Genomic DNA, 57,025 nt, shown 5'->3' with positions numbered 1-57,025 from the left:
AATTATTTATATCCTCGAAGCAAACGATGCGCCTGTTGGTTATATATGGATTCAAATGAAGGATGATCAAGCTGAGCTTTTTGAATTTTACTTTAATGGTCATCATGAAAAGAAGTGGGCACTATACGATTTCGTTGTTCGCACATCAAAAAAACAAGGGAAGACTAGTTTAATTATGAAGCTTCCTAGTGGAGAAAGACAAGAAGAATTTATGATGAAGTGGGGAGGGAAGGTGATGGAAAGGAAGAAAGAAGAGAGCATTGTGAAGATTCCTTTCCAAATTAATACATGAGTTAGACACTTTGCTGAAGGCGAGAATCCTGTGCGATCAATTCATCTAATTCTGCTAAACGTTCTGCAGCTTCTGCCTCTGAGATTACTTTGTAATGGTGATTTCCGTTTGGTTCTTCATCAGCTTCGTCTGCCATCGCGACCACTTCTTGAAGTGAAGTACGTTGTACAGTTCCCTTAAAATAAGAGTCCGTGTGAAACAAGATTGCAACAGCAATTTCTTTTGCTGCTTCTGGATCTTCACCTAATCGAATGAGCATCTTGTGTGCACGTTCTGCGCCTTTGATCGCATGGATGTCATTTTGTTTATAAAGCTCAAAGTCCCATTCTCCATTGCGATACCAAGTATAATGTCCGATATCGTGTAGAAGTGCAGCTTTTGTAGCTAAATCTGCATTAACTCCCTTCTGGCAGGCAAGGTCGTAAGCCTTTTGAGCGACTGTAACCGCATGAGCTAGTCCAGCTCTTTTCAAGTACTTTCTAGCAAATGGTAATTGAAAAATATCTGTAAGTGTAACGTTTCTCATGGTTAACTGCCTCCTCGCTATCCTAAATGTTTTTCTAAAAATCATACCATGTACTCAAAATGAACGCAACTGATACCGTTCACTAAAAAGACAAAAAAAGACTTCGTGAAATTTACTGGAAGTTCTTTCAAAGTGTTAATAAACGTCTTATAATAGAGGAGGCATAACAATAAAGGAGAGAGAAGCTGTGCGTATTTTCAAAGTTGGGTTGAGAAACCTAGTGGCAACGGTTTTGATTTTTTCTGTTATTGGGCAACCAGCTCTCGCAGAAGAATCAGCTCTAGAAGCTAAAGATCATGATGGAATCAAAGTTGAAGGGAAAGTGTTGAAGCTTCCAGATACACTTCCTCGATTCGTGTATGATTCAGGATTAAGTTTTGAATATCCTGATGCTGTAAGAGGTATTTATCTTACAGGACATTCAGCCGGTGGAGCAAAATTCGATAAGCTGATCGATTTTGTGAATTCGACCGAATTGAATTCGATGGTTATCGACATTAAAGATGATTTTGGTAATCTTACATATGAACCAAAGGAAGATTCTCCACTAGCTAAGTTGGATATCGGCAAACCTTTCATGAAAGATCCGCGTAAGGTACTTGAAGAGCTAGAGAAGAATGAAATCTATCCGATTGCTAGAGTAGTAGTTTTTAAAGATAGTGTACTAGCTGAAGCACGTCCAGAGCTCTCCTATAAAGATGGAAACGCTATTTGGAAGAATGGAAGAGGAGAAGCATTCGTAAACCCATTCAGTAAAGAGGTATGGGATTACAATGTAGAGATCGCGATCGAAGCTGCGAAAATGGGCTTTAAGGAAATTCAGTTTGATTATGTTCGATTCCCTGAAGGGTTCGAAAAGCGTGACACTTCTCTTACGTACACAATGGGCGATTACAAAGATCTCGAAATGGAAAACGTCCAGAAACGAGTTGCTGCAGTTACAGACTTCGTAGCATACGCAAACTCTAAGCTAGAACCTTATGGAGTGGATGTGTCTGTAGATATCTTTGGCTATTCTGCAACGATTCCAGAAGCGCCTGGCATTGGGCAAAACTTCTCGAAGATCTCTGAGAACGTTGACGTAATCTCATCCATGATCTATCCGAGTCATTGGGGTCCTTACTTCGGTATTTCTAAACCGGACCTAGAGCCATTCAAGCTCATCGATGAGTATGCTCAAGTGGAGAATAAAGTGCTAGCTGCATTAGACACACCACCTACGAGCAGACCGTGGATTCAAGACTTCACTGCGAGTTACCTAGGAAGCGGAAATTACTTAAATTACGGTAAAGCCGAAGTAGAAGCACAAATAAAAGCACTCAAAAAGAACAATATCAACGAATTCTTGCTTTGGAATGCAGGAAACACGTATACGAATAACGTTGATTACACACCATAAAAACAAGACCGCCTCACATTGGCGGTCTTGTTTCATTTTAATGGTTATTTCGTTCGATTCCACGCCAGCTGCTCTTACTTTTATTCAGGTGGTGACTGAATGATTTGCTCTGTTTAGAGAAGTTTGTTCCGAATGCATGCATGATGACGGCGAGGAATGCAGTTAAACCGATAATGGACAAAGCGAACAATGTGAACTCTACGATAAGAGGCATTTCGATCCCTCCAAGTCCTGTTTTTATCAGTTTAGCGAATGTTTAGTTTTTTGAAAAGAGGGAATATTATTGTTTGCAAGCCCTGTCAAGTCTCAGCCACAACTGTATAAATATGTTATACTAATAGTGATCAATTTACTAAAAGGAGTAGATCAATGAACTGGTATGAGAAATTGAAGCAATATTTTCCAATTCAAGAAATGAAATCAAAGGAACATATGGACCTGTTGCTTGAAGAAAAAAGCGACACTTACATCAAGGATGAGGGGCCAAATCATGTACTAATGTATGCAAACTTGCCAGATTTCATCTTTGTGGATTATATCTTTGTTTCCGGTGATGCCAGAGGTCAGGGACTTGGGAAAAAGCTGATCAATGGATTAAAAGAAAAGAATAAGCCGATTATTCTAGAAGTTGAACCTGTAGATTACGAAGATACCGATACAGAGAAAAGACAGCGCTTTTATAAACGTGAAGGATTTAAACACGCTAAATCGATCGGTTACCGGAGACGTTCACTCGCAACAAATGAAATTAATGAAATGGAAATACTGTACTGGTCACCTGAAGAAGCAGGTGAGAAAGAAATATTTAAAGCGATGAAGCATACGTACCAAGAAATTCATACTTATAAGGACAAGCAATTATACGGCGAATCGTACATGCCAGTAGATGAAGTACTAAGTTTGAAAGTTGACAAAGAGCTTGTAGAGGACTGAGAAGACTGTTTTTCAACGAGGAGGAAGCTTCTATGAAAAACCGGGATAAGAAAAAGAAAAAGAAGCGTGAGATGCTTAAGGATATGTTGAAAAAGCGTGTGAATAAATGGAATCCACGTCCTGCAAAGTCACCTGCCTCAAATACAAAAACGTCAGCATAAAAAAGGAAAGCCACTCGGCTTTCCTTTTTATTATTCTGCTGTTTCTCGCTTTTTATCAAGACGTTTTTGTTTTCTCATATCGATCAAGTAATAAACGACAGGTATGAAAATCAATGTAATAAATGTTGCAACAGTTAATCCAAATACGATGACGATCGCCATTGGTTGTTGAATCTCAGTACCTTCTCCAAATCCAAGAGAGAGTGGTACGAGACCAAGTATCGTTGTGAGAGCCGTCATTAGAATCGGTCGTAGTCGTACAGGACCAGCTTCTAGGATAGCTGACTTCGTGTCCATCCCAGTTGCGCGCAGCTGGTTGATGTAATCCACTAGTACGATCGCGTTGTTTACGACGATTCCGGTTAATATCAGCATTCCGACGAGTGAACCGACTCCAAGGGGCTGGAACGTAATGAGCAAGCCTACGATGATTCCAATAGCCGTTAAAGGAACGGAGAACATGATGATAAATGGGTAAAGGAATGATTCAAACTGACCTGCCATTACCATATAGACGAGCAAGATGGCGAGCGCTAGTGCCCCTGAAAGCTTGAAGAAAGCATCGTTCATCTGTTCGTCCTGTCCACCAAAGGTAATTTTGTACGCATTGCTTGGAAGAGGCACGTCTTCGACTAGATTCTCCCGGATCTCGTCTGTTACGGTCCCTAAATCTCGGTTTAAGAGGCTTGCCGTTATCTCGACCTGTCGTAACCGATCACTTCGAGTAATTTCAGATGGGCCCAATCCTCGCTTGATCTCAGCCACTGCAGATAAAGGAATCTTTTGCCCCGTTTGCGTTTCGATCAATAAGCTCGAAAGCGAATCTAGAGAATCGGTATACTTTTCTTCTACCGTTAACCGGATATCAAGCTGTTTTCCATCTCTTGCAAGGTTACTTGCTACTAACCCTTGAGTTGCGTTCGAAATGGCAGTTGAAATTTGAGTACTTCCTACACCATAGCTCGCTGCTTTTTCTCGATCGATCAAGATTTGTACTTCAGGGTTGTTCGACTCGATACTAGAGGTAGGCTCCCTGACGCCGTCAACTTCTGAGATACTCTTGACGACATCTTCTGATAGTTCTTTCAAGACATCTAGGTCTGGTCCGATAATGTTGATCGCGATCGGATCCGCATTGAAACCAGAATCACTTGCCGAAACCATAATTTCTGCGTTCGGAATGTCTTTCAGCTGAGTTCGAATCTTTTCAGCAACCTCGAGGTCAGACGAGTTTCGTTCACTGATCGGGACGAGCAATACACTGTATGTGGCCCGGTTCGTTTGGCTGCCTGCGCCTACGCTGAAATTATCTGTACCACCAGCTGTAAGGTATGAAAGCTTTACTTCTGGTATTTCTTCTAATACGTTATCGATTTCTTCTGTCACATTGGTTGTCGCATCTAATGAACTTCCTGCTGGTAGCTTTGCAGAAATATTCACGAAGCTCTGGTCTTGAGCAGGTAAGAATTCTGTGCCGATAAACGGTGTTCCTGCAGCAGATAAGACCAATAAGCCAATCGTTAACCCAACAGTTTTCTTTGGATGCCTTAGAGATTTATCTAACAAGCGTTTGTACCATCCGTTCAATCGTTCGAATCTCAGTTGAAATCCTGACTTTGATGAGTTTCGGTTCATTAAGAGAGACGATAGTAACGGTACGATGATCAATGCTGTAAACAACGACGCAAGAAGAGAGAACGTCACTGCGAGTGCTAAAGGCTTAAAGAGCTGCGCTGCTAGGCCAGTAACGAATACGATCGGTAAAAATACGACAACAGTGGTGGTCGTTAATGCTATGATCGCACTTCCTACTTCTTTCGTACCTTCTACAGCTGCATCTTTTATCGATTTTCCTTCTTGCCTTAACCTGTAAATATTCTCGAGTATGACGATCGAGTTATCCACCATCATACCCACCCCAAGGGCTAATCCACCGAGTGTAAGTAAGTTGATCGTTTGACCTGAAAAATACATCAAGATGAATGCGCCTACAATGGAGATTGGAATCGAGAGGCCGATGATGAGAGTGCTTCGTATGTTTCTTAAGAAGAGATAGAGCACAGCTGCTGCAAGAATACTCCCGATGATGATGTTCCAAACAACGGCGCGAATGGATTGGTTAATAAATTTTGCCTGATCAAAAACAGTCTTGATCTCCATATCAGAAGGAAGGGAAGGCTCGATTTCCTCTAACTTTTCATTGATCTGACTAACAACTTGAACCGTGTTAGAGCCAGACTGTTTCTGTATGGAGAAGCCTATTGCTGGTTCTCCGTTTAAATAGCTTTCCTGTGCGGAAGGCTTCATTGTTTCTTCAATCGTTACGAGTTGATTCAATTTGACCGGACCATTTTCAGTTGGGACCGATAAATTTTTCAAGTCATCCACAGATTCAAATTCCCCGGTGACCCGAAGCGGCAGGTTCTTATTCTCCGTTTCGATCGAGCCACTCGGGATATTCAGGTTTTCTGACCCGATGAGCTGTTGAAGGTTCGTTAGCGTAACGCCATATTGACTGAGTCTGTCTGGATCAGCTGTAAGTCGAATTTCTTTTTCTAACTGCCCTTCTATCGTAACGGCTGCAACGCCAGGTACGGAATCGAGTGCAGGCTTAATCTGATCTTCAATCGTTTGTTTGATATCGGTTAGTTCTTCTTCAGATCCTGCAACACCTAACTGCATGATAGGGATGTCACTAGGATTGAACCGTAACACTTTCGGAATCGGAACATCTGAAGGAAGTGAATCCCGGACAGCATCGATTTGCTCACGCATATTAAGGGTGGCAAAATCCATATCTGTCCCCCATTCAAACGAGACCAATATCAATGCGCCGCCGTTTCGGGAGATGGATGAGATGCTTTCAACGTTTGGAAGCGTACCCATCACGTTTTCTAAAGGAGATGCGAGTAGGTTTTCTACTTCTTCAGGTCCTGCGCCTTCATATGTAACCGTTACGGCTGCAACGGGGAAAGTTAAGTCCGGAAAAAGGTCAACAGGCATATTTCGTAAGGAAACCGTACCGATGATGAGAATGAAAACGATGACCATTCCCATAGCGATCGGACGAAAAACAGAAAGTTTAGCAATATTCATTTCGTTTCAACTCAATTCTGTACCTGTATTTCAGATGATTCGGATAGACGGTCTTTACCATTCGTAACGACATCATCTTCAGTTGTTAGCCCATCTGTTATTTGGATAGTCTCATTAGATTCTGCACCTAATTTGACCGAAACTTTTTTCACTTTCTTTCCTTGTGAGACAAAGACGTAGGTGTCGTCTTCTCCATATACAATCGATTCTTTTGGTACGACCAGCGCATCTTCGACCACATCCGTTTTAATAAAAGCCGTTGCTTTCATGCCGCCTTTGATTTTATTGTCTTTGTTTTCAAGTTCGATATCGATCACAAATGAGCCGGTTTGTTCATTTGCTGTCGGTGGAATTTCGCTAAGTTCTCCAGAAAAGGAACCATCGATTCCATCGAAAGTAATGGAGACTTTCTGCCCTTTAGAAAGTTTGCTGATTTGAAAGCTGTTTACTTGAAATGATGCCACGACCGGGTCCATATTGACCACGACAGCGAGTGGAGAGTTAGGTACTGCAGTGGCATTTTCCTCTGCGTTGATTTGAGAGATAACGCCTGTGATCGGTGACTCGATCGTTGTGGCATTAAGAACATCTCTAGCCTGGTTCAGACTTGCGCGTGTTTCAGCAAGCTGAGACTCGAGCTGAGTGACGTTTCCGGCCGACATAGACGGGAGAGAAGCTGCAGCTTGCGATAGCTCCGCTTGCTTAATCGCGACTTCTAAACTTTCTTTCAAAACGTCTGAAGCAGTTACTTCTTCCGTATCGATTTGGTTAAGTAGCGTTTGAGATCGCTCTAACGATGCGTTCAATTCTTCTTGCATCGCTTTTAACTCTTTCGCATTTTTCTCTGCTTCACTTGATAATTGTTTTGCTTGAGAAACTGCTTTTTCAAGTTCATCGACTGCATTTGAAAGGTTGGCAACGTTTCGCCTTGCAGCTGTATCATCCAACGTTGCGATGAGATCTCCTTTTTCAACAGAACTTCCTACTTTAACGTTCAGTTCGACGATTTCTAAAGGAGAAGGAGCTACGAGTGGAATCGTAGTGCCAGGGATAGCTTGTCCTGTTAATTCAAGCTCATCAGATAATTCGGTCTTCTTAACGTCTGCAACCTCCACAGGGATCGGTTGATCCTTTGTTTCGGTACTCGTTATTTCAGGAGTGGTACATGCGCTTGTGAGTACAAGCACTCCTGCTAAATAAATCGCTTTCTTCATTATGTTCACCTCAAAAGTAGTGTCTCTTGTACGAATACTATCATGTGGAAAAGTGTGGTGCTTAAATAAAATAAAACATTTTGAAACAATTTATGTTTAGAAGGGCAACGATGGGGGAAGTAGAAGATAGAATCAGGATTACATGTATAAGAATTGTACAACTAAATTGTAACTTTTGTCATCACCCTAGTTATTTTTTTCACAGTGTAGTATAATATAAATTGTGAGAAGATAATGTTTCTAAATAAAGAATAATGTTCATTTATAGAAAGGAGCCAATCCTTATGGTAACACTCTATACATCTCCAAGCTGCACATCTTGTCGAAAAGCAAAAGCATGGCTACAGGAGCACGACATTCCATTCACAGAACGTAACATATTTGCTGAACCCCTCACGATTGAAGAGGTTAAAGAAATTCTTCGTATGACTGAGGACGGAACAGATGAAATTATATCAACTCGCTCAAAAACATTCCAGGAATTGGGCTTGAATTTAGACAACGTTTCACTTCAGGAATTGTTTGAGCTAATTAGTGAATACCCTGGATTGCTTCGTCGTCCAATCATTTTAGATGAGAAGCGTCTACAAGTGGGTTACAACGAAGATGAAATTCGTCGATTCCTTCCACGTAAAGTTCGTACATTTCAACTTCAAGAAGCTACACAGCGTCTTGTAAATTAATAAAAACTTCTACAGGAGATTCCTGTAGAAGTTTTTTTAGTTACGAACCGTTTTGTTAGCTTTCCTTTTATAATACCATCCTCCGATGATAATTATTAATAAGAATAACCAGTGGGTAGGATATTCTAAAGACGGGTACGTGTAATAAAATGCTTTGAGTTCAGGAGCATTCGTTAACATTTTTCCTGCAGTTAATGCGAGTATCCCCGCTCCAACGTAAATGAGAAAAGGGAAGCGGTTTAGGGCATGTAGAATCATTCTGCTCCCCCATACGATGATGGGGATAGAGATCAGTAAGCCGAAGACGACCAGATACAGCTTTCCGTGGGCTGCTCCTGCAATAGCGAGAACATTATCAAGCCCCATGATCAGGTCAGCAATGACAATCGTCCTGATCGCACCCCAGAAGGAAAACTTAGAATCGATCGTTTCTGTACTCTCATCATCCTTCAGAAGCTTGAGTGATATCAGAAGTAAGAACAGACTTCCGATGATCAACAAGTAAGGAAGAGTCAATAAATAGACGGCAACAATGGTTAGTGCTATTCTTAGACCTACAGCGAGTGCTGTACCGATTAAAATCGCTTTACCTCTGTTGGATTCAGGCAAATTTCGACAGGCAAGAGCAATGACGACTGCATTATCACCTCCGAGTACGATATCGATACCGATAATGAACAAAATCGAAGTGATGATTTCTGTTTCGAACAATGGCGCCAACTCCCGGATTTAGTTAAATTTTACAATCATGACAGGAGCATACAGGGGCAAGCTATACACATAAATATTTATATCGTGTATATGCTGTAATATGAGTGAAAAACAAACGTTTTTTTATTTCCATTCTTTGAAGTTTTATCATAGAATGGTATTACAAGAGAAAAGCGGTTTGGTTTAATCGCTTGAGGGAATGAAACAATAAGGAGTATCCCAGAGGGAATAGCCTTCCGGTTAAACAAACAGGAGGGAGAGAAAACGGATGGAAATAGAACGAGTCAACGCAAATACATTAAAATTCTTTATCACGTATAGGGACATTGAAAATAGAGGATTTGATCGAGAAGAAATTTGGTACGATCGAGAAAGAGGAGAAGAGCTGTTCTGGGAAATGATGGATGAAGCGCATCAGCGAGAGCAATTTTCACTGGAAGGTCCGCTCTGGATACAAGTACAGGCCTTAGAAAAAGGTTTGGAAATCATCGTTACACGTGCGCAGATGTCTAACGACGGCTCTAAACTTGAATTACCGATCTCTGAAGATAAACAATTGGATCTTCCAATCGATGAGAATATTGATAAAATTTTAGACGACAAATTCACGATTCAAAGTAGTCATGAGACAGAGGAAGCAGAACAGCTTGAAGAAGAAGAACTCACCTTCACAATTGGATTTAAAGATTTTGAAGATGTTATCTCTTTAGCTCATGGATTTGATGCAGATGGAGTTGAAAACGGGCTGTACAATTTCGAAGACAGATATTACCTCCACGTTGTTTTTGACGAAGCATTGAGCGAAGATGATCAGGATAACCGTTTGAGCCAGTTGTTAGAGTACGGATATGAGTCAGATCTAACAGTTCACAGGATGCAAGAATACGGTAAGGAAATTCTCTCTGAACAGGCTCTTGAACAGCTCCGTGTTCACTTCCCACTCTTATAAACCATTGCCGATTTCAATAGGAAATCGGCTTTTTTTATTTTTATAAAAAGAGGAAAATTGTGAGAGAGAAGAGAATACTATCGCATCTAATTAAAATCGAGGTGAACAGATGTTAAAAGCTGTATCAAGCGTTGGATCAATATTGAATTTTGCTGAGAACAAAGAGGGGTTAGATTCTCTGATAAAGCTTCGTAAGACTACTGACTTTTACTGCCCAAGTTGTAATGGATCAGTCGTCATGAGACTCGGTCAGAAAAAAGTTTGGCATTTTGCCCACCGTGCCCATGCCCCTTGTGTTGATCCGTGGGAGGTTGAGTCTAGCTATCATCTTTCAGGCAAAGAACAGCTTTACCGCTGGTTAAGAAATGAGCACGCTGACGTTGAAGTAGAAACATACTTATCAGAGCCTCGAAAACGGCCAGATCTCTTTTTAAAGTCACGTAACCTTGCTATCGAATACCAATGCTCTCCCATAGAAGAAACACTCTTACAGCACCGCTCAGACAGTTATTATCAAAGTGGGCTCGACGTATGGTGGATCTTAGGTAAGAGTCGGCTCAGAAGTAAGTATCCTTTTATCCACTCGGTAAGTTCCATGGAGTGGGCAGCTGTTAAACTGATAAACCATACACCAGTTCTCTTTTATTACTGTCCATTTGAAAAACTATTTTCCCTCGTTGTACCCCAGTATAGTTTGACCCCTACAAAAATCGTTTGTACTTCACACGTAATCTCTCTTGAAACCACTTCGATCACTTCTCTTTTTCAGCCTCACGTAACAACACTCTCTCACTCTCACCTCATTTGGATCTGGCTTAAACAAAAACGAATCTGGCGAATGAATCCTCATGGCGAAAAAAGTTATGCCTATTTTTATATGAGGAAACTTTTATACAAAAAAGGAGGGACACTCAGACTGTTCCCTTCAGAAGCAGGCATCCCCTCATCCTCAAATTATTGGATCGAAACCCCAGCGTATTTATGGCAATCTTGGATTTCGTTAGTTTTCCTTCAAAACCTACGTCCCAACTCAACGTTTACACTTCATCATCTTTCTACTTCCTTTAAAGAACTCATTTCTCGAGGCATTATCAAAGTACGAACCCAATCATTCGAAGAAGGGATCGAACTCTCTTTAAGAGGTTACCTCTCGCAACTCATCACGTTATCCGTTCTCAAAAAAAGAGGAGATCGGTATGAAAAAATACATCAACCCGCCATGCATCATTCTGTCGAAATCGCTTTAAAATCAGATGAAAGAGTACTTTCAAATCTTAGCTAACATGCGAGTATTGTCGAGCGAAAATGTAAGAATAATAAGAGAAATATGATAGGATAATTAATGTATATGAAAATATGATGGAGGTGTCTGATAGATGGAGAACAAAACAAAAAATGCATTACCAAAACGTGAAGATATTCCGGTAGAAGATACGTGGGATTTAGAAGCGATTTATGAGAATGATCAGAAATGGGAAGAAGAATTCAAAGAAATTAAAGCGCTAATCCCTGAGATGGAAACGTATAAAGGGAAACTGAGCGAATCAGCTGATACGCTTTATGCTGGACTACAAAAGCAAGATGAAATTACCAAAAAACTAGGAAAGCTTTTTACATACGCACACATGAGGTACGACCAGGATACGACAAACTCAACGTATCAAGGTTTGAATGATCGAGCATCAAATCTTGCGACACAAGTCAGCAGCGCGCTTGCGTTCGTAGTACCAGAAATCTTAAGTATCCCTGAGAAGGAAATCGAAACTTATTTGAAAGAAAACAAAGATCTTCAGTTGTATGCTCAAGCACTCGACGAAATTAACCGTCAGCGTCCACATGTTCTTTCAAAAGAAGAAGAAGCGATTCTCGCTGGCATTAGTGATGTTACGAATAGTTCGAGCAACACGTTCGGGATGTTAAACAATGCTGATATGAAATTCCCTACGATTGAAGATGAGAACGGTGATGAGGTTGAAGTCACTCATGGTAGATTGATCCGTTTCCTTGAAAGCAGTGACCGTAGAGTAAGGAAGGATGCCTTTAAAGCCGTCTATGATACGTATGATAAATTTAAAAACACATTCGCGAGTACGCTGAGTGGAACGGTCAAGCGTGATAACTACTATGCATCCGTTCGTAACTACGATTCTGCTCGTCAAGCAGCACTCGACAATAACAATATTCCTGAAGAAGTGTATGATAATCTCGTCAAAACCGTAAATAGTCGCTTAGATTTGTTGCATCGTTACGTAGATATTCGTAAAAAAGCGTTAGGATTAGATGAACTTCATATGTATGATCTCTATACACCTTTAGTTCCAGATGTAAAGATGGAAGTGAAGTATGAGGAAGCGAAGGATTATATTTTAAAGGGATTAACGCCACTAGGCGAAGAATATGAAAACATCTTAAAAGAAGGATTTGAAAATCGCTGGGTAGACGTTCAAGAAAACGTTGGGAAGCGCAGCGGAGCGTATTCATCAGGCAGCTATGGTACGCGACCATATATTTTGATGAACTGGCAAGATAACGTGAACAATCTTTTCACGCTTGCACATGAGTTTGGTCATTCCGTACACTCTTATTACACGAGAGAGAACCAGCCATATCCATACGCTAATTATTCGATCTTTGTAGCAGAAGTGGCGTCGACGACGAATGAATCTCTTCTGAATGACTACTTATTAAAAAATACAACAGATAAGCAAGAAAAGCTGTATTTGTTAAATCATTATCTTGAAGGATTCCGTGGAACTGTGTTCCGTCAAACGATGTTTGCTGAATTCGAGCACATGATCCATAAGAAAGCTCAAGAAGGCGAGCCATTGACTCCAGACCTGCTTTCAAAGTTGTATTATGAGTTGAACAAAAAGTATTTCGGTGAAAACCTAGTGATCGATGAAGATATTGCACTTGAATGGGCAAGGATCCCACATTTCTACTACAACTATTATGTATTCCAATATGCCACAGGATTTAGTGCAGCGGCATCCTTATCAAAGCAAATCCTTGATGAAGGCGAGCCAGCTGTTTCACGCTATATTGACTTCTTAAAAGCGGGAAGCTCTGACTATCCGATCGAAGTATTGAAAAAAGCTGGTGTAGATATGACATCATCAAAACCGATCAGCGACGCTTTAGATGTGTTTGAATCCATCCTAGATGAAATGGAAAACCTGCTCTTCTCATAACAATGCAAACCCGCCTAACTACAGGCGGGTTTTTGCTTGTTCAAAAATCTAGTGTATTATGGTCTGTCTTTCTATGGATGAACTCCGTTAATCACATGAAGGAAGAGTTATTCACTTCACAAAATTAATTTCAATTCGAATGAAACATTTGAATCTATTATGAAAAAAAGGTTTTCCTTTCCGGCTTCTTTAGGATGTTTACGCTTCCAATAAAACTTATATTAGGATTGGAGCGGAAGGATACTCAACTCCTGTGGGATCAGCGGGACAGGTGAGACCCCACAGGCGAAGCCGAGGAGGCTCACCGCCCGCCCCGCGGAAAGCGAGTATCCTGGAGCGGAAATCCCCACTTTATCAGTACTAAACCCGCCTAACTACAGGCGGGTTTTTTAGTGAAAGCCTTTAAATTGGTTGCGCTTGTTGAACATGCTTACTGTAAATAAAATTGAGAAAAACAGAAGAAGAATCCCTACGATCGAAGGGATGAACTTAAGAAGCCCCATTAAAAAAACTCCAAAACTCAAAGCCACAAGTATCAGACCGAATAGTACAGTATAAGACATACTTTCTCCTCCTCAATAAAATAAATATGAAACCTTTTTGTTTTTAGACCGTAAAAAAGGAACGAGGGAATTTTCCCCGTTCCTTAAGATTGAGAAGTCGATCGCCAGAAGCAACCATGTTTCACTGGTACTTGTGCGGCTTTTTGTTTCAGTGCGAGTTTTTTCATTTCGGCATTTGCTTCTTCAAGGCTCAAATCATAAACAACTGCAACCTCTTTCGTTGCAACGAACTGATAACGCTGCAAGAAATGTTCGATGGAAGGTAGAGGCTCAGGTTCCGGTTCTTTTTTCAGCATTTCATGTAAAATGCTAACGTACACTTCGTAATCGTAAAGACCCGTAATCTTCAGCCCTTCTTCTTCAATGTTTTCGTTAAAGAAAACGAGTGTTGGAAGTTCATTCACTTCCATTTCAGCTGATATCTTCAAGTCACATTGAAAGGCTCTGATCGATGCTTGAGAGTGGAGGTCTTTTTTAAACTCTTCCACATCTAGGCCAGTATCTTTAGCTGCATTGACGAGGTTCTCTTCTTTCGTCATGTTCTGCTTTTCGATGAAGAGAAGTTCTCTCATTTTACGAAGGAATCGAAGACCCTGCAGCTTTCCTTGAAGCTCTGCTGCTTTGATTGCGATCGAAGCGATGTAAGGTGTATCGATCGGATCCTCAAACCAGAGGTCCCCATCGCATGACATGCCAGATCGTGTAGCAGTGCGCTCCCAGCGTTTCGCAACATCTGCGTGGGTTTTAATGCCTTCTGTTTTCCTTTTAAAGGAATTGAACGTTTCAACATTACCACCCACAAGGTGCCTAATTCGAAATGTATGTCCATATTCAAGATGGAGCTTTTTTATGACGGGTTCAAGACCCCAGCAATCAGGGCATAACGGATCGACGAAAGAGTAGATCTCGATCGGCTTGCTTTTCTGGGATAGCGTTGAACAAGTGTCGGTATCTCCGTTTGGATTGTAAGAATCGCAAAAGGAACCTGTCTCTTTCGGTGTCAATTCGATTCTCCTTTCTCTTCCGGATTACCCGTGTTGACCATATGGTGGGCTGTGAATGTAAGTCTGTTTAATAAATGTTCTTTAAGTTCAATCTCTAATTCAACTTCGTCCATAGCATCTTCCATACAAGTTAGCCAGGCTGTAGCTCGTTCTGGTGTGATTTCAAATGGTAGATGTCTTGCTCTTAACATAGGATGCCCATGTTCTTCAGAATATAGAGGAGGACCTCCTAGAAATTGTGTTAAAAATTGTTTTTGCTTTCGTGCTGTCTCGTCCAAGTCAGCAGGAAAGATCGGTTTAAGTTTCGGATGTTGTGAAACTCTGTTATAGAACGCGTTCACAAGTTCATCTAACTTTGAACGTCCAATTAAATCATACATGTTTTGTTTCATATTGCTCTTCCCCTTTGGAAATTAGAACCTTATTACAGTTTTATTTTAGCAACCTCTATATGTAACAGCAAATAATCTGGTTTGCAATGATTCCCATAAAAAAACAGAAGCGCTACAGTTGCTTCTGTTTTTCAATGAAGAATCGCTGTATTTTGTTCTTAGCCTTTCTAATTTCGATTCCATGTTTTTCTAATAATTGGTAGAAAGCACGTTCTCCTTCTTCAAAATCGGTCACTTCAAATTCCAATTCGTAATCTTCACATCCAAGATATTCACTGTGATCTAGAACGAGGAGGCCAGTAGGAAGCTTCACTTCTGCACGATGAGTCGTTAATGACCCGAGATGGAAAAGGTTTTCAGCAAGACCGAGCTTCGCTACTTGTTGGTACACTTCTCCGTTTGGTAATTGTCCAGTTTCTTTGATCGATTGAAATGTTTCTTCAGTGATATTTTGATGCGTCTCTAATAATCCCTGTTGTGCTGGCTCTTTCAAGGTAAGTACAAGCCTATTTTTCTTTTTCCTTACACGTAGGGCTGCGCCTTTATCCCGAAGAATAAATTGATCAGAATCAAAGTAATCGTTTGTTTGTGTTTTTATATCGTCATGTGATAGCTCATAAGAAGCTAATAATGCGTCATATTCTTCTTCGGTTAGCATATTTTTAAATTCGATCTCGATTTCTTGAGCCATTTGTTGAGCCTCCATTAAGGAAATATCTTATCTATCGAAATTATGTCATAAGTAGGTGTTTAGGACAACACAACTGAAATCACCCCATTCGATATGATAAACTATATGGTGGTACATATAGCATTTGCAAGGAAGGAGAGGTATTTGTGGCATTACAATACCAGGTAACAAGAGGAGAAATGAACGAGGAGAATACAATCTTTTATATCGATGAGAAAGTGGATCTAACTAGTTATTCTGCAACTGGGAATATGCTTGTAGATTCAGACAACCTCTCATTTGTTTATCTACTTGATGGTGATGAAGGGTATACATATATTCGTTTTAACAAGAACGTGTGGTCTTCTTTAAAAGGCATTCTAGATAAAGATTTACCTGTTTTGCTAGTCGATGAGACAGGGGATAAGCTCGAGCTTGTCGAAATAAAAGAAGAGCTCGCTTATTTAGTTGAGAATATCAAAGGGAATTCTAACTATGGAAATGAAATGAATGAAGCTGTTGAGAGCGTATTTCTAACAGCTACTTCATAGATATTGTCGTTGGTGGTGGTAGGATGAATTGGGAAGAGTTTTTGGCGCCATATAAGCAGGCTGTAAACGAGCTGAAGGTGAAGCTTAAAGGCATCAGAGATCAGTTTGAAAAGGCGGATGATCATACGCCTGTAGAATTTGTTACAGGAAGAGTAAAGCCGATTCCAAGTATTATGGATAAAGCGAAAAGAAAAGATATTCCAACGAATAAGCTACAGGAAGAGATGCATGATATCGCTGGGTTACGCGTGATGTGTCAGTTCGTTGAAGATATTAACCGTGTGATTCAGCATTTACGCAACAGAAAAGATTTTGAAATCGTTGAAGAGCGTGATTATGTAACGAATCAAAAAGAGAGCGGGTACCGCTCTTATCATGTCGTTGTCCGTTACCCTGTTCAAACGATTCACGGTGAACAGATGCTTCTCGTTGAAATTCAGATCCGTACGCTCGCAATGAACTTTTGGGCAACGATCGAGCACTCCCTTAACTACAAATATAATAAGAAGATTCCGAGCAACATCCAAAGGCGACTTCAACGAGCAGCAGAAGCCGCCTCAAGGTTAGATGATGAAATGTCGGAGATTAGGGGAGAAATAAAAGAAGCCCAAAAAGTGTTTATGCAAAAGAAAGAAAAGGAAGAGAAAGAAAACTAAAGTAGATGAGGTGCCGAAAGTGAAATTTGCTATAAAGTCGAAAGGGGATCAAACGTCGAATCAGCTACAGCAGCGCATAAAGAACTATTTGCGTGATTTTGATCTAGAGTACGATGAAGCAGAACCAGATATCGTGATCTCTGTTGGTGGCGATGGCACGTTGCTGCATGCTTTTCATCATTATCAAGATCGATTGGACGATACCGCATTTGTCGGTGTACATACTGGACACCTTGGGTTTTATGCAGATTGGGTGCCTGAGGAAGTTGAGAAACTTGTGATTCATATTGCGAGGACGCCATTCCAAATCGTTGAATACCCTCTTCTTGAAGTAACGGTTCGTTACCTTGATAGCTCGAAAGAAAATAGGTATCTCGCTTTGAACGAATGTACGGTAAAAAGCGTCGAGGGCTCACTAGTAATGAATGTTGATATCAAAGGTGATCTTTTTGAAACATTTAGAGGAGACGGCCTTTGTATTTCTACTCCTTCAGGGAGCACAGCTTATAACAAAGCGCTTGGTGGAGCGATTATTCATCCAGCCCTGCCGTCGATTCAGCTCTCCGAGATGGCATCGATCAATAATCGGGTATTTCGAACGGTTGGCTCACCGCTCGTTTTGCCGCAGCATCACACTTGTTTATTAAGACCTGTTAATGACGTGGATTTTCAGATTACGGTCGACCACCTTTTCTTACTTCAAAAAGATGTCAAATCGATTCAATATCGTGTTGCAGAAGAAAAGATCCGGTTTGCTAGGTTTAGACCTTTCCCATTCTGGAAGCGCGTGAAGGAATCGTTCGTCGATGATGAATAAGTACAGAAGCAGTCCAGTTCATCTGAAGAGCTGGACTGCTTTTCTATCTAGTAAAGGAGGTGGTGCATCATGAGCGGCTTACAGTTTAACTGGAAGGTAGAAGAACGCAACGACGGAACTTTAGTGAGAGAATTTTTGTTAAGAGAGAAAAGCCTTTCAAGAAGTATGCTGACGGATATTAAGTTTAAAGGTGGCAGCATTCGGGTGAACGGAGAAATTAGGAATGTTCGGACGACTTTGCATACAGGAGATCTCGTTTCATTAACGTTTCCAGAAGAAAAGGTTAGTGAGACTATGATGCCTATCGAGATGAATTTAAGGATTACGTTTGAAGATGACCATTTCTTACTTATCAATAAGCCGTCAAACCTGCCTACGATTCCATCTAGGCATTCAGAAAGCTCCCTTGCTCAAGGTGTACTCGCTTACTATCAAAAGCATGATTTAAACAGAACCGTACACGCGGTCAATCGACTCGATCGTGACACATCCGGTCTCGTTCTCTTTGCAAAACATCGCTACGCGCACGACCTGCTTTCGCGACAACAAAAAAACAAAACGATGAAGCGAACGTATTATGCAATCATTCATGGGGTTATTGAACAAAAAGATGGTGTGATCGATCAACCGATTGGTCGAAAAGAAGGCAGCATCATCGAGAGGGCTGTAAGAGAGGATGGACAGAGAGCCGTTACTCACTATCGAACGATTCGAGCGAGTTCTACCAAAAGCCTCCTTGAAATCAAGTTATTAACCGGAAGGACACATCAAATCCGAGTCCACTTGTCTTCGATCGGTCATCCTTTATTAGGAGATGATCTTTACGGCGGAGAAAAAGGAGAGATAAACCGACAAGCTCTTCATAGTAAGAGCATTGCGTTCTATCACCCCTTTCTTGAAAAAACACTTACGTTTACTGCTGAATTGGAAGAAGATATGAGAAATGTTATGGAAATGCGCGGAACTTCTCTTTAACAAGTGGTAAGGAAGAAGGAACGGAAACGGTTGTGAGTTCAGGATATTGAAGTGCTGTTAACTTACCTCCAAACACGCAACCTGTATCGATATTGACGGTTCTGTTGATCCATCGTGGCTCCTCGACAGGCGTATGACCATACACGATGAGAGGGGAAGCCTTGTAAGTAGCTGCCCAATCTCTTCTTACAGGCATGCCGTTCGCGTGGGTTTCTCCCGTCACATCTCCATACAAAACAAAGGTTTTAACCTTTTTTCCAGATTGGCCGATATACTTTTCTGGCAGCCCTGCGTGCGCGACATTGAGACTTCCATTATCGAGTGTTAAATAGAGAGGAGACTCTTCATAGAGAGTAGTAAACTTGTCGATGATGTCTTCTCTCTTTGCACTTGATAGCTGTGAAAGTTCCTCTACGGTTGTTTCTAACCCATGCTTTTGCTGGACGTTTCTACCGATCATGTAGCGGTAGAGCTTATTACAATGATTGCCGGGGCAATAATAGGCTTCTCGTTTTTCAACGAGCTTTGCAACGACTTCAATAACGTTTAGGGATTGTGGACCTCTATCCGTAAGGTCTCCGAGGAAGACAAGCTTTCTGTTTTCAGGATGAATAGGGGTCTCGTTTTTCCATTCGTAGCCTAACTGATGAGTAAGGGATACGAATTCATCATAACAGCCGTGTATGTCACCAATAATATCGAACATTGTACTTCCTCCTTTATGCGATTATCCATTCCCTACTTTCATGGTTCACATTCTTGAAAGTGATGTAAAAATAACCTGCCGCTTGGGCAGGTTATTCAAACATGTATGTTTTTGTTCGTGATCTAACGTTCAATACAAGTCCAACTGCAATCATATATGTGAGCAAGGCACTTCCTCCGTAACTTACAAAAGGAAGAGGGATTCCAGTAATCGGTAATAATCGTACGGTCATACCGATGTTTTGAAATACTTGGAAAGTCAACATCCCGATTACACCGGCACATAAATAGCTACCGAACGATTCATTGCTTTCTAATGCAGTATGAATCATGCGGTAAATGAGAAGGAAGAAGATCGAGATGGTGATACTCGCTCCAATGAAACCAAACTCTTCACCGATCACTGCAAAAATGAAGTCGGTATGGGCTTCAGGGAAGTAGACGGTACCATCTGCATAGCCTTTTCCTTCAAGCTTTCCTGACCCGATGGCTAGGATTGCTTTCGTTGCTTGATAGCCTGCATCCGTATATTCTTCTGGTGCGAGCCAGCCATAAAAACGGGCAAGCTGGTATTCATCTAGAATGTAACTTTTGAAAAAGGTTGGGAATTTAAAGAATGTGAATACTACTGCAGCAATACCTGCAACTCCCGTTAGCGTGAGCAATGCGAGCAAACGCCATCGAACGCCTGATACGAGCGTAATACTTACGACGATCGCGGTAAAAACCATCGCGGTACCTAGATCGGGCTGTTTCATAACGATCGCAAGTGGAAGAGCAGCGATCGCAAAGATTTTACCTAGTAAGATCAAATCGGTTTGAATCGTTTTTTCTCCGTATTTTTCATGGTGCTTCACGACAGAAGAACTGATTGTGATGATCATAAAGATCTTCATAAACTCTGATGGCTGCACGCTTCCAAGCCCAGGTAATACGAACCAACTTTTTGCTCCGTTTCGAATTGGGGCAATCTGATAGCTCCCTATGTATTCTGGCATGATCATGAGCAGTAGTAAAAGGAAAATACCAAAACCGTAAAGGTACCACGAGAGCTGTTTGAAGCGATCAAAGTCGATGACCATCGTGAGTGATAATACAAACGCTCCAATGAAATACCAAGTTAGCTGTTTTCCAGCGAAGTTTACGTTTTTTAACTCTCCAGGAAGTGAAGCTTGTGCAGAATAAATGGCAACTGTACTGACACACATCAGTAAAAAGATAAAGAACAGAAGCGTATAATCGATCTGCTGCCAAGGTGTTTGATTGTCATTGTTCATGATATAATCCTTTCTAAAGAAAAGCGTTGGAGACGTGCTCAAAGCACATCACCTATCTTATCTGAAAAAACTCTTTTTGCAAATCTGAAAAAGGAATTTGTTTTGACAAAATTACTATGTTCCGACTAAGATAGGAAGGTAATTTTACTTATTATATTATAAATGAGATTGTACGCTACTTAAAGAAATAAACAAGACCTCACATGCAATTTATGTCTATTTTATTACGATAACGCATGACGCGCTTAGTAAAGAGTAGGAAGGAGGGAGTGCTTGGTGGCACATCCAGAACAAGAGATCCAACTTATTTACGATGCCCTTATCGAATCTTTATCTGAAGAAAAAATAGAGGCATTTCGTGACCTATTTCTCGATATACATCCTTATGACCAGGCAAAATTCTTCCTTACTGTTGAAGAAGACGTTCGACTATTGGTATATACGTATTTGTCTCCAAAAGAAATGGCAGAGATCTTTCAAAACTTTGAAATAGAAGAGCAGGAAGATTTTATTTCTGAAATGGAACCTCCATATGCTGCTGAAATGCTTGCTGAAATGTATGCCGATGATGCTGTTGACGTCTTGAACGAGCTTAATCCAGAACAGATTGCAAGTTATTTAACAATCATGGACGATGATGCAGCTGACGAGATCAAAGAACTGCTTCATTATGAAGAGAAGACTGCCGGAAGTATCATGACGACTGAATTTGTTTCGATACGAGCTCACCAAACGGTGAAACGTGCGATGCAAATTCTTAGACGTGAAGCCCCCGAGGCAGAAACCATCTACTATGTATTCGTAGTGGACCAGCAAAAAAGGCTGGTAGGCGTCATATCTTTAAGAGATTTGATCATAGCTGAAGAAGATGTCCTGATCGAAGACATCATGAATGAACGTGTTGTATCGATTTCAGTTGGAGAAGACCAGGAAGAAGCGGCTAGGTTGATGAGAGATTATGACTTCCTCGCGCTACCCGTACTGGATTTTCAACAGCACCTACTTGGAATCATCACGCACGATGATATCGTTGATGTTATTGAAGAAGAAGCTTCAGAAGACTACTCCAAGCTAGCCGCAATCTCAGACGATGGGACGCTTGATCGAAACCCATTTGCTTCAGCACGAAAACGATTGCCCTGGCTCGTTATCTTATTGTTTCTTGGTATGATGACCGCTAGTTTAATCGGACAATTCGAAGAAACCCTCGATAAAGTGGCTCTCCTTGCCGTATTTATCCCGTTGATCGCAGGGATGGCGGGAAATACAGGTACACAGGCTCTAGCAGTTGTCGTCCGAGGGATTGCAACAGGGGATTTTGAAGAACATAGTAAATGGAACTTAATTTTACGAGAAGCTGGTACAGGATTGATAACGGGAGCAACATGCGGGATCCTTGTGACAATTATTATTTTCTTATGGCAAGGAACCTTTTTTCTTGGAATTTTAGTTGGATTTTCGCTATTATGTACTCTGATAGTCGCAACGCTTGCAGGTGCGCTTGTACCACTACTTATGCATAAATTAAACATTGACCCTGCAGTGGCCTCAGGGCCGTTCATTACGACGATCAACGATATTATCAGTATTCTCATCTACTTTGGTATGGCTACTGCATTTATGAGCTATCTCATTTAGTAGGATATCGTTGGGGTTTGAAGGAGGAAAGACATGGAACACGGCGCATCAGTATCATCCTTAGTTATTGTAGTTGTTATTGCATTTTTAATTCCATTCATTCTACACAGATTTAAGTTGAACATTCTTCCTGTAGTAGTAGCTGAAATTATCGCTGGTATCATTATCGGGCAGAGTGGATTCAATTTGGTCGAAGCGGATACCTGGCTAGACACACTTTCAACGCTTGGGTTCATCTTTTTAATGTTCCTAAGTGGACTTGAGATCGATTTCTCTGTGTTTGCCAGTAAAAAGAAGAAAGTGAAACTGCCGACTGGAAAAATCGAACCGAACCGTGTTCTGGTTTCATTCATCGTCTTCGTCTTCGTATTTCTTGTGTCGTATGGATTATCCATATTATTCGTCGTTCTCGGCTATACAGACAATGCCTTTTTCATGACGTTAATCATCTCGACGATCTCGCTTGGCGTCGTTGTGCCAACTTTAAAAGATGCAAATGTGCTTAAAACGAGTATCGGACAAACGATTCTTTTGATAGCTGTTATCGCTGACCTTGCTACGATGATCTTGTTAGCGATCTTTGTTTCTCTTCATTCAGGTGGAGAAGGAAACATGTGGCTCTTGTTAGTTCTATTTGGAGCTGGTATCCTTCTGTATTTCATGGGTGCTTATTTCAGACATCTTTCCTTTATTGAAACGATGTCAAAAGGGACGATACAGATTGGAACGAGAGCAGTATTTACACTAATTATCGTACTTGTTGGTATTTCAGAAACGGTTGGAGCGGAAAATATCCTTGGTGCATTCTTGGCAGGAGCACTCGTATCGCTTCTATCACCAAATACAGAACTTGTACAGAAGCTCGACTCATTTGGTTATGGCTTTTTGATCCCAATCTTCTTTGTGATGGTAGGGGTCGAGCTAGATGTTTGGTCATTGTTCCAAGACCCTAGAGTACTTGTCTTGATTCCATTACTATTGCTTGCACTATTTATTTCAAAGCTAGTTCCAGTATTAGTGCTAAAAAGATGGTATGACATCAAAACGGTCCTCGGAAGTGGAATTCTATTAACGTCAACGCTTTCTCTCGTAATCGCAGCAGCAGAAATCGGGGAACGAATCGATATCATTGATGAACAATTGTCATCTGCTTTGATATTAGTAGCCGTCATCAGCTGTATCGTTGCACCGATCTTGTTTAGGAAAGTAATGCCGAAACCTGAAGAACGATCCAACGCTAAAAAGCTTGCGATTATTGGTGCAAACCAGATCACGCTACCGATTTCCTTAGAGCTGAATCCTGCGAATTATCAAACGTCGATTTATCATACGAAGCAAGAGAAGGTTGACTCAGATAAGCAAAGTAGTCACTTCAGCGTTACTGAACTTTCTGATTATCGAATCGATACGCTCCGAAACAGTGAAGTATTCGATGCAGATATCCTATTGATTTCAACAGGTGACGATGAAACGAACGCAGATATCGCTGTATTCGCTAGAGAGTATGGAACTGAACGTGTCATTGCGAGAATTGAATTAACTGAAGTCGCTGATCAATTACGTGATCTGAACATCGATGTGTTCTCAGTATTCTTCTCTACAAAAGCGTTACTCAAAGCTCTGATCGAATCACCTGGAGTCGTAAATATCTTCACTAAAGAAGAAAATGCGCTCTACCAGATCAATATGAACAATGTTGAATATAACGGCGTGCCACTCCGCAACTTCCCTTACTTAGGAGATACGATCATCGTTCGTATTTTCCGCGGTAAAGACTCGATCGTACCACACGGAGACACAGAGCTTCGTATTGGAGATCGTCTGATCGTAACAGGAAGCAGTGAGAGTGTAGAAGAAGTAAGAACATTGTTAAGTTACTAAAACAAGGCTCTCGGCATTATGCCGGGGCCTTTTTTCGTATAGAAAATTCCTTCGAGGTGATACTACTACCAGTTGAAGGAGGTCATGGATTTGAACCCTGAACTTGAGGTAGTGTGTCCAGCTTGTCATAAGAAGAGTGAATTAGAACATACCATTACCGCTCAATCGAATCAGAATATCATCTTTGTATGTCCTCATTGCGGTTATGAAAAAAGAAATATCGAAACGAGCAAAGGGTAATGAATTCAACATGGTACAGGTTCCATAAAGCATGTTATAATTAGCACGTGGTGCTAAGAACTAATAATAAAAAACCGAGGAGGAGCATGGATATGAACCTGTCTCTTGAAAATCGTACATACGTCGTAATGGGTGTTGCCAATAAACGCAGCATCGCTTGGGGAATCGCTCAAGCACTAAGTAACGCTGGTGCAAGACTTGTTTTTACATATGCTGGCGACCGTTTGGAGAAAAACGTACGTGATCTTGCAGCTACGCTTGAGCGTGATGATTCTGTTATTTTACCTTGTGACATAACTGACGATAATGAGATCGAGGCTACTTTTGCAAAGATTAAAGAAGAAGTTGGTGTGATTCACGGGCTTGCGCATTGTATTGCGTTTGCAAAAACAGAGGAGCTTAAAGGAGAGTATCTTGAAACAACGAGAGAAGGCTTCCTGTTGGCTCACAACATCAGCTCATACTCACTTACAGCGGTATCAAAAGCTGCTCGTCCATTAATGACAGAAGGTGGAAGCATCTTAACGATGACGTATCTTGGTGGAGAACGTGTCGTGAACAACTATAACGTGATGGGTGTTGCAAAAGCATCACTTGACGCGAGCATGAAGTACCTTGCGAACGACCTTGGAAAAGATGGGATTCGCGTTAATGCCATTTCTGCTGGACCAATACGTACCCTAGCTGCAAAAGGCATCGGAGACTTCAACTCAGTCTTAAAAGAAATTGAAGAGAAATCACCTCTTCGTCGAACAGTAACGAAAGAAGATGTAGGAAATACTGCACTCTTCTTGATGAGTGATCTTTCAGGTGGCATCACCGGAGAAATGATTCACGTCGATAGCGGCTACAACATTATCGCAACATAAGGGAAACGCCTCGGCACATGCCGGGGCGTTTTTCTTATAGCAGCTGAGAAAGCTGTTCTGTTTTCCGTTTTTCATATTCAAACGCTGCCATTAATTCTTCTGGCATGATGTCATTCTTTCTTCCGAAGCGCTCGCTGACCGTTTCGTACAGTTCATAAGGGAATAACATGTCGATATACATCACGTTCTTTTGTTCTGGTGTTAACGGGGCAACTTCTTCATAAGCGGATAACATCAGTTCAAACAGCTGATGATCCCATACACCCGTATCTCCCATCAGTGGAATGATGACTTTACGTAAATCTCGAATTGGCAAGTCGAAAGTAGTTGTATCAAGGTCAATGATCCAAATTTGTTCTTCTGAAAGCAGTGTGTTTCCAGTTCCGTAGTCCTGGTGACATAGACTTGGTTTCTTCTTACAAGCCGCTACCCATTCAGGATAATGAGAAGCACGGAGTTGGTCTAGGATTTCTCTTCCTTTCACGATGAATGGATCGATCTCTGCTAAATAAAGCTGGCAAAAAGGGTCTTCTGGAAAACGTTTTGCGATCAGTTTCCAAGTTTCCATCTGCTGGCATCTCTTAATGTAGTGCTTAGGCCATTTACCAAGTTTAGAGAAGATTGGTGTTGCAGGAGGGGGAACATAGCCAACTGACTGTGTATGATAGTCCCCAAGTCCTCTCATCATCCACTGCAAGTCTTCTGGAACGGTCAAGTTAAACGGTCTTCCTTCTATCCATTCATAGACAACAAACAGGAATGGACCATGTTTTGTATAAAGACTGCCATCTTTATTTGGAATGATTCCAGGTACGCGCATACCCTTCTTTGCTAAATAGTCCTGCGCATGAATGGAAAAGAGTGCTTTCTTTTCCGGACGATGTATCCTCTTTAAACACTTAGGTCCTTCGTCAGTCATAAACTTCCATACAAGAGCCATCTGTCCGCCTTGTATGACTTCGATACTCATTACGTTAAATTCCCAATTAGGGAGTAAAAGTTCCGCAAGCTTCGTTAGCTTTTCCTGCATTTCTGGTGTAAGTTCTGTACCGGCTTCTTCCTCTTCTGGATCAACAAGGTTGCTTAAATCCATGCTGTGAAACGAATCGCTTACGGGCGCGTCGATGGTTACCTCAACATCACTTTCATCGGCAATGTCTGAAGAACGAAACACTACCTGATTGGATCCTCTGAATTCTTCTGAGGCTCCATCTTTATTGTGCCAAGTTTCCATAAGTTCACCTACCTATCATATCTGTTCCTAATACGTTATGGAGAAGGAGATAGTCATGTCACCATTTTCGACCAATCTATTGAAAAATAGGTATATTTAACAGGTGGTAAAGCCCTTTTTATGTTTTAGGTATAGGATTTCGCACAACCTTCCTTTTCCTCCGTATCATGCTTATAAACAGAATTTTAAGTGGTGTTCTGCTTAACGTTCTAAAACTTATCAACGTCATCAGGCGTTCGCATACGGAGTCTTAAAGAATTAAAGGAGGGTGAACATGAAAATTGCCTTAGTCGCAACAGAGAAGTTGCCTGTTCCAGCAATACGGGGCGGTGCGATTCAAATTTATTTAGAAGCCGTTTCAAAACTTCTAGCAAATCATCATGATGTGACTGTCATATCGATCGATGATGTGAATTTGGAATCAAGAGAAAAAAGCAATGGAGTGCAGTACATTCGCATCAATCAGGAAGATTATTTAGAAGGGCTTATCCAAGAGATAAGTGATAACAGATTCGACGTTATCCATGTTTGTAATCGTCCAGCTTGGATCGAACAATTAAAGAAGGCGTCACCTACGAGTAAGTTTATCTTGAGCGTGCATAACGAAATGTTCGCACAAGGAAAGATGGAGGACGAAGAAGGAGAGACGTGTATCTCCCTCGTTTCGAAAATCGTTACGGTGAGTGATTATATCGGGCGAACGATCACAGATCGTTTTCCTTCAGCGCGAGGAAAAGTGCAAACGGTTTATTCTGGTGTGGACTTAAACACCTATCATCCGAGATGGACATCGAAAGGCAGAGAACTACGAAATTCGATCAAGTCTCAATTGAATATTGAAAATAAGAAGGTCATCTTGTTCGTTGGAAGACTGAGTAAAGTAAAAGGGCCTCATATTCTGCTTCATGCGCTGCCAAAAATTATCGAACAACATCCAGATGCACACATGGTTTTCATTGGATCTAAATGGTTTGGTGAGAACGATGTAAACAACTATGTAAAGCACCTTTATACACTAGGTGCCATGTATCCTGACAACATTACGTTCATTAAATTTGTTGAGCCGAAGGACATTCCAAAGCTCTACTCGATGGCGGATGTTTTCGTATGTTGTTCTCAGTGGCAAGAGCCGCTCGCACGCGTTCATTACGAAGCGATGGCTGCTGGATTACCTGTATTAACAAGTGACCGGGGAGGGAACCCCGAAGTGATTGTAGAGGGAAAGAACGGGAACGTGATCCATCAATTTGATGAGCCTACTGCCTATGCAGATATGATTGGCAAGTTTCTTTCAAGTGAAGGAACTCGAGATCGCTACGGTAAATTCGGCCGTGCGTATGTCGAGGAGAAGTTTGGCTGGAATCGAGTAGCGTCTAACTTAAAATCCGTTTATGAAGCTGCTTCTAGACGGTAGAGGAAGAGAGGGAAACGATCGTGGAAGAAGAAAGGAATCTTGAGCAGGAGTTAGAAGATTTGGAACATGCTGAAGAGGCTGAAGACGTAAGTGAAGACATAGACGGTGAAGAGATCGATGATTTGAATGAAGACATGGAAGATCTAGCTGACGACGGAGATTATTCTCTTGTGCATGAAACAGCCAATCTTGCTGAATTGAACCAGGTACTCCGTTATTATCCCGTTGAACCGACAGCGGTTCATTTGATCTTCAGTAGACAAGGACGAACAAAATGGCGTGTGCATACGAAGCAAGGAACGATGATGTTGAGGCAAGAGTTCATCAGACCCGATCGGATGCTTTACATTGCAGGTGCACATTGGCATCTCCAAGAAAAAGGCATGCCGATCGCAAAGTTGATTCGAACTCGAAACAATGGATTGATCCTTGCGGGTGAAGACCATGCTTATGTTCTGTATGAAGATGTAGAAGGCGAAACGATGCTGTATTACGATAAAGAACAGACGAAGAAAACGATGGCGTTTATCGGACAATTCCACAATGCCTCGAAAGGATACGTTCAACCTGAAGGAAGCAAGAAGCGAAGTCGAATAGACAAGTGGCATAAGCTATATCGCTGGAAGATTCAAGAGTTAGAAGGCTATAAAAAGCTTGCGAACGACTACACAACGGATCAATTCTCAATTCTGTTTTTACAACAGGTCGATTTGATGCTCGCCCGTGCAAAAGAAGCTTTAGCTGAACTAGACAATCCAAACTTTTCTTCATGGACGAATGAAGTTTTTGAGTCAAAAATGTTCTGTCAGCAAGATTTCACGATGGCTCGTTTGATCGAGAAAGATGGGGCTGCCTTCATGAGAGATCTTCATTCAGTGAATGCTGATTTACCATCTCGAGATATTCGTATTCTGATGAATAAAGTAATGAAGAAGCTTGCGGTTTGGGATCATGAGCTAGCAGAGGAGATGCTCATCCATTATGACCAGGTCCATCCCCTAACAGAAGGGCAATATCGGGTCCTATGGACAGATTTGAAATTTCCTCATTTATTCTGTGCCATCGCTCATAAATACTATCTCAGTCAGAAAAGATCCTGGTCAGATGAAAAATATTTGATGCACATTCGGAACATTATCGCTGTAGAAAATTCAAAGGAAGAGTTTCTATCGAATTTTGATGGAATTTTCAAAGGAATAAAAGGAGGTGTCATAAGCGATGGAACAAGTTTCACAGCAGAAAGCGATTCCTAAGTTAGAGCTTGAAGAGTTTCGATTCTCTCCTCCTGGTTCGATGGGGTGGAGTTATGCGGAATATGAAAAAATCCTTGATGGGCAAGCGGAGTTAGAAGTAGACACCACATCTTCACTTCATACACCTCCGATTCCAACGACAAACTTGAAAGAATTGCCTCCAGGCGATGGAACGGTCAACATACCCCTTGTCTCTTCAGAAGAGCTTAGCCCCCAAAGTGTTAGTGAGGAGCCTGAAACTAGTAGTGCTCCAATAGAAGAACCGACTATGGAATTAAGCGAGATAGAAGAAGTTGTACAGAACGTTGAAGAAGCCCCGGTAGCAGAAGAGACACATGGAGAAGTTGAAGAGAAGTATGCACTTACGGTGAGAACGATCGGTCGACCTCGTAATTTAGGTAAAAGCAGATATCGTTGCCCAGTTACGAATCAGCAATCATTCTTCCAAGAAGATTGTGGCTGTGAAGAACCTATTGTAGAAGATGAGGAGTTAGAAGTTGAAGACGTGCTGGAGGTTGAGGAAACGACTGAAGATGTAACCGATGAGCTAGAGGTTGAAGAAGTAGAGGATGAGTTACCGATTGAAGAAGAGGTCAAATTAGAAGGACACGTGATTAAAGAAGACGAAGACGAAGATGAAGATGAAGATGAAGATGAAGATGAAGATGATGAGGACGAAGATGAAGACGATGACGAAGATGAAGATGAAGATGAAGATGAAAAATGCGTAAAGAAAGTGAGAGTAATCGATAGCCCAATGAAGGCTTCTTCAATCTGGGTACCAGCTTGATCGAAAAATAGGTTCATCAGTGGAAGGTAAATCGCACCATTTGTCCTATACAAAAAATCAAAATGCTCATACCCTATAAAGAATTCTTTAACGAGAATACAATGCAAATTAACGAAAAAGGGGAATTATGATGGCGCATCACGATAAGCACGAAGAAGTATTGAAAAAGCTGCAAGAAATGCTTGCAGGAGGAGAAGTCGAAGAAGTGGAACTAGCGTTTGAAATGGTGAGTGGAGAAGAGCTCTCATTCGAGTTTGACTTAGACGAGGACGAGGAAGAGGAAGTAGCAGAGGAAGAAGAGGAAGAAGAGGAAGCAGCAGCTATTGAAGATACTCAAATCCTTGATGATGAAGAGGAAGAAGAGTTTGAAGAAGAGGACGAAGAAGACGAGTAAAAAGAAATAGAACCGGTCACGACCGGTTCTATTTCTTTTTTTGTCTGTAAGTTCTATCGAAGATCCAAGGTTCCTCTAATTTAGACTGCCTCGTTTCTTGTACCGGGGTAGGTGAACGTTCAGGAAATATAAACGTGTCATCGTCAAAATCTTCAACTTCCTCAACTACCTCATCTTCCTCAACTGGTTCAAGCGATTGTTCTATGGCGGGTAGAATGGTTTCTAAAGGACATGCCTTACGATATACGCGTTCTAAGCGGTTTGCGACGTGTTGAAACGTATGATTCGCTTCTACTACTTTACGTCCATTTAAGCTCAATTCTATCGCTTTCTCAGGGTGGTTTAACAAGTCACATACTGCCCTTGCGAAAGATGAGGGCTGCCGGTATGCTCCTACAACAAGACCATTGTGCATATGCGTTACAACCTCAGCATTTCCTCCTCGTTTCGTTGTGATGAGTGGAACACCAGCTGCCATCGCTTCATAATGGACACGAGCGAGGGGCTCCTGCCACTGTGAACTGCAGACAAAAACATCACCGAGTAAGAAGGTTCTTGGTATGTCCTCGTGAGGAATGTATTTTGTAAAGAGCACATGATCTCCTAACGGTTTAGCAAGTTTGTAGAGGTATGAGACGTATTCATTCAAACGGTTGTCGCTAAACCATTTTCCTCCACAAATAACGAGTACCGCGTCGGGGTGTTCTTTTAAAATGGCTGGCATCGCTTTGATCAACAGATGTGGTCCTTTTGTCTTACTGAGTCTTCCGATGAACAGGATCACTTTTCGGTTCGTTAGTTGGTACTTCTGTTTTAACTTTTGTTTGATCTTGTTTCCCTCTTCCGTCCACGAAGGTTGAAACTGGGTTAGATCGACACCAGAATAGACGACTTGAATCTTCTCATCGGCTTCTGGAAACCGATTTAATATCGTTCCTCTAATATAATTGCTGACTGTCATGATTTGGGATGCGCACTCGATCGCTTTCATGCCTTCTTCATCACTTAGTTTCCGCTCTTTAAACATATCGTTATGAAGACTCAGTACAATCTGGCTTTCTGGCATGACGCTCTTATACAGAATAACAGCTTTGGGTCTGTTAAAAACATGGATGAGGTCAAAAGGTGTCATCTCAGTAAGTACTTCTGCAACATTTTCGCTGTAATTTTCACGAGGGACTCGTATATACGTAACGGAATCTATCTCTTCATAATCAGGTAATTCTGGGTCTTGAACAGAGAAAACGGTCATGGAGTGGTGTTCTGCGAGATAAGGAAGCACCCCATCGATCATCATCTGAATCGCCCCACCTTTTACAGCGGGAGATGGAAGTTTCTCTGTGCAAACGTAGGCGATATTCACTATCCTCAATCCTTTCTACCGTATAACTTGGTTAAATCTATAATTTCATTCATTAACCCTTCCCTTAGCAACACGCTTGGTCGATAGTTTAACAGGTTTTCAGCTTTTGAAATATCAGCCCATGTGTGCATCGGCTCACCTGTTGCTTTCGATACGAAATTGATCTTGGCTTTCTTAGAGAGAAGTTCTTCTAGTATGGAAATCACATCTAGGACTGTAGCACGTTCTTTTCCACCTATGTTGATCGTTTCCCCAACGACGTTGTCTGCATCTTTTACAGCTGCCGTCGCCTGTACACAGTCGCTCACATAGGTGAAATCTCTTGATTGAAGCCCGTTTCCGTAAACTGTAATCGGCTTATTCTGCAGCATTTGCTTGATGAATCGATGGAATGCCATATCAGGGCGTTGTCTTGGGCCATACACTGTGAAGTAACGCAAAATGACGACAGGCACCCCGAAATAGAGATGATAAATATGACAAAGCTGTTCTCCTGTGAGCTTTGTTACTCCGTAGGGTGATAGGGGAACCGTTTTCATATCTTCTGAAACCTTTCCAACCTTCTCCCCATAGACTGAGGAGGTGGAGACATAGATGAATTTTGTGATTGAGTGATTTCTACTTGCTTCTAGTAGTTTTTGAGTGACCAGGCCATTGTTGAGGATGTAGCGTTCAAAGTCGCTGCCGAAACTTGATCTTACACCAGGTATCCCAGCAAGGTGGTAGATCACATCCACATTTTTTAACAACCCTGAGAGGTCTTGCTTTAAAAGGTCAATGTCGTAGAGCTTGAATTTTGGTCGTTTGAGCAGCTGCTTTATGTTTCTTATCTTGGTTTCATTTCCCTCGATGTCCAGGTCGATTCCAATCACGTCGGTTTCGGACGTATTAAGAAGCTGCTCACATAGGTGCGAGCCAACAAAGCCGGCAGCACCCGTTACGAGAATCGTCATGCTCGACCAACCCCAAGATAAGTTAAACCAGCATGTTTTACTTCTTCTGGATCAAGAAAGTTCCGACCATCCAATACAATCCTTCCTTTCAATTCGTTCCTCACTCGTTCCCAATCAGGTGATTTGAATAGTGCCCAGTCGGTTGCGACGATTAACACGTCTGAACCTGATAGCGCATCATACATATCGTTCGTTTGATGGATAAATAGGTTTCCAGCATGTGCTTCTGGATCGAATGCAAAGACTGAACACCCGCTTTTTATGAGTTTTTCGCAGAGTTTAATCGATTGCGAATCACGTATATCATCTGTGTTAGGTTTAAAAGAAAGCCCCCAAACTGAAATTCGCTTTCCTTCTAGTCCTCGTAATTTCTTTTCTAACTTCCTGATGTAGTAATCGACTTGTTCACTGTTAACTTGCTTTACAGCCTTTAATAGCTGAGTTGAAATCCGCTTCTTTCTTGCTGCATAACAAAGTGCATCGAGGTCTTTCGGAAAACACGAACCGCCATAACCAAGTCCGGACTGTAAAAAGTGCGGTCCGATTCTCGGATCGATTCCTAGTGACGAGGCTACATCAGTAACATCGACGTGATACTTGTCGCAAACTCTTGCGAATTCATTGATGAACGAAATTTTTGTAGCAAGAAATGCGTTCGATGCGTATTTCATCATCTCTGCCCCTGTTAAGGTCGTCTCTATAACGGGAGCTGATAACTGTGCGTATAGTTCTTTCACCCGTTTTCTTGCTTTTGTAGATCTTGAGCCAATCACAATTTTATCCGGATGAAACGAATCGTAAATGGCAGAGCCCTCTCTTAAAAATTCAGGGTTTGAGACGACATCGAACAGGTTTTGGTCGACTCCTTTCTCGATGAGGTAGTTGTGTGCCCACTCATTTGTACCAGGAGGGACGGTGCTTTTAATAATGATCGTTTTGTGTGTGGAGATTTTTTGCGAGATGTGTTGGAACACTTTCTTAAAAGCTGTTAAATCAGAATCGCCATTCGGTTTCGGCGGGGTACCGACAGCGATGAGTATGGTAGGAGAATGAAGCATACATGCTTCACGATCATCAGAGAAGATCAAACGTCCATTCTTGGTGTTCTTTTTTATTAAATCCTCGAGCTCCGGCTCGTGTATAGGGCAAATCCCTTGGTTTAATTTCTCGATCTTATCGATATCTTTATCGATGCAATGGACGTTGTGTCCAAGTTCAGCAAGCAAAACGGCTGTCGTTAGACCAACATAGCCTGCACCAACGATACATATATCCATCCGGTGTTCCCTCCAATAACAATCACATTACTTTATATCGTATTAGGCTTGAAGGCGTTGGTGTGATGAAATTGCATTAGTTGGTAATAAATAGGCATTCATCCGTAATGCTTATTCGCCTGTTTTTCAATAGACAAGTTACTGTGTTTTAACCCTTGAATAAAGTATTAAAATAGAGAACAGAGGAAGGGGAGCACGTATGATAAAGAAAGCAGTGATTCCTGCAGCCGGTTATGGTACAAGAAGCCTACCGATTACAAAAGTAATACCAAAAGAGATGTTCCCAATCTGTGGTAAACCGGCGATCCACTATGTAGTAGAAGAAGCAGTTGCTTCTGGTATAGAAGAAATATTGATCATCATCTCTCGAACAAAAAACCTTATCATGGATTACTTTGATCACTCCTTAGAACTTGAAGCGTTTCTAGAGCGTGTAAATAAAACACACTTATTAAAGAAAACGGAGGTCCCAAACGTCTCCATCCAATATGTAAGGCAGTCTCATGCAAAAGGATTGGGTGATGCGATCTCTCTCGCAAAGTCGTTTACTGGTGAAGACCCATTTGCTGTACTACTTCCAGATGACATCTTCCTTGGAACGCCAGCTCTATCTGAGTTGATCGAGGTATATAATAAGAGCCGAGCAAATGTGATCGCAGTGAAAGAGGTAGCAGAACAGCACCTTAAAGACTATGGAGTAATAAAAGGAAAGCAAACGTCTGAAGGAATTTACGAGATTTCAGATCTAGTAGAAAAACCTGCTTCCAATCCGCCTTCAAACCTCGCAGTAACAGGAAGATATATATTTACCAAGAACATCTATGAAAAGTTGAATAAGCTGAATCCTGGTAAAGGGGGCGAAATTCAACTGACAGATGCAATAAAGGATATTCTTACAGAAGAGCGATGCCTCGCCAGAATTTCTTCAGGTGAACGGTTTGATATTGGGAAAGAAGAGGAGTATATCAAGTTGATCCAGGCTATTTATCGAACATGAGTGAAAAGAATGAAAAGCTTCTATTGATTAGAGGCTTTTTTCAAATTAAAAAAGGCTGCTTTTCAGCAACCTTCATCGATGAAGAAAATCTATTATTCTCAGTTTGCAGCGCGAGAAATACCAGCAAGCGTGCTGCAGTCGATGATAACTGTTCTAGGTGTAGCTCCAGCTTCTAAAGGAGTGTAACGGAATCTTGCACAACAGCTGTGCGATTCAAACCCCATAAAAGTGAATGTTGTAGGATTTTCTGCACCACTCATATACATATATCCTGTTTGACCTTTAGGAAGTAAATACACTTCAGTCATTGTATCTTCCCAAATATCACAGTTGTTTCCGTTAGCCATGCGGCGCAACACATCACATACACAACCTTTGCAATGTGAAGTAGGTCTTACAGAACCACAACATGTATCGTCAAAAAGACTTCTTCTCATATCATTTCCTCCTTATCGAAAGATCAACCTGACAATTTTCAGGCTTACAATAATGTATTAGAAGTTGGTACAAAGTGTATGAGCAATACAACCATTTATTTACAAAATAGTTATCTAACACCTTGTTTTTACGTGTTAAATAAATTATTTTTTGAAAAAATGATATTTGTCCAAACAACCATTTTTTGGATACATATTTATATTAAAGTAGGTTGAATAAACCTAGAATTTATTTTGAGAGGAGATATCGTATGGGTTTGAGAGTATTGAATTCCAAATTGTATCAGTACAAAAACTCGAATACAGTCTTTACGATGGTGCATGTGACTGAAACGCAAAATAGTGATGGAACACCAGATCTTGCAGGTGTCATGATTAAGGAAATCGGTTTTGACTATGTCATCTTTACTCCTGTAGGGGCTTCCGGACAGGCTAATGAAATTCTGGTATGTACAGATCAGATCGTTTCACTAGAACTATAATTTTCTTGAAGGTTTCACAACTGTGAAACCTTTTTTATATTCTGCTAGAAAGAAAGGGTGTGAACGGATGGTCCGGAAACGAACGATCTTATTTATTACAAAAGATTTATCAAAGCATGTAGAGCGCAGCAGTTATTATTTGGTGAGAGAATTACAAAAACGCGCAAACGTCATCTTTTGGCATGATCATGGATTGTTACCTGACATTCTAGCTAAGGTTCAAGTACGTCCAGATTTCATTCTGATGAACGATCTACATCCTACTTATTGCCCTTTTATAAGAAGAATAAATGAAACAGACATACCGGTCGGAATCTTTATGCATGACCTTCATTATAAAAAGCAGCACCGTAAACGGTTTATCGAGAAAGGGAACGTGTCTGTAATCTTTGCTCACTATCGAGATGCGTTTTTAAAATGGTATCCGGAATTTCAGGATCGCTTCATTTGGTTTCCTCATCATGTCGACACATCGATCTTCAAAGATTATAAGCTAGGTAAAAGTACTGATTATTTAATGCTTGGTGCATTATTTCCAAGCTTTTATCCACTGCGAGCGAGTATGTACAACCAATTGAAGGCTACGACGAATTTTAAATACTATGAACACCCTGGATATAAACGAATTGGAAAAGGTCATTTAGCAGGGGAATCTTACGCAATGGAATTAAATCGTGCGAAGATGTTTTTTACATGTGACTCGATTTACCATTATCCAGTACTAAAATATTTTGAAGTGCCAGCATGCAATAGTCTCCTTTTAGCTTCATCATCGAAAGAATTAACAGATCTCGGATTCGTTGATGGGAAAACCTTTGTGGCTGTTAATGAACATAATGTGCTTCAAAAAGCTGCGTATTACTTGAAACATGAAAAAGAACGTCTTCAAATAGCAAGAGCAGGTCATCTGATGGTGATTGCGAAGCATTCCACATCGAAACGAGCAGATGAGCTAATCGAACACATCGAAAAAGTGATCATAGATAAAGAAAAGACGCGAAGGTAAGGACACACTTCAGCGTCTTTTTGTTGTGTTAAGATTTGCCGATTTTCCGATTCAAAAGCCTGTGAACATAACTGAACTACAGAATTACTTCCTTGAATCATAGATTTCCATTTGTTTCAATTTATCAATTTATCGTGTTAAACGGAATGCCGTTTTTTTACAAATATAGTGTGCTAACCATATCAAACTGTTAATAACTTACATAACCTATCAGTAAGCTGTCCTAGAAATCTAGCAGGAGGGGAAGGAACCATGAAAATCATTACCGTTTTAGGTACTAGACCTGAAATCATACGGTTGAGCTTGATCATCGATAAGCTCGATCATCTAGCAGATAAGCATGTACTTATCCATACAGGGCAAAACTTCACGAAAACCCTCAGCAGCATCTTTTTTAAGGAGCTCGGTATAAGAGAGCCTGATTATATGTTATTTAATCAGCAACAATCGCTAGGAGAACAGCTCGCGACCATGTATCGAGAGCTTGAAATCATATTTAAAAAAGAAATGCCTGATAAGGTTCTTGTGTTAGGAGATACAAACAGTGCGTTAAGTGCCATTTTAGCAGAGCGGATGGGAATTCCTGTCGTGCACATGGAAGCTGGAAACCGATGCTTTGATTGGTCTGTACCTGAAGAGAAAAACCGACGTGTCATCGATGCGATCTCAACATTCAATCTTCCGTATACGCCTCAAAGTAAAGAAAACCTCTTACGGGAAGGCATTGCGACCAATCGGGTTTATGTTTCTGGAAATCCGATCAATGAAGTGTTGAAACATAATCAAGCTAAAATCAATGAAAGCTCGATTCTTGAGGATCTTAACCTGACAAAAAAGGATTATTTCCTAGTTACGGCTCATCGGGCTGAAAACGTTGATTATGATGAGAACCTCAAAGAAATCCTTCAAGGAATGAATCATGTTGTTAAAACACATGGTAAACGGATGATCTGTAGTGTTCACCCGCGTACAAGATCACGTTTGTCACAGTTGAATGGCATCGAATTAGATCCCCTCATCGAATTTCATGAACCGTTCGGATTTTTTGACTTCGTGAAGCTTGAACAGAATGCAAAGTGTGTTCTAACAGATAGCGGTACTGTCCAGGAAGAATGTTGTTTGTTCTATATTCCTACAGTAACGATACGAAAAACAACGGAACGTCCAGAAACCGTTGCATGTGGAAGCAACATTGTTTCAGGTTTAAATGCGATGAATATTTTGCGAGCAGTGAACGTGATGGTGAATCAACCTTCGGAATGGGATCTTCCAGAAGGCTATGCAGATGATGCAGTTTCAGATAAAGTGGTGAAATTTTTAATGGGAGGGCTACATGTTGTTCCACAATAAAACGATACTGGTAACTGGGGGAACTGGATCATGGGGAAATGAACTTGTAAAGCAATTGCTTGAAAAACAGCCGAGCGAAATAAGAGTTTTCTCGAGAAATGAGTCCAGTCAAGTCGCGATGAAACGAGCTTTTCATCAAGAGAAAAAGCTTAAATTTATTATAGGAGATATTAAGGAAAAGGACGGTCTAATCGAGGCAACGAAAGGGGTAGACTTTGTTTTTCATCTTGCAGCTCTTAAGCATGTTCCGGTATGTGAGGATCAACCTTTAGAAGCGATGAAGACAAATGTCATCGGGACCCAAAACGTAATCGATGCGGCTATTCTTAATAACGTTGAAAAAGTAATCTATATTTCGACGGATAAAGCAGCGAATCCATCGAACTTTTACGGATTCACAAAAGCGATGGGTGAGCGTTTGATCATTCATGCGAATGTTCTCAAATCGAATACAACGTTCGTATGCGTGCGTGGCGGTAACGTGTTAGGCACGAACGGGAGCGTTATCCATGTATTTAAGAACCAGATAGAAGAACACGGTAAAATCGGTATAACAGATATGAGGATGACACGATTTTTCTTAACGCTTGAAGATGCGATCAAGCTTCTTTTCAAAGCAACGTACGAAAGCAAGGGTGGCGAGATTTTCGTTATGAAGATGCCTACATGTAAGATTGTAGACCTTGCAGATGTGCTGATCGAAGCGTCTGGTAAGGAAAATGTAGACATCGAAGTACTTGGCATTCGACCAGGCGAAAAGTTGCACGAGTTACTATTTTCAGAGTATGAAAGTCAGAGCACGGTGTATTACGACAAAGAATACTTCGTGATCTTACCATCAATTACGGTAGACGGGCTTCAGGAATATTACGCTGACTTTAAGCAAGTAGAACTAGAAAACTATAATTCTAGTGAGAATTTGATGTCGAGAGATGAGCTGAAGAATCTCCTTCAAAAAGGTGGATTCATCTCATGAAGCTACTTGTCTTAGGTGGAAAAGGAATGGCCGGGCATATGATCGTGGATTATTTCCAGCGAAAAGACGGCTGGGATGTCTCCTATACTTGCCGGGACAGCAATAGTGGTGGAATCTATTTAGACGTTCTCATACCGAGCCAGGTAGAAGAGTTGATCGATCAGATGAAACCGGACATCGTGATCAACGCGATTGGAATCTTGAATCAGCACGCCGAGCGAAATAAAACAGAAGCCTTTCAAGTCAACAGCTTACTCCCTCATCAGCTTGCAAAGTTAACGAAGCGGTATGGCGGGAAGCTTGTTCATATCAGCACAGACTGTGTATTTTCAGGTGAGAAGGGTGATTATACAGAGTTTGATTCCAAGGATGGAACGTCTGTTTACGCAAAAACAAAAGCAATGGGCGAGGTGAACGATGACAGTGCGTTAACGATCCGAACTTCAATCGTGGGTCCAGAACTGAAGAAGGACGGCATCGGATTGCTACTGTGGTTTATGCAGCAAAAAGGAGAAATAAAAGGGTATAAGAACATGATGTGGAATGGCGTAACAACGCTTGAGCTAGCGAAGGCGATCGACTGTTTGCTTTTGAACAACGTAACAGGACTCTATCATCTATGCGTTGGTGAGAAGGTATCGAAATACGAGCTCCTACACTTGTTTAAAAATGCATTTAATAAAGATGACGTACGCATCACACCTGATGAAGAAGTCGTGCTAGATCGTACGATCGTGAATACGCGGAAAGACTTTATTTATACACCTCCTAATTATGAATCAATGCTAAAGGAACTTAAGGATTGGATGGAAGATGAGTGATGACTCCATTCTAATCACGGGCGCATCTGGTTTTACGGGCCAGCATGCGTGCAGACACTTCCTTAAGACTGATCTGAAGGTTACTGCGGTCGTTCGAAAAACTTGCTTAGAAGGTTTGCGATCGGTCCGGTGTGATTTAACAGACAAGGATGCTATCAATCGTTTGATAAAAGAAGAACAGCCAACATATGTGCTCCACCTCGCAGGGGTAAACGCAGTTCAGACGTCATGGGAAAATCCTGTGCGTACGTTGGAAGCAAATGTGTTATCGACGGTTTATTTGCTCGATGCGATACGAACTACGACACCTTCGACAAAAGTCGTGATGGTTGGCTCTGCACTTCAATATGATCCTGCTAAAGGAAAACCCAGCCACCCTTATGCGCTGAGTAAAACGATGCAGTCGCAGGTCGCTCTTCACTTGGCAGAATTGTATAACCTTCACGTTGTATTAGCTAAGCCAACAAACCTAATAGGTCCAGGAAATTCTTCTGGTATATGTGCACTGCTTACGAAACACATCATAGATATGGAACGAAGCCGTACGTCCGAGGCATTTTCTGTTTCGAATCTACAGGTGAAAAGGGATTTCCTTGACGTCCGTGATGCAGTACTTGCTTATGAGAAGTTATTTGTTACAGGAGAAAGAACACGGACATATGATCTTGCTACTGGAAGGCTTGTCGCACTGCAAGAGGTAGTGAGAGAACTTGAGACGTTGACAGAGGTGTCTCATTTCGTAGTCGACAAGAAACTTGGTGAGAATGGAACTGTTATTCCGATGGATGTGTCGAACATTAAAAACCTTGGTTGGAATCCGACATACTCCCTTCGCCAGAGTCTAGAAGATTCTCTAGAGTACTATAGAAACCTTGAGCAGACGTGAGCCATAGTATTTTACTACGAGAAAGTGAGGAACGACATTGTCTAAAACAAATGAATTAGATCCTTTTATCATGATTTCAATTCCAAAGAGCGGCACACATTTGCTAAAGCAAATTCTGCTTGGCATCCCTGGAATGAAACACTTCCCTGATAAAGGGATGTTTGGTCACTTCAATAATCAACCGAAGCTACAGCTTTCTAGAACAGAGAATCTAGAAAAAAATGAGTTTGTGAATGGTCATTTGTTCTGTTCGGATGAATGGGATGCGTTTTTTACGAAGTTGAATATGAAGAAGATATTTGTCATGAGAGACCCGCGAGACGTTGTTGTTTCTTATGCGTATTTTATTCCGGCTTTGCCAATCCATCCGCTGTATGAAACATTTACTCAAGAAGGATTTACCCATCGTGATCGCATGAAGTTCTTAATTGAAGGCGGTCAACCGATCACGCCTCAAAAGCCTTATCAGCCGAATATTGAAGAATGGTATACAAGTTTTTCTAAATGGAAGGACCGTCCGAATGTTTTTACGATCCGGTTTGAAGACTTAATTTCATCAGAACGAAATCGAATTCTCGTTCTTCATCATCTCGTTAAATTTCTATGGAAAGACGATTCTGTTCCTAAATCGCGTTCTTGGATGGTAGGAAATATGCTTAAGAACATCGATCCTTCTACGTCACCAACGTTTCGAAAAGGTACGATAGGCGGCTGGCAAGGTGAGTTCGATTCTGATTTAAAGAGTCTATTTAAAAAAGAGAGTGGCACCCTTTTAACATCGTTAGGATATGAAAAAACTCCAGATTGGTAATCGAAAACGGCATGGTAGACAAGTGCCGTTTTTTAGTTGGTTTATGGAGAGTTGTGGGTGTGTATCTAGTCGGCGTTTCGTCGTAATCATAAACTAGTGATAGGTAAGCGTTAACGACTTATATGTGAGGAGGGATCCAGTGAGTGATCGTCCAAAAGTTAGTATCATCATTCCATTTTATAACTGTGAGTACGTTAATCAAGCGATTGAAAGTGCACTGAATCAAACGTATCAACACATAGAAATCATTGTGGTAGACGATGGTTCTTCCATGCACAAACAGCTGATCGACCCTTATCTCCCTCTTGTTAAATACGTTTATAAACGTAATGGAGGCACAGCGACTGCACTTAATCGAGGGGTCGGTTTAGCTACAGGTGAGTTCATCGCATGGTTAAGCTCAGATGATCTGTTTTTACCAGACAAGATAGCAAAACAAGTCTCGCACATGAAGCACTCAGGAGCGGATCTCGTCTATACAAACTTCAGCTTGATCGATGAGAACAATGTTGTTTTTAGAGAGAATGTCGGGACAAGGTTAAAAACAAGGCTCGCCTTTTTAAAGCATTTACAAAATAGCTGTCCAATCAATGGAAGTACGGTATTGGTTAAGAAAGCGTTATTCGAGAAAACTGGAATGTTTAACCCGAAGCTGAAATACACCCAGGATTATGATATGTGGATGAGGATGGCAAGATATGCACGAATCGAAAGTATGGAAGAAACCTTACTATACTATCGAAAGCATAGGAAGATGGGATCCGTTGTCCATAGTGATGAACAACAAAATGAAATCGCGTCATTAAAAAAACGGTATGAACGAATGCTCGATGAACTGATTATAGAAGAGCAAAGAAGAATTCTAGAAACATGAAGGTTATGAGAGCGAGGTGATTCCATGCATGGCAGCAAGACTGAGAAAGAGATCAGTATCATTATCCCGACCTATAATAAATTTCCTCAGAATTTATTCACGCTTTACTCCCTCCAGAATCAAACGTTTGATTTATCTAAGGTGGAGGTGATTTTGATCGATGATGGTTCTACGGATGAAACAGCTCAAATCATGAATCGTCATTCGTTTACATTCGATCTGAAGTACATCGATTGTGGCGGAAATATCGGAAGAGCGGCTGCACGAAATAAAGGTCTTATGGAAGCGAAAGGAAAAGTTATTATCTTTCTTGACGCAGAAATACTGGTGAGACCGGATTTTTTGACGATCCATCACACCTATCACAAAGAAATTAAAAATGCGGTCGTAACAGGAATCATTTTTATAAAACGACTGTACTCTGTACTATTTAATGACTTCACACCTGAACAGATTGAAGAGTGTTATGAACTAGCAAAATGTAATCCAATACTGGTAAAAAAGTTTAAGGAGTTCGAGGTGAACAAAGGACGAAAACCCTTGATCACTCGAGCAGATATCATAAATCAATCGTACCAATCCATGACTATGCCTACACATTACGAAGAATTTTATAAACGTATTTTAATCAACAATTACGGTTATCAATTACAAGACTACCGTATTCCGTGGCAGTTATTTGGAACCGGACATGTTTCTGTTTCTAAAGGAATGCTCGATCGGGTAGGGCTGTTCTCTGAATACCCAGGCTATGGGTGGGATGATTGCGAGATGGGCTTCAGACTGTATAAAAAAGGCGCTAAATACGTTACGGATCCAAGGCTTGTGAGTTATCACCAGGAACATCCTGTTTCGATTCATAATACTGACGATTCAAAAAAGAACTACTACCGATTTCAAGAAACGTATCGGTCGATCGAATGTATGATCATTAGCCTTACGTTTTTACCAGTTCCTTTCAATTTGCATGAAGTGAATCAAATATTGATAGATTACCACAAGCTATGTGAAACGTACCCGAACGATTATTCGCTAACGAAGAAAGTGTTTCATGAGATGTTGAGAGGTATCGGAAAGCGACGTGCTTTTAATGAACCGTTAACAGAATTGATTCCTAAACATCTGAGTGAAGAACAAGTTGCAGCGTTGCATGAAGAACTTCAAACAGTGGGGAACAAAAAAGAGTTTACTCGTTTTCTAGAGTGCTTTGATCGCTTAAAGAAGCTGTAAGACAAATTGAGTGAAAGGAAAACAATGCTATGAAAATTACATTTGCTGCATTAACTCTCTGTAAGGGAGGGGCACAAAGGATGTTGGTTGAACTAGCCAATGGTTTGGCAAACAAGGGGCATGACGTTTCTTTTGTTATGCCTCCTGGCGGCGTTATCGAATATCCGAACAAAGTAACGGTTATCAGGACAAAGGGTACAGGGATCAAATCAGATGATTTTCCAGTAAGCGACGTGATTGTTTCGAACTTCTACACACTTACGAACGTGTGTCAGCAAGCGAGTCAGGAAGGGAAAGGAATTCATGTTCGGATTAGCCTCTGCTATGAACCGGTTTTTCTAGATGATCATGAAGCGTCTTTTAAAAGCTATCACATTAGTAAGAACCTTATTGTTCTCTCAAACTGGCAAAAACAGCTCATCAACTTAAATCATGGGGTTGAAGGCAAAATTGTACCGGTCGGAGTCAGTGATGTGTTCAGGAATATGAACATCCGAAACAACAAGAAGTTAGAGGTAAGCGGCATCCTTCGAATCCCAGAAGGAGGCTATTCCTGGCATAGAGAGCAAGAGTATTTGATTTCTGTTTTCACTCGGTTGAAACAAACGTACCCTGATTTGAAAATAAATTTGATCACACCACCTTCAGAATTAAACTCATCACGGTGGTTGAGGCAAATGCATGCAAATCAACTGTTTCAATCGTTAACTCCGCAAAATGATCAACAGCTCAATCTATTCTTGAATCAAGCGGACATATTCGTGAGCTCGTCTACTTACGACACCGCCTCTCTTCCAGGATTAGAAGCCATGAAGTGTGGTGCGGCACTTGCAACGGTTTACTCTGGTGGAAACATGGACTATTGCAGAAGCGGGGAGAACTGCCTGTTATCTTACCGGCATGAAAATAACTTGTTTCGAGATGTATCGACCTTGATTCAGCAGCCGAACCTTCGAAACAAATTCATGGTTGAAGGACAGAAAGAAGCTGCGAAATGGACATGGCAGCGAAGTGTGAATCTGTTTGAACAGGCGTTGATCGCTTTTAAGAAATAATCGCTTGCTAATTGGGGGAGAGGTCCCCCTTTTTTCATTACCAGCTCTTATCTTTCTCGTATCCTAATTGAATGAGAAGATCTCCTGCTACCGCTTTAAAGGCGTCCTTCACCTCTTTATCAAACTCTTGCCTCCAATTTCCTGATTGCCCTTTCCGAAATGTGACCGATTTTTTAGGATCTACATTCGATTGCATCTGATTGACTCGCGTTTTTATTACGTCTTGGTGAAGTTCTAACTGAAAGAAGCGTACTATTCTTTCTAATTGCTGTAACTGAGATTCTTTTGATTCTACAAGTGATTCGTAAGAGATTGGAAGAACATTCGGTTCATTCAACCACCCTGCGAACTTCTGGTACCAATCTCTAATATTAGGCCTCTTGATCAGATCATTAGTTGCTCCGTTTATGAAAATTAGAAATCTCTCTTTGATCGACAACTTATGATCTTGGAAGTATTTTCGATAGGGGTGGTCAGGAAATTGCATGAAGAAATAACCGTAAGACACGACAATATCTCGAGGGTCACGATACAAAAAGAGCTGTTTAAGTTCCAGTTCTTTAAAAAGGGCTGCATACTCAGCGGAATGGAAGAGGTGACCGTTTGCAAATGCGTTTATTGGAAGTGAGGAGAGCGTTTTTCGATGCTCCTCGAGTTGTTGAAGATGACCAGGATAGATGAATGCTTTGTGCGTAAGCTCTGGGTGTCCCTCTAGGAGTTGTTTCATTAAGTGTGTTCCGCTCTTAGCAATGGAGTTCGCAAAAAATGGGTTTCTATTCGTCAAAGCAAAAATCCTCTCTGCTTTTTTCTAATACTTTCACACCTTCATCTTATGCAGTACCTACAAGTTGGTCTCATTGAATAAGAAGAGGTTTGGTTCATCGCATACATACTCCATAAAATAGAGGAATGTCCAATACAAATTGGAAGCAATTGCATAATTTAATATGACTATGAAAATCCAGGGGGGAGACCGTTGGAAAAGGTTTCGATCATCATTCCATTCTATAACTGCGCATACGTAGATCAGGCGATACAGAGTGCGCTGAACCAAACCTATGAAAATATTGAAATCATCGTTGTGAACGATGGTTCTACGAAACATGAAGAAAAAGTTAAGAAATATCTGCGTTCGATAACGTATATAAAGAAAGAAAACGGTGGAACTGCAAGTGCGCTGAACGCTGGAATCAAAGCAGCAACGGGGGCTTATTTTTGCTGGTTAAGTTCAGATGATTGTTATGAAGCCGATAAAGTACAAAAGCAAGTTGAGTTTATGAAAAGAACGAATGCCTCAGTCAGCTACTCATCTTACGTCCTGATGAATCAATCGAGTGCTGTCGTCACTGGCCCAATCGGTGTTTACTTTCCAACTAATCTACTCTTTTATAGAAAGATCAAAGTGAACTGTCCGATCAATGGATGTACGGTGATGCTTAAGATGTCACTATTCGAAGAACTCGGAGTGTTTGATGAAAGTCTTCCCTTCACGCATGATTATGATTTATGGTTAAGAATCGTGCAAAAATACGACTTCAAGTATTTAGATCAGCCTCTCGTACGCTATAGAGTCCATGATGAAATGGGAACGAAGAAACATGCTGCAGCCATTCGAAAAGAAATTCAAACCGTTCGGAAAAGACATCTTCGAAACATGAATCGGAAAATTGTAGACGAAATCAAAGGAAGAAGACTGTAGATGGCTGAACATAAAAAATTTTTAATAGGAGAGTGTGTCAGTTGAAATGATGAGCATCTATGGATTTATCACGATCAGCATCATTTTCATCATGTTTATCATTTTGATGTTCGAGTGGGTAAGGGCTCACATTGCGTTTGTTTCAGTTGTCTTCATTCTACTTCTAATCGGAGTGCTCTCTCCAATGGAAGCCATATCAGGATTTATTAATCAGAGTGTCATCACGGTTGGAGCATTATTCGTAATCATCACTGCCATTCAGAGGACCAGCGTTGTGGAAACCTTAACAAGTATGATTTCGAGGTCAGCTGATAATGAATCAAAAAGCACGATGAAGATCATGGCGATCGTTTCCGCAATGTCTAGCTTCCTTAACAATATACCGCTCGTTCTTCTGATCACCCCAATCGTTAAAAAGTGGTCGATCGCCAAAAACTCTTATCCGTCAAAATTTCTCATCTCAGTGTCTTATGCAGCTATTCTAGGCGGAATGTGTACACTGATTGGAACTTCGACGAACCTTTTGATTCATTCCATGCTCGTACAAAATGGGTATGAAGGGTTTTCAATGTTCGAATTAGCCCTAGTCGGTGTACCAAGCGCGATAGCAGTGATTCTCTACATGAGTATTTACGGCTATCGACGACTGCCGGAAATACACCATGAAGAAAAAGAACTTCCAACTCAGGTGAAGAAACTGACAATGTCGGGAAAAGAAATCCTCATTTATGTTTTGTTTTTCTCCATGCTTCTTAGTGTAAGTTTGCAGTGGATTTCGATGGCTCACGGTGCAATGATCACCTGTATCCTTTTTCTCATTCTCAGAGTGATCACAATCAAAGAAGCGTTCCGATCGATCCCCTGGCCGCTGTTAAGCATCATTGGATCTGCTCTAGGGATTGCGGTGGCACTTGAAAAGTCTGGTGCTGCTCTCATGATGACAGAAACATTTATCTTACCATTGAGTGAGTATGGCCCCTTTCCTTTACTCGTTGCAATCTATATCTTAGCCTCAGTCGTTACAGAGATGATTACGAATAACGCTGCAGCTGCTCTCGTTTTTCCAATCGCACTCTATATGACGGAACAACTAGGATTCAATGTTGAACCATATGCAATTGCGATCGCGATTGCTGCCTCAGCTAGCTTTTTAACTCCTTTCGGCTATCAAACGAACCTAATAGTTTATGAAGAAGGAAAGTATCGATTCGTCGATTTTATGAAAGCTGGTTTGCCAGTGAAAATCATCGTCATGTGCACGACGCTTTATTTGATCCCTCTTTTTTGGCCGCTCATATAAAAGCCACCTTCCATAACCATGGTAGGTGGCTTTACTTATCTATTTGGTTTCCATGTCACTTTCCCACATGATTTACACCCTGATTTCTTTGGTGCTGGCGGTTGCGATTTACCGCGAGGACGGCGTTTCGCTTGATTAAATAATTCCTGTATATCTTTCTTTAACATTGTCATCCTCCTATTAAAATACGATCGATGGTTTGATCTAGTTTATTCATTAGAGGAGGACGGAGTATAGGCATTTAACGCTTTTTTTGAAATGGATTTATTATGGATCGTCGGTTTTCTCTATTTTGGAATTTAAACGGATTAAACGTTTGGACGTCTTGATTAGCATTTACGTTTTTAAATGGTTCGATCTGATGGCTTAATTTCGGTTTTTCCTCGAGCAAACCTTTCTTTGCTTCTATAGGCTTCTTTGTAGGGGAAGAAGCAAGTTCAGGTGGTAAGTCTGGCCAGTCTGTTTCAGTTTCGTTCAATTGGTAGTTTGCAAAATGAGGATTGATGGGGCGAAGAACTTTCTTAATGATCGTTTGGTATTCATGAAACGTGATCGCTGAGATTGGATAAAGTTCTTCTCTATAAAACGACTGGATGATCGCATAGCTAAGCCATTCAGGAATTTGTTGTGAAACGTAAGGTTGAAATCGAAATCGTAATGTAGCACTTAACGTTGGAAGCCATAAGTGTTTGTGAAGGTGCTCTTGAACGTTTTTCGTCGAGAGCTGTAGCGGCTTTAAATAGTAGTTCATATTATTTACTCTGAGTGCAATTGGATGAGAGCCGCTATGACGTACCTCAACGAAGATCCGTAGGTCCTGAGCTTCATGTCGATTCGTGGTTAGCCGAACTCCAGTATGCAATAAACTTTTTTTTAGTGAATCAAACAGCTCAACAGGTAACCCCTCGATACACACAACTTTACCGGTGAACGCGCTCGACGCTTTACTCGAGCGGGCATCGATGGATAGCCCAAAGTATGGCATGAGAAGATTGAGGTGCTCTCGTTCTTCCTTTGTTAAGGATCCGATCGCTCTCTCTTTCCAATAGAATTGTTCCATATAAAAACACTCCTTCGACGGATTAAAATGAATAAGAAGCAGATTTCCAATAAAAGAAATTTGGGCAGCCTTTACTGTTGCATTTCTCTCCTAATTCCATAATATGTAGTGAATCAACCTATAATGTGAAGAAAGGAATGAACTATATGGGTCACAAGCCTAAACCGAACCGAACGATTCCTACTGCAACGAACAGTTTGCAAGATGAATGTATTCGCGTTCAAAAAGTTTACGACTGGGTAACGGACCAACTGATGGTTTCAAAGAACATCCAATTCTCTGAAGATCAGTTAGAACAGATAGAGTCTGCAATGGAAGATCCTAGTCGCCGTCCGCTAAGGATCGTTGCACAAACGCCTGAAGCGCCACCATTATTTCCGCTAGCAGATAGCGATCACTGTGAGGAGTTTCTTTGCGAACAGGTTGGAGAGAAACGAGATGTGAACGTCGTACTTCCAGGGGGAGGCTATGCGGACGCACAACTCGTCGATTTACTCTTCACCACAGATGTGAAAGTAAGAGTAGTCGACCGTAACGGTCAGACGGTTACAGAGGTTAGCTGCAATGCATCTGTATTAGAATCTTTCGTTCTATGCTATCCGGACGGAACTGATCTTTATTGCCGCATTACGAAGATCATCGCACGCATCCCATCTGGCACGATTCTCTTAAACTGTCCTGTTCCTCAATCATTCGATCTAGAAGTTATTTTCTGTGTAGATATTCAAGTTGAAGCAGAGGTGAAACTAGAAGTTCTTGCTAAGTTCTGTTCACCTCGTGATAATGACCTGATCGCTCCAGAAGATGTTGATGAGTGGTGCCCACCAATTACGTTCCCTGAACAATGTCCAGATATCTTCCCAAGACCAAGCTGCGATTGTACTGTAGCGGGTGAAGCCAGCGGTTCTACTGGTAATGGAGACTACGAAGGAAATATCTCGATGAAGCTCAATATTTGTCCTGATTGTAGCTTGACTGGAAGCAATATGTCATTTACATTCAATGATTCAAACATGGAAGATGGCACGATGGACTTTTCATTCACAGCAGAGTCATTCGATCAAGATTCACTCGTTTGCGTTCCTTGTGGAGACGAAGGTGTTAAATTCATGATCAATGGATCCGGAAGAATGAAAAACGGAATCAGATGTGAATTCAAGCTAGCTGTTGTAGATACTGATGAAGGCAATGAATTCGAAGTGCATTTGTACGACCGTAGAGGGGAAACTGTATTCAACTCTGGTGTAGTCGAAGCTGAAACAGGCGGTTTAACGATCGACAACTGCATTAATTTCGACGACATAAAGTACAAGAAACATCACTAAGATCGAAGGATGTGAAGGGGGAGAGAGATCTCTCCCTTTTTGTTATGAAGAGGGGACCGAGGTTCATACATATAATAGGGAGAGGAGTGAGCCAAGTGAAACAGGATGAAACGTTAAGCTATTCCAGGTTGATTACAAGAACAAAATACTTTCAAGAAAAATCATTAGAACTTGAAAAAGAACTGATATTTGTAAAAGATCATCTTCATTTGGTCGAAACTAAAATGGAAGAGTTACAATACGAAAACGATGCTAAAAGAGCGTCACTCGAAACCAAAGAAGGGAAGATAAAGGAATTTGAGAAGGAAGTAAACAAAGCTCACCTAAAGATTGAAGCATTGGAAGAAGAGCGGCGTAAGTTAATCGGTGAGCTTGAGAGAACAAAGGCTGAAATCGACAAAGAACAAAAGAGTACAACAGACCTGAAGATGAAGCTAGAAGCTGTGGAAAAGAAATACCAAGGAGCAGTATCAGAAGGTCGGATCAAGAATTACGAAAAGCTTCTTACATCGATGCAAAATGATATCAATGAGAAAGAAGTACAAATACAACAATTCAAAACAAAAATAAAAGATTATGAAAGACGTATGAAATATCGAACGCCAAGTGATGTAAAGGATACAGAAACATCTGAAAGTACAGATAAACTAAACGCGTTAGCGTACTTAAATTACTCGATCATCGTGAATGATAAAAAGTCATTCATCATAAGAGGGGACTTGCAGATTACGAACAACGGGATGTCGTCGCTCAAGAACCCAGTTGTATGTTTTCGATTCCGTCCAGCAGAAACAGCCATAATTAAAGGTCAGATTCTAACGGTTGAGCAGGCAGAGACGAGAGGGGCTACAAACGGTACACAGTGGACGTTCATGGATAGCGATTGGATGTCGAAAGCAAGAGAGCGAGGCGAGATCTGGGTATCCCCTCTTGGTGATGTTTCCATTTCTCCAGGCAACAAAATAGGGATCGAGAATTTTCAAATTCCATTAAGAACGGAAATTCATGAACCTTTTATTGTAGAGGGATTCGTATACTTTTATGAACAAGATTATAAGATCAAAACGTCGAATCAAATCGCGATCAGCTATTAAGAATTGGAATAAATGAGTTTTCGCCCACTCTCACGATCTTCCAGTTGCATACGATAAGAATGTGAAACCACATCTAGATGAAGAGGGGGCAAGAAATGTCTAAGAAAAAACGAAAGCCAAAAGTGATACGTGTTGAAAAGGTGATCATAAAAGCTGATGAAGTGATCATCGAAGACCACGGTAAGAAACGTCATCACGACCACGATCATCACGAAGACCGTCATGATGACGACAGAAGGGATCCATGGGGATTCTTTGGTCCTGGACCTACTGAAGAAATTGCCGAAGAAGTAGAAAGTGATGATGAAGAGAGGAAAGACGAAGCTTCTGAAGATGACGATCAACCTCAAGGCGGCTTTTCATGGTTTTAAGAGCAGATGATCATCTGCTCTTTTTTATGTATCATCATGTCTAACAGGATGCAGGAATACACCTTCATCTTGTTTCCATTCAAGAATGAGTACTTCTTCAGGGTGATCGATATGATGCTTCTTTAGTACTTTATTAAGCCATTCTTCATTAAATCCAGCTTCTTTTAAGTTGCCCCAATCGACTTTACCATCTGAAATGAAGGTCGTTGAAAGGTGTTCTTTCACTGGACGAAGGTCAAAGTCGCCTCTCGTAGGCTGTGAGTACTCTGATTTCTGTAAGACGCTTATACTCCCATTCGTTTCAAGAATGGCAAATTCAACTTCTCTTAAGGAAAAAATGCCTTTTTGTCTAAGTAAGTTCTGAAGTTGGTTCAAATCTAATTTATTCTTCTTAAGGTTTTTTCGGTTGATTCTACCATGGTGGATTACGATCGAAGGACTTCCTTCCAATAGCTTCCTCGTTCCTCTAAACTTTTGAGTAATCCATTCGATAACGTAGATAAGCAATCCCCATAGTGTGACTGTGTAAATGATCGTTACGTATGTGATATCTTTGTCATAAATCGCATTACCGACCAATTCACCTAGGACGAGGGAGGAGATGAAATCAAACGGTGTGATCTGAGTAATCTGTGTCTTACCGAGCATTTTGGTTAACACGAGTAGTGCGAGAAAGCCTACGATGAGTTCTATAAAGATTGACCCATATTCCATCTCTACCATTCCCTCCTAATACGCCATCGTACTTAGCATGTGCGAATCATTCAGAAAATACCCTTCGTCAAGGCTGCTTAGAATAAAAAAAGACACCGGACTTAAACCGGTGTCATAGTGCTTTGATCATCGTTACATGAGGGATGCCAGCATCCATAAATTCATCTGACGTCACTTCATAACCTAATGATTTATAAAATTCGATCGCTGATACTTGTGAATTGAGCTTCAATCCGGCTGTTTCAATTTTACGAACCTGATTTTCAAGCTCGTTCATCAAGAGCCTGCCAATTCCAGTTCCTCTTGCTTCCTTTAGAACACAAATTCTCTCGACTTTTACAAAGTCACCGACCATACGGTAGCGCCCTGCCGCAACAGGTGTGTCCTCATCATAAGCTACAAGATGTGTAGCTTCGTCTTCGTGCTGGTCGATCTCAAGATCTTCAGGAACGTTCTGTTCCTGAACGAAGACGCGATGTCTTACGCTGAAAGCATCATCCATCTCTTTCTTTGTTTCCGCTGCTTTAATTAGCATTAGCGAACTTTACCGAGGTGGAATGTTTCATAAACAGTCCAAGACCCATTCTCAAGTTGATAAAGAAGTTGAAAACGGTCGATGGTTTCCTCTTCATCAACATCCATCATACGTAGGCTGCCGTACACATCTGAATGTTCATCATCAGAAAGCTTTTGAGCGATCGTAATGTGAGGAACGAAGTTGTATTCACGATCTGTCCTGACTTCCTCTGGGTTAAGCTGACGATAGAGGTCATTTAACACGTCATTTTCTTTTACCTTCATATAGATCACATTGTTAACTGGATGAAACGATCCAATTTTATAAACGTTCATCGTAAAAGGTTTTGATTCGTCAGAAATTCTGTGGAGCTCTGGTGTAATCTCCTTAATTTCTTCCTCTGTCGCTTCGAATGCTTCTCTTATCGTTAGGTGTGGCGGGATAAGTGCATAATGTGGATCGTAACGTTTTCTGTATGAGTTTGCGATGTCTTGTAGTTTCTTTGACGGGAATATTGCAATGCCGTATTTCATAGTATAATCCCTCCCATTAAATTTGCTCTGGACGTGACTTATTCATTTCCACTGTTAATTATACCAAAAATTCAAAAATAAGAAATGGTAATGTCGTTTACAGCTTGAACATATGAAGAAGCGCGCGTTTCATATCTGGCTGCCAGTGTTTCCAAAGGTGGCCACCTTCGAATTCATCATAGAAATAGTCAAAGTCTTTTTCTTTAATGATCTTACTCAATTCTCTGTTTGGGTCGATGAAATTTTTCTTCTGTCCATCAGTCGTAGGTACTTCTGTTTCTTCAGTACCAATCACATGATAGATCGAAAGAAGTTCAGGGTCTTTGAAGGTTGCGACTTTCTCTTTCAAATCGTCATCAACGTATGGCGAGTGAAGAATCGCTTTACCAAACGTTCTCGGATATTCGAGTCCGGCACGTAATGCAACCGTTGCAGCAAGCGAGTCTCCTATTAAAGCACGCCCATAACCTAAGTGGAAGGTCGCGTATTCTTCATCGAGAAACGGTACTAATTCATTGACTAAGAAGCGTAGGTAGGCTTCACTTTGTTCGCCATCTGGGTGATATTTTTTTCTGCGGTCTTCCACGCTTTTGTATGGAATTCCTACAATGATCAGTTCTTCGATTTCATCATTTTCGATCAGCTCATCTGCCGTTCGACCAAGGCGACCTAGCTTAAAGTAATCGCTACCATCATTCGCGATCAAAAACGAATATTTATAGAGTGGAGAATAGTTATATGGCAAATAAATTTGGAGTGGGATTTCTTCTTGTAAATGTTCGCTATATAGTGAAGTGTCCTGGTATGTTCCTCTGTTCATTTCAAAGCCTCCTGTGCAGTAGTGAAAGTTAGTTTTATTTGACATTCTAATTTTTCGTAGTGATATAATGATTCTAACATACTTGCTTTTGGGGGACATAGAGAGGAGAACTAACATGAAGAAAAGGATACATAGTCGTGAAGTAGAAGCTGCAACAAGAGCATTATTAAAAGAGCGTGGCGTATCGATCCAGGATATTGCTGATATTGTGTTTAAAATGCAATCTCCTTATGTAAATGATCTATCGATGGAAGACTGTATAGAGAGCGTTGAAGCGGTTCTGATGAAACGTGAAATTCAGCATGCTGTACTCGTTGGCATCGAACTCGATAAGCTTGCTGAACAGGGGAAGCTTTCAGAGCCTTTGCAGTCCATCGTCGAAATGGACGAAGGGTTGTTCGGAGTCGATGAAACAATTGCGCTAGGTGCGGTGTTCGGATATGGAAGTATCGCTGTTACGACATATGGTCATTTAGATAAACAAAAGATTGGAATTATTGAGAAGCTCGATACAAAGTCTGGAAACGGAGTTCATACATTTTTGGATGACCTAGTGGCTAGCATCGCTTCAAACGCTTCTAGTCGTCTCGCTCACAGACTTCGTGACCGAGAGGAAGCATTGGACGAAGAAGAGCGTGAGAAGAGAGATCAAGAAGAGCGGATCGGTTGATTTTAGAGGAGTCCCAAATGTGGGACTTCTCCAACTTTTATTCACGGAAAGTATTGACAGTTCTTTATTCAGTCATGTATATTAATAAATGTCCTTAAAGAACTGATCCGTTAGCTCAGCGGGAGAGCACTTGCTTGACAGGCAAGGGGTCACTGGTTCAAATCCAGTACGGATCACCATACATAACCTAACCAGCGCGACCTCATAGAGGTCGCGCTTTTTTCTTAAAACTCTGGTAGATTATCGAAATTGTTTTCTTTAATTCCGTCTGGTTCACTGCGTATAATATCACGACCGTATTTATGAAAAACATCAACCCCGCTTAACTTACCGCTCTTCGCAGCCTCAAGTGCTTGTATATAATCTAACTCCTCACCAGTATTTGTTTTAAAAGCAATAAGATCACCATCTTCATTCTTTCTTACTGCTGAGATGTATGTTCCGGTTTGTTCTACAGCATTTTGCTGCCTGTAGATTTCAAACGCTTTCTCGTAACGATCCATGTGCCATTCTCCTTTCTAATCGATCATGTTGAGTAAAGGCTCCGTATCGATCTTCCATTTGCTAGTGAGCGGATCTCGTTTAGCATTGAGACTAATTACTGTTGTGATTGTACCTGCATCCGAAATGTATACTTCAACTTTTGTTTTTATCTCACGAATGAATGGATTACCCTTATTCTTTTGTATCGATTCAATGTTCCAATTCGTAACGTACAGCTTAAATAGTTTCTTACTGTCCTCATTCACAACAACCTTTTCTAACAACGTTTTATCCGTATTGTTAATCGCGATCATCGCGACATCAACAATTTCTTCTGGACTTTTTTTACCGAGGTAGTCATCGATCTTACCTGCTGCTTTTAAGACCATAAGATGGTGAGCTGGATCAGGTTCTGAAGATCTGTGTGTGGAACTGTTCAAGAAATGTAAACAGAAGTGGCCGTTGAATCCATTTTGCAATGCTCCAGCTCCATGAGGCATGCCGTTCATTGAGCCAGCGATCTGTTTCCCATCGATCGTAACGATGACAGCTCTCCGTTTCCAGCTCCATTTTCGATAAATCGCCTTCATGATCTTAGTATCTTTATGTGTTAACGGTTGTACATCCGCGTGATCACTTCCAGCTCTGCGCTGAACGTCAAAAGACTTACCCGTTTCTACATCCGTAATCGAAAATACTGCCTTTCTAGGAATGATTTTCTCTACTTCTTTCCAAGGGATGAGCTGTACTTTATGGTCGAACGGAGGGATAGCGTATGTTCGATCGATTGGGTGTAAAATGAGGCTTAATAAAATTAACATCGAAACAAGCAATTTCATAATCATCCCCCTTGTCGAATCCCCATTATTTTGCACAATACGTGGGAGAGTATTCTTTTATTTATACGACTCTTTAGAGGAGCATGATATAATCGTTGCAAAGATACTAAAAGGGGAACGCTTATGAGACGAAACGATTTGTTTTTTCTAAGTACAAGTGAAAACTCGATTCAAAATGAAAGCGATCTTCGAAGTGAGTTAGTTGAAAAGAGCAAAAAACTATCTCATATTTTTAGTTCTTCGAAAGATGGGATCACGTTATTTGACCAGGATAATGGGTTGGTCGAAATTAATCAGGCTTGCTGTGACATTTTCGAACTAGAGAGAGAAGACATCTTAAACATGAAGATCGGTCATCATATTCGATCTGAATGTAAAGATGACTTTGAGAAGATGATGACGGACCTTAAAAGGTTTGGATATGTTAGAAGCCAGTTTCCGATCGTTTTGGGAAATGGCAAGGAGAAGTTTATCGAACTTTCGATAACGTCTAGCGCGTACAAGGATTTAAATTTATCGATCATTCGAGACATATCTTCAGAACGTGCATTATTCGAAGAATTAATGGAAAACAAAGAAAAGTTCAATAGTATTTTTGATCATG

Annotated in this window: 63 protein-coding genes and 1 tRNA gene (2 of these 64 cut by a window edge); 39 read left to right on the top strand and 25 right to left on the bottom strand. The window is 41.1% G+C overall.

Annotated elements, in window-relative coordinates:
* Positions 1–292: the 3' portion of a hypothetical protein gene (locus ACXADT_RS16180; protein ID WP_474831901.1), read on the top strand. 101 nt of this gene lie to the left of the window's left edge; only the last 292 of its 393 coding nucleotides appear in the window; its start codon lies off the left edge, out of view; its stop codon occupies positions 290–292.
* A 1-nt stretch (position 293) separates the two neighbouring features.
* Here ACXADT_RS16180 and ACXADT_RS16175 read toward each other — a convergent pair whose 3' ends face one another.
* Positions 294–818 carry an HD domain-containing protein gene (locus tag ACXADT_RS16175; protein ID WP_270181636.1) on the bottom strand — a complete coding sequence of 175 codons (525 nt, stop codon included), beginning with the start codon at positions 816–818 and terminating at the stop codon, positions 294–296.
* Positions 819–1,011: 193 nt separating this feature from the next.
* On the opposite strand from ACXADT_RS16175, the gene ACXADT_RS16170 reads away from it, so the two are divergent.
* Positions 1,012–2,217, top strand: a complete 1,206-nt coding sequence (locus ACXADT_RS16170) for a putative glycoside hydrolase (protein ID WP_270182047.1) — start codon at positions 1,012–1,014, stop codon at positions 2,215–2,217.
* Positions 2,218–2,254: 37 nt separating this feature from the next.
* Here the strand turns inward: ACXADT_RS16170 and ACXADT_RS16165 are convergent, their stop codons facing one another.
* The gene (locus ACXADT_RS16165; RefSeq protein WP_474831899.1) at positions 2,255–2,431 is read right to left on the bottom strand and encodes a hypothetical protein; all 177 of its coding nucleotides are present in this window, start codon (positions 2,429–2,431) and stop codon (positions 2,255–2,257) included.
* Positions 2,432–2,586: 155 nt separating this feature from the next.
* On the opposite strand from ACXADT_RS16165, the gene ACXADT_RS16160 reads away from it, so the two are divergent.
* Together ACXADT_RS16160 and ACXADT_RS16155 are read left to right on the top strand one after the other, a co-directional pair.
* Positions 2,587–3,150 (top strand): GNAT family N-acetyltransferase, encoded by a 564-nt coding sequence (locus tag ACXADT_RS16160; RefSeq protein WP_474831897.1) that lies wholly within the window; start codon positions 2,587–2,589, stop codon positions 3,148–3,150.
* 32 nt (positions 3,151–3,182) lie between these two features.
* A complete protein-coding gene (locus ACXADT_RS16155; RefSeq protein ID WP_270181639.1) occupies positions 3,183–3,311 on the top strand; it encodes a hypothetical protein in 129 nt (42 codons plus the stop codon).
* A gap of 30 nt (positions 3,312–3,341) precedes the next feature.
* On the opposite strand, the gene ACXADT_RS16150 is transcribed toward ACXADT_RS16155, so the two are convergent.
* Both ACXADT_RS16150 and ACXADT_RS16145 read right to left on the bottom strand, forming a co-directional pair.
* Positions 3,342–6,407: an efflux RND transporter permease subunit gene (locus ACXADT_RS16150; protein WP_474831895.1), complete on the bottom strand. Its 3,066-nt coding sequence runs from the start codon at positions 6,405–6,407 to the stop codon at positions 3,342–3,344.
* 11 nt (positions 6,408–6,418) lie between these two features.
* Positions 6,419–7,621 carry an efflux RND transporter periplasmic adaptor subunit gene (locus ACXADT_RS16145; RefSeq protein ID WP_270181641.1) on the bottom strand — a complete coding sequence of 401 codons (1,203 nt, stop codon included), beginning with the start codon at positions 7,619–7,621 and terminating at the stop codon, positions 6,419–6,421.
* 284 nt (positions 7,622–7,905) lie between these two features.
* Here ACXADT_RS16145 and spxA point away from each other — a divergent pair, with 284 nt between their 5' ends.
* Entirely contained in the window at positions 7,906–8,304 is a 399-nt protein-coding gene (gene spxA, locus ACXADT_RS16140; RefSeq protein ID WP_474812350.1) for a transcriptional regulator SpxA, read from the top strand.
* Between the two features lie 36 nt (positions 8,305–8,340).
* Here the strand turns inward: spxA and ACXADT_RS16135 are convergent, their stop codons facing one another.
* A complete protein-coding gene (locus ACXADT_RS16135) occupies positions 8,341–9,015 on the bottom strand; it encodes a TerC family protein (protein ID WP_333489742.1) in 675 nt (224 codons plus the stop codon).
* A gap of 268 nt (positions 9,016–9,283) precedes the next feature.
* Here ACXADT_RS16135 and mecA point away from each other — a divergent pair, with 268 nt between their 5' ends.
* The 3 genes from mecA (at position 9,284) to pepF (ending at position 13,155) form a co-directional block, all read left to right on the top strand.
* A complete protein-coding gene (gene mecA, locus ACXADT_RS16130) occupies positions 9,284–9,964 on the top strand; it encodes an adaptor protein MecA (RefSeq protein ID WP_270181643.1) in 681 nt (226 codons plus the stop codon).
* A gap of 109 nt (positions 9,965–10,073) precedes the next feature.
* A complete protein-coding gene (locus tag ACXADT_RS16125) occupies positions 10,074–11,246 on the top strand; it encodes a competence protein CoiA (RefSeq protein ID WP_474831894.1) in 1,173 nt (390 codons plus the stop codon).
* Between the two features lie 94 nt (positions 11,247–11,340).
* A complete protein-coding gene (pepF, locus tag ACXADT_RS16120) occupies positions 11,341–13,155 on the top strand; it encodes an oligoendopeptidase F (protein ID WP_474812345.1) in 1,815 nt (604 codons plus the stop codon).
* 389 nt (positions 13,156–13,544) lie between these two features.
* Here the strand turns inward: pepF and ACXADT_RS16115 are convergent, their stop codons facing one another.
* The 4 genes from ACXADT_RS16115 to ACXADT_RS16100 form a co-directional block, all read right to left on the bottom strand.
* Entirely contained in the window at positions 13,545–13,718 is a 174-nt protein-coding gene (locus ACXADT_RS16115) for a hypothetical protein (protein WP_270181646.1), read from the bottom strand.
* Between the two features lie 83 nt (positions 13,719–13,801).
* A complete protein-coding gene (locus tag ACXADT_RS16110; RefSeq protein ID WP_270182048.1) occupies positions 13,802–14,629 on the bottom strand; it encodes a ClpXP adapter SpxH family protein in 828 nt (275 codons plus the stop codon).
* 89 nt (positions 14,630–14,718) lie between these two features.
* A complete protein-coding gene (locus tag ACXADT_RS16105) occupies positions 14,719–15,114 on the bottom strand; it encodes a globin domain-containing protein (protein WP_270181647.1) in 396 nt (131 codons plus the stop codon).
* A 112-nt stretch (positions 15,115–15,226) separates the two neighbouring features.
* A complete protein-coding gene (locus ACXADT_RS16100; RefSeq protein ID WP_270181648.1) occupies positions 15,227–15,805 on the bottom strand; it encodes a CYTH domain-containing protein in 579 nt (192 codons plus the stop codon).
* Between the two features lie 146 nt (positions 15,806–15,951).
* Here ACXADT_RS16100 and ACXADT_RS16095 point away from each other — a divergent pair, with 146 nt between their 5' ends.
* From ACXADT_RS16095 to ACXADT_RS16080, 4 genes are all read left to right on the top strand, one after another.
* Complete coding sequence (locus ACXADT_RS16095) at positions 15,952–16,335, top strand: UPF0738 family protein (RefSeq protein ID WP_474831892.1); 384 nt, start codon at positions 15,952–15,954, stop codon at positions 16,333–16,335.
* A 23-nt stretch (positions 16,336–16,358) separates the two neighbouring features.
* Positions 16,359–16,991: a GTP diphosphokinase gene (yjbM, locus tag ACXADT_RS16090; RefSeq protein ID WP_270181650.1), complete on the top strand. Its 633-nt coding sequence runs from the start codon at positions 16,359–16,361 to the stop codon at positions 16,989–16,991.
* 19 nt (positions 16,992–17,010) lie between these two features.
* A complete protein-coding gene (locus tag ACXADT_RS16085; protein ID WP_270181651.1) occupies positions 17,011–17,808 on the top strand; it encodes an NAD kinase in 798 nt (265 codons plus the stop codon).
* Between the two features lie 69 nt (positions 17,809–17,877).
* Positions 17,878–18,783, top strand: coding sequence for an RluA family pseudouridine synthase (locus ACXADT_RS16080; protein ID WP_474831891.1), 906 nt, complete (start codon positions 17,878–17,880; stop codon positions 18,781–18,783).
* Here ACXADT_RS16080 and prpE read toward each other — a convergent pair.
* Complete coding sequence (gene prpE / locus ACXADT_RS16075; RefSeq protein WP_474831889.1) at positions 18,755–19,489, bottom strand: bis(5'-nucleosyl)-tetraphosphatase PrpE; 735 nt, start codon at positions 19,487–19,489, stop codon at positions 18,755–18,757. The two genes, ACXADT_RS16080 and prpE, sit on opposite strands and share 29 nt — an antisense overlap.
* A gap of 91 nt (positions 19,490–19,580) precedes the next feature.
* Entirely contained in the window at positions 19,581–20,765 is a 1,185-nt protein-coding gene (locus tag ACXADT_RS16070; protein ID WP_270181654.1) for an FtsW/RodA/SpoVE family cell cycle protein, read from the bottom strand.
* Positions 20,766–21,062: 297 nt separating this feature from the next.
* Between ACXADT_RS16070 and mgtE the strand changes: the two genes are divergently transcribed.
* The 4 genes from mgtE to fabI all read left to right on the top strand — a co-directional run bounded on the left by mgtE (position 21,063) and on the right by fabI (position 25,393).
* Entirely contained in the window at positions 21,063–22,403 is a 1,341-nt protein-coding gene (mgtE, locus tag ACXADT_RS16065; protein ID WP_442865185.1) for a magnesium transporter, read from the top strand.
* A gap of 33 nt (positions 22,404–22,436) precedes the next feature.
* Entirely contained in the window at positions 22,437–24,284 is a 1,848-nt protein-coding gene (locus ACXADT_RS16060) for a monovalent cation:proton antiporter family protein (RefSeq protein ID WP_270181656.1), read from the top strand.
* 90 nt (positions 24,285–24,374) lie between these two features.
* The gene (locus ACXADT_RS16055) at positions 24,375–24,524 is read left to right on the top strand and encodes a hypothetical protein (RefSeq protein WP_270182071.1); all 150 of its coding nucleotides are present in this window, start codon (positions 24,375–24,377) and stop codon (positions 24,522–24,524) included.
* Positions 24,525–24,616: 92 nt separating this feature from the next.
* Positions 24,617–25,393: an enoyl-ACP reductase FabI gene (gene fabI / locus ACXADT_RS16050; RefSeq protein WP_474831888.1), complete on the top strand. Its 777-nt coding sequence runs from the start codon at positions 24,617–24,619 to the stop codon at positions 25,391–25,393.
* A gap of 34 nt (positions 25,394–25,427) precedes the next feature.
* On the opposite strand, the gene ACXADT_RS16045 is transcribed toward fabI, so the two are convergent.
* A complete protein-coding gene (locus tag ACXADT_RS16045; protein WP_474834557.1) occupies positions 25,428–26,486 on the bottom strand; it encodes a CotS family spore coat protein in 1,059 nt (352 codons plus the stop codon).
* A 415-nt stretch (positions 26,487–26,901) separates the two neighbouring features.
* Between ACXADT_RS16045 and ACXADT_RS16040 the strand changes: the two genes are divergently transcribed.
* The 4 genes from ACXADT_RS16040 (at position 26,902) to ACXADT_RS16025 (ending at position 30,478) form a co-directional block, all read left to right on the top strand.
* Positions 26,902–28,041 carry a glycosyltransferase family 4 protein gene (locus ACXADT_RS16040; RefSeq protein WP_270181658.1) on the top strand — a complete coding sequence of 380 codons (1,140 nt, stop codon included), beginning with the start codon at positions 26,902–26,904 and terminating at the stop codon, positions 28,039–28,041.
* 170 nt (positions 28,042–28,211) lie between these two features.
* Positions 28,212–29,294 carry a CotS family spore coat protein gene (locus ACXADT_RS16035; protein WP_474814810.1) on the top strand — a complete coding sequence of 361 codons (1,083 nt, stop codon included), beginning with the start codon at positions 28,212–28,214 and terminating at the stop codon, positions 29,292–29,294.
* Entirely contained in the window at positions 29,260–30,084 is an 825-nt protein-coding gene (locus ACXADT_RS16030; protein WP_474831886.1) for a hypothetical protein, read from the top strand. Before ACXADT_RS16035 ends, ACXADT_RS16030 begins: the two co-directional genes overlap by 35 nt.
* A gap of 130 nt (positions 30,085–30,214) precedes the next feature.
* The gene (locus ACXADT_RS16025; RefSeq protein WP_474831884.1) at positions 30,215–30,478 is read left to right on the top strand and encodes a hypothetical protein; all 264 of its coding nucleotides are present in this window, start codon (positions 30,215–30,217) and stop codon (positions 30,476–30,478) included.
* 28 nt (positions 30,479–30,506) lie between these two features.
* Here the strand turns inward: ACXADT_RS16025 and ACXADT_RS16020 are convergent, their stop codons facing one another.
* Genes ACXADT_RS16020 through ACXADT_RS16010 form a run of 3 tightly spaced genes read right to left on the bottom strand, consistent with a single transcriptional unit; the run spans position 30,507 to position 34,071 of the window.
* The gene (locus ACXADT_RS16020) at positions 30,507–31,841 is read right to left on the bottom strand and encodes a glycosyltransferase family 4 protein (protein ID WP_474831883.1); all 1,335 of its coding nucleotides are present in this window, start codon (positions 31,839–31,841) and stop codon (positions 30,507–30,509) included.
* Positions 31,842–31,846: 5 nt separating this feature from the next.
* On the bottom strand, positions 31,847–32,794 hold the full coding sequence (locus tag ACXADT_RS16015; RefSeq protein WP_474831882.1) for an NAD-dependent epimerase/dehydratase family protein: 948 nt from the start codon (positions 32,792–32,794) through the stop codon (positions 31,847–31,849).
* Positions 32,791–34,071 (bottom strand): UDP-glucose dehydrogenase family protein, encoded by a 1,281-nt coding sequence (locus ACXADT_RS16010; RefSeq protein ID WP_474831881.1) that lies wholly within the window; start codon positions 34,069–34,071, stop codon positions 32,791–32,793. The genes ACXADT_RS16015 and ACXADT_RS16010 overlap by 4 nt, the downstream gene beginning before the upstream one ends.
* 199 nt (positions 34,072–34,270) lie before the next feature.
* Here ACXADT_RS16010 and ACXADT_RS16005 point away from each other — a divergent pair, with 199 nt between their 5' ends.
* Positions 34,271–35,068, top strand: coding sequence for a UTP--glucose-1-phosphate uridylyltransferase (locus ACXADT_RS16005; RefSeq protein WP_270181665.1), 798 nt, complete (start codon positions 34,271–34,273; stop codon positions 35,066–35,068).
* Positions 35,069–35,166: 98 nt separating this feature from the next.
* On the opposite strand, the gene ACXADT_RS16000 is transcribed toward ACXADT_RS16005, so the two are convergent.
* Positions 35,167–35,505: a hypothetical protein gene (locus tag ACXADT_RS16000; protein ID WP_474831879.1), complete on the bottom strand. Its 339-nt coding sequence runs from the start codon at positions 35,503–35,505 to the stop codon at positions 35,167–35,169.
* Between the two features lie 251 nt (positions 35,506–35,756).
* Between ACXADT_RS16000 and ACXADT_RS15995 the strand changes: the two genes are divergently transcribed.
* The 10 genes from ACXADT_RS15995 (at position 35,757) to ACXADT_RS15950 (ending at position 44,996) form a co-directional block, all read left to right on the top strand.
* Entirely contained in the window at positions 35,757–35,987 is a 231-nt protein-coding gene (locus ACXADT_RS15995) for a hypothetical protein (protein ID WP_270181667.1), read from the top strand.
* A 67-nt stretch (positions 35,988–36,054) separates the two neighbouring features.
* Complete coding sequence (locus ACXADT_RS15990) at positions 36,055–36,993, top strand: glycosyltransferase (RefSeq protein ID WP_474831878.1); 939 nt, start codon at positions 36,055–36,057, stop codon at positions 36,991–36,993.
* A 252-nt stretch (positions 36,994–37,245) separates the two neighbouring features.
* Positions 37,246–38,343, top strand: a complete 1,098-nt coding sequence (wecB, locus tag ACXADT_RS15985) for a non-hydrolyzing UDP-N-acetylglucosamine 2-epimerase (RefSeq protein ID WP_270181669.1) — start codon at positions 37,246–37,248, stop codon at positions 38,341–38,343.
* On the top strand, positions 38,330–39,319 hold the full coding sequence (locus ACXADT_RS15980; RefSeq protein WP_270182050.1) for a polysaccharide biosynthesis protein: 990 nt from the start codon (positions 38,330–38,332) through the stop codon (positions 39,317–39,319). Before wecB ends, ACXADT_RS15980 begins: the two co-directional genes overlap by 14 nt.
* Positions 39,316–40,140, top strand: coding sequence for a dTDP-4-dehydrorhamnose reductase family protein (locus tag ACXADT_RS15975; protein ID WP_270181670.1), 825 nt, complete (start codon positions 39,316–39,318; stop codon positions 40,138–40,140). Before ACXADT_RS15980 ends, ACXADT_RS15975 begins: the two co-directional genes overlap by 4 nt.
* On the top strand, positions 40,133–41,026 hold the full coding sequence (locus tag ACXADT_RS15970) for an NAD-dependent epimerase/dehydratase family protein (RefSeq protein ID WP_474831876.1): 894 nt from the start codon (positions 40,133–40,135) through the stop codon (positions 41,024–41,026). The genes ACXADT_RS15975 and ACXADT_RS15970 overlap by 8 nt, the downstream gene beginning before the upstream one ends.
* Before the next feature lie 37 nt (positions 41,027–41,063).
* Complete coding sequence (locus ACXADT_RS15965; RefSeq protein WP_474831874.1) at positions 41,064–41,837, top strand: sulfotransferase domain-containing protein; 774 nt, start codon at positions 41,064–41,066, stop codon at positions 41,835–41,837.
* A 139-nt stretch (positions 41,838–41,976) separates the two neighbouring features.
* On the top strand, positions 41,977–42,711 hold the full coding sequence (locus tag ACXADT_RS15960) for a glycosyltransferase (protein ID WP_474831873.1): 735 nt from the start codon (positions 41,977–41,979) through the stop codon (positions 42,709–42,711).
* Positions 42,712–42,735: 24 nt separating this feature from the next.
* On the top strand, positions 42,736–43,941 hold the full coding sequence (locus ACXADT_RS15955) for a glycosyltransferase family 2 protein (protein ID WP_270181674.1): 1,206 nt from the start codon (positions 42,736–42,738) through the stop codon (positions 43,939–43,941).
* 80 nt (positions 43,942–44,021) lie between these two features.
* Complete coding sequence (locus ACXADT_RS15950) at positions 44,022–44,996, top strand: glycosyltransferase (protein WP_474831871.1); 975 nt, start codon at positions 44,022–44,024, stop codon at positions 44,994–44,996.
* Positions 44,997–45,033: 37 nt separating this feature from the next.
* Here the strand turns inward: ACXADT_RS15950 and ACXADT_RS15945 are convergent, their stop codons facing one another.
* Positions 45,034–45,780, bottom strand: a complete 747-nt coding sequence (locus tag ACXADT_RS15945) for a sulfotransferase domain-containing protein (RefSeq protein WP_474831870.1) — start codon at positions 45,778–45,780, stop codon at positions 45,034–45,036.
* Between the two features lie 192 nt (positions 45,781–45,972).
* On the opposite strand from ACXADT_RS15945, the gene ACXADT_RS15940 reads away from it, so the two are divergent.
* A complete protein-coding gene (locus tag ACXADT_RS15940; protein ID WP_474831868.1) occupies positions 45,973–46,695 on the top strand; it encodes a glycosyltransferase in 723 nt (240 codons plus the stop codon).
* A 34-nt stretch (positions 46,696–46,729) separates the two neighbouring features.
* Positions 46,730–47,995 carry an SLC13 family permease gene (locus ACXADT_RS15935; protein ID WP_270181678.1) on the top strand — a complete coding sequence of 422 codons (1,266 nt, stop codon included), beginning with the start codon at positions 46,730–46,732 and terminating at the stop codon, positions 47,993–47,995.
* A gap of 35 nt (positions 47,996–48,030) precedes the next feature.
* Here ACXADT_RS15935 and ACXADT_RS15930 read toward each other — a convergent pair whose 3' ends face one another.
* Both ACXADT_RS15930 and ACXADT_RS15925 read right to left on the bottom strand, forming a co-directional pair.
* The gene (locus ACXADT_RS15930) at positions 48,031–48,162 is read right to left on the bottom strand and encodes a hypothetical protein (protein ID WP_270181679.1); all 132 of its coding nucleotides are present in this window, start codon (positions 48,160–48,162) and stop codon (positions 48,031–48,033) included.
* Positions 48,163–48,236: 74 nt separating this feature from the next.
* Positions 48,237–49,055 (bottom strand): hypothetical protein, encoded by an 819-nt coding sequence (locus tag ACXADT_RS15925; RefSeq protein ID WP_270181680.1) that lies wholly within the window; start codon positions 49,053–49,055, stop codon positions 48,237–48,239.
* Positions 49,056–49,201: 146 nt separating this feature from the next.
* On the opposite strand from ACXADT_RS15925, the gene ACXADT_RS15920 reads away from it, so the two are divergent.
* The 3 genes from ACXADT_RS15920 (at position 49,202) to ACXADT_RS15910 (ending at position 51,845) form a co-directional block, all read left to right on the top strand.
* Positions 49,202–50,380 (top strand): BMQ_0737 family morphogenetic spore coat protein, encoded by a 1,179-nt coding sequence (locus ACXADT_RS15920; RefSeq protein WP_270181681.1) that lies wholly within the window; start codon positions 49,202–49,204, stop codon positions 50,378–50,380.
* Between the two features lie 95 nt (positions 50,381–50,475).
* Complete coding sequence (locus tag ACXADT_RS15915; RefSeq protein ID WP_474831866.1) at positions 50,476–51,474, top strand: hypothetical protein; 999 nt, start codon at positions 50,476–50,478, stop codon at positions 51,472–51,474.
* 95 nt (positions 51,475–51,569) lie between these two features.
* Complete coding sequence (locus tag ACXADT_RS15910; protein ID WP_270181683.1) at positions 51,570–51,845, top strand: hypothetical protein; 276 nt, start codon at positions 51,570–51,572, stop codon at positions 51,843–51,845.
* Positions 51,846–51,869: 24 nt separating this feature from the next.
* Here the strand turns inward: ACXADT_RS15910 and ACXADT_RS15905 are convergent, their stop codons facing one another.
* The 4 genes from ACXADT_RS15905 to ACXADT_RS15890 form a co-directional block, all read right to left on the bottom strand.
* A complete protein-coding gene (locus ACXADT_RS15905; protein WP_270181684.1) occupies positions 51,870–52,559 on the bottom strand; it encodes a DUF421 domain-containing protein in 690 nt (229 codons plus the stop codon).
* A gap of 112 nt (positions 52,560–52,671) precedes the next feature.
* Positions 52,672–53,094, bottom strand: a complete 423-nt coding sequence (locus ACXADT_RS15900) for a GNAT family N-acetyltransferase (RefSeq protein ID WP_474812289.1) — start codon at positions 53,092–53,094, stop codon at positions 52,672–52,674.
* Positions 53,094–53,609: a YjcG family protein gene (locus tag ACXADT_RS15895; RefSeq protein ID WP_270181686.1), complete on the bottom strand. Its 516-nt coding sequence runs from the start codon at positions 53,607–53,609 to the stop codon at positions 53,094–53,096. The genes ACXADT_RS15900 and ACXADT_RS15895 overlap by 1 nt, the downstream gene beginning before the upstream one ends.
* Before the next feature lie 97 nt (positions 53,610–53,706).
* Positions 53,707–54,429 carry an alpha/beta hydrolase gene (locus ACXADT_RS15890; protein WP_474831865.1) on the bottom strand — a complete coding sequence of 241 codons (723 nt, stop codon included), beginning with the start codon at positions 54,427–54,429 and terminating at the stop codon, positions 53,707–53,709.
* Between the two features lie 115 nt (positions 54,430–54,544).
* Between ACXADT_RS15890 and ACXADT_RS15885 the strand changes: the two genes are divergently transcribed.
* Together ACXADT_RS15885 and ACXADT_RS15880 are read left to right on the top strand one after the other, a co-directional pair.
* Positions 54,545–55,099 carry a phosphatidylglycerophosphatase A family protein gene (locus ACXADT_RS15885; RefSeq protein ID WP_474831863.1) on the top strand — a complete coding sequence of 185 codons (555 nt, stop codon included), beginning with the start codon at positions 54,545–54,547 and terminating at the stop codon, positions 55,097–55,099.
* A 104-nt stretch (positions 55,100–55,203) separates the two neighbouring features.
* Positions 55,204–55,278: transfer RNA gene (locus ACXADT_RS15880), tRNA-Val, on the top strand.
* Positions 55,279–55,323: 45 nt separating this feature from the next.
* Here ACXADT_RS15880 and ACXADT_RS15875 read toward each other — a convergent pair.
* Both ACXADT_RS15875 and ACXADT_RS15870 read right to left on the bottom strand, forming a co-directional pair.
* Complete coding sequence (locus ACXADT_RS15875; RefSeq protein WP_474831861.1) at positions 55,324–55,602, bottom strand: DUF3892 domain-containing protein; 279 nt, start codon at positions 55,600–55,602, stop codon at positions 55,324–55,326.
* Positions 55,603–55,617: 15 nt separating this feature from the next.
* Positions 55,618–56,421, bottom strand: coding sequence for a hypothetical protein (locus ACXADT_RS15870; RefSeq protein ID WP_474831860.1), 804 nt, complete (start codon positions 56,419–56,421; stop codon positions 55,618–55,620).
* Between the two features lie 123 nt (positions 56,422–56,544).
* Between ACXADT_RS15870 and ACXADT_RS15865 the strand changes: the two genes are divergently transcribed.
* Positions 56,545–57,025, top strand: the 5' portion of a protein-coding gene (locus tag ACXADT_RS15865; protein WP_474831858.1) for a PAS domain S-box protein. It continues 1,361 nt past the right edge of the window; 481 of the gene's 1,842 nt are visible here — the first part of the coding sequence; the start codon lies at positions 56,545–56,547; the stop codon falls past the right edge of the window.

The organism is Anaerobacillus sp. ABR4_321 (genome assembly GCF_056158505.1).
Note: the sequence above shows the minus strand (reverse complement) of the source record. Positions and strands in the feature narration are given on the sequence as shown.

What these genes read in the sequence shown, in the direction of transcription:
- ACXADT_RS16175 (WP_270181636.1), bottom strand. Translation starts at nt 818, where the DNA reads ATGAGAAACGTTACACTTACAGATATTTTTCAATTACCATTTGCTAGA.
- ACXADT_RS16165 (WP_474831899.1), bottom strand. Translation starts at nt 2,431, where the DNA reads ATGCCTCTTATCGTAGAGTTCACATTGTTCGCTTTGTCCATTATCGGT.
- ACXADT_RS16160 (WP_474831897.1), top strand. Translation starts at nt 2,587, where the DNA reads ATGAACTGGTATGAGAAATTGAAGCAATATTTTCCAATTCAAGAAATG.
- ACXADT_RS16155 (WP_270181639.1), top strand. Translation starts at nt 3,183, where the DNA reads ATGAAAAACCGGGATAAGAAAAAGAAAAAGAAGCGTGAGATGCTTAAG.
- ACXADT_RS16150 (WP_474831895.1), bottom strand. Translation starts at nt 6,407, where the DNA reads ATGAATATTGCTAAACTTTCTGTTTTTCGTCCGATCGCTATGGGAATG.
- ACXADT_RS16145 (WP_270181641.1), bottom strand. Translation starts at nt 7,621, where the DNA reads ATGAAGAAAGCGATTTATTTAGCAGGAGTGCTTGTACTCACAAGCGCA.
- spxA (WP_474812350.1), top strand. Translation starts at nt 7,906, where the DNA reads ATGGTAACACTCTATACATCTCCAAGCTGCACATCTTGTCGAAAAGCA.
- mecA (WP_270181643.1), top strand. Translation starts at nt 9,284, where the DNA reads ATGGAAATAGAACGAGTCAACGCAAATACATTAAAATTCTTTATCACG.
- ACXADT_RS16125 (WP_474831894.1), top strand. Translation starts at nt 10,074, where the DNA reads ATGTTAAAAGCTGTATCAAGCGTTGGATCAATATTGAATTTTGCTGAG.
- pepF (WP_474812345.1), top strand. Translation starts at nt 11,341, where the DNA reads ATGGAGAACAAAACAAAAAATGCATTACCAAAACGTGAAGATATTCCG.
- ACXADT_RS16115 (WP_270181646.1), bottom strand. Translation starts at nt 13,718, where the DNA reads ATGTCTTATACTGTACTATTCGGTCTGATACTTGTGGCTTTGAGTTTT.
- ACXADT_RS16105 (WP_270181647.1), bottom strand. Translation starts at nt 15,114, where the DNA reads ATGAAACAAAACATGTATGATTTAATTGGACGTTCAAAGTTAGATGAA.
- ACXADT_RS16100 (WP_270181648.1), bottom strand. Translation starts at nt 15,805, where the DNA reads ATGGCTCAAGAAATCGAGATCGAATTTAAAAATATGCTAACCGAAGAA.
- yjbM (WP_270181650.1), top strand. Translation starts at nt 16,359, where the DNA reads ATGAATTGGGAAGAGTTTTTGGCGCCATATAAGCAGGCTGTAAACGAG.
- ACXADT_RS16080 (WP_474831891.1), top strand. Translation starts at nt 17,878, where the DNA reads ATGAGCGGCTTACAGTTTAACTGGAAGGTAGAAGAACGCAACGACGGA.
- prpE (WP_474831889.1), bottom strand. Translation starts at nt 19,489, where the DNA reads ATGTTCGATATTATTGGTGACATACACGGCTGTTATGATGAATTCGTA.
- ACXADT_RS16070 (WP_270181654.1), bottom strand. Translation starts at nt 20,765, where the DNA reads ATGAACAATGACAATCAAACACCTTGGCAGCAGATCGATTATACGCTT.
- ACXADT_RS16060 (WP_270181656.1), top strand. Translation starts at nt 22,437, where the DNA reads ATGGAACACGGCGCATCAGTATCATCCTTAGTTATTGTAGTTGTTATT.
- fabI (WP_474831888.1), top strand. Translation starts at nt 24,617, where the DNA reads ATGAACCTGTCTCTTGAAAATCGTACATACGTCGTAATGGGTGTTGCC.
- ACXADT_RS16045 (WP_474834557.1), bottom strand. Translation starts at nt 26,486, where the DNA reads ATGGATTTAAGCAACCTTGTTGATCCAGAAGAGGAAGAAGCCGGTACA.
- ACXADT_RS16040 (WP_270181658.1), top strand. Translation starts at nt 26,902, where the DNA reads ATGAAAATTGCCTTAGTCGCAACAGAGAAGTTGCCTGTTCCAGCAATA.
- ACXADT_RS16030 (WP_474831886.1), top strand. Translation starts at nt 29,260, where the DNA reads ATGGAACAAGTTTCACAGCAGAAAGCGATTCCTAAGTTAGAGCTTGAA.
- ACXADT_RS16025 (WP_474831884.1), top strand. Translation starts at nt 30,215, where the DNA reads ATGGCGCATCACGATAAGCACGAAGAAGTATTGAAAAAGCTGCAAGAA.
- ACXADT_RS16015 (WP_474831882.1), bottom strand. Translation starts at nt 32,794, where the DNA reads ATGACGATTCTCGTAACGGGTGCTGCCGGCTTTGTTGGCTCGCACCTA.
- ACXADT_RS16010 (WP_474831881.1), bottom strand. Translation starts at nt 34,071, where the DNA reads ATGGATATATGTATCGTTGGTGCAGGCTATGTTGGTCTAACGACAGCC.
- ACXADT_RS16005 (WP_270181665.1), top strand. Translation starts at nt 34,271, where the DNA reads ATGATAAAGAAAGCAGTGATTCCTGCAGCCGGTTATGGTACAAGAAGC.
- ACXADT_RS16000 (WP_474831879.1), bottom strand. Translation starts at nt 35,505, where the DNA reads ATGAGAAGAAGTCTTTTTGACGATACATGTTGTGGTTCTGTAAGACCT.
- ACXADT_RS15995 (WP_270181667.1), top strand. Translation starts at nt 35,757, where the DNA reads ATGGGTTTGAGAGTATTGAATTCCAAATTGTATCAGTACAAAAACTCG.
- ACXADT_RS15990 (WP_474831878.1), top strand. Translation starts at nt 36,055, where the DNA reads ATGGTCCGGAAACGAACGATCTTATTTATTACAAAAGATTTATCAAAG.
- wecB (WP_270181669.1), top strand. Translation starts at nt 37,246, where the DNA reads ATGAAAATCATTACCGTTTTAGGTACTAGACCTGAAATCATACGGTTG.
- ACXADT_RS15975 (WP_270181670.1), top strand. Translation starts at nt 39,316, where the DNA reads ATGAAGCTACTTGTCTTAGGTGGAAAAGGAATGGCCGGGCATATGATC.
- ACXADT_RS15970 (WP_474831876.1), top strand. Translation starts at nt 40,133, where the DNA reads ATGAGTGATGACTCCATTCTAATCACGGGCGCATCTGGTTTTACGGGC.
- ACXADT_RS15955 (WP_270181674.1), top strand. Translation starts at nt 42,736, where the DNA reads ATGCATGGCAGCAAGACTGAGAAAGAGATCAGTATCATTATCCCGACC.
- ACXADT_RS15950 (WP_474831871.1), top strand. Translation starts at nt 44,022, where the DNA reads ATGTTGGTTGAACTAGCCAATGGTTTGGCAAACAAGGGGCATGACGTT.
- ACXADT_RS15930 (WP_270181679.1), bottom strand. Translation starts at nt 48,162, where the DNA reads ATGTTAAAGAAAGATATACAGGAATTATTTAATCAAGCGAAACGCCGT.
- ACXADT_RS15925 (WP_270181680.1), bottom strand. Translation starts at nt 49,055, where the DNA reads ATGGAACAATTCTATTGGAAAGAGAGAGCGATCGGATCCTTAACAAAG.
- ACXADT_RS15920 (WP_270181681.1), top strand. Translation starts at nt 49,202, where the DNA reads ATGGGTCACAAGCCTAAACCGAACCGAACGATTCCTACTGCAACGAAC.
- ACXADT_RS15910 (WP_270181683.1), top strand. Translation starts at nt 51,570, where the DNA reads ATGTCTAAGAAAAAACGAAAGCCAAAAGTGATACGTGTTGAAAAGGTG.
- ACXADT_RS15905 (WP_270181684.1), bottom strand. Translation starts at nt 52,559, where the DNA reads ATGGAATATGGGTCAATCTTTATAGAACTCATCGTAGGCTTTCTCGCA.
- ACXADT_RS15900 (WP_474812289.1), bottom strand. Translation starts at nt 53,094, where the DNA reads ATGCTAATTAAAGCAGCGGAAACAAAGAAAGAGATGGATGATGCTTTC.
- ACXADT_RS15895 (WP_270181686.1), bottom strand. Translation starts at nt 53,609, where the DNA reads ATGAAATACGGCATTGCAATATTCCCGTCAAAGAAACTACAAGACATC.
- ACXADT_RS15890 (WP_474831865.1), bottom strand. Translation starts at nt 54,429, where the DNA reads ATGAACAGAGGAACATACCAGGACACTTCACTATATAGCGAACATTTA.
- ACXADT_RS15885 (WP_474831863.1), top strand. Translation starts at nt 54,545, where the DNA reads ATGAAGAAAAGGATACATAGTCGTGAAGTAGAAGCTGCAACAAGAGCA.
- ACXADT_RS15875 (WP_474831861.1), bottom strand. Translation starts at nt 55,602, where the DNA reads ATGGATCGTTACGAGAAAGCGTTTGAAATCTACAGGCAGCAAAATGCT.
- ACXADT_RS15870 (WP_474831860.1), bottom strand. Translation starts at nt 56,421, where the DNA reads ATGAAATTGCTTGTTTCGATGTTAATTTTATTAAGCCTCATTTTACAC.